The organism is Azotobacter vinelandii CA (genome assembly GCF_000380335.1).
Lineage (GTDB): Bacteria > Pseudomonadota > Gammaproteobacteria > Pseudomonadales > Pseudomonadaceae > Azotobacter > Azotobacter vinelandii.
In genome coordinates this window covers 4903962-4959416 of the sequence record NC_021149.1, presented here as the reverse complement: position 1 = coordinate 4959416, position 55455 = coordinate 4903962, and the positions used below count along the sequence as shown (strand labels likewise).

Sequence of the window (55455 nt, the reverse complement as noted above, 5' to 3'; positions counted from 1 at the left end):
ACGACTATCGGGAGCACTATCCCTGGATCAATAGCATGTCCAAGGAAGAAATCGGCTCCTTGATGCAAGGACTGAAAGACCGCATGGATTATCTGACCATCACCGGCTCGCTCAACGAAGAGTTGAGCGACAAACACTATTAAGAGGGGTTCGACATGACTTGCGAAGTCAAGGAAAAAGGGCGGGTTGGCACTATCAACCCCATCTTTACCTGTCAACCGGCCGGTGCCCAGTTCGTCAGTATCGGTATCAAGGATTGCATCGGTATCGTGCATGGCGGCCAAGGCTGCGTGATGTTCGTCCGCCTGATCTTTTCCCAGCACTACAAGGAAAGTTTCGAGCTGGCCTCTTCCTCCCTGCACGAGGACGGCGCCGTGTTCGGTGCCTGCGGCCGGGTCGAGGAAGCGGTCGATGTGCTGCTCAGCCGCTATCCCGACGTGAAGGTGGTGCCCATCATCACCACCTGCTCCACCGAGATCATCGGCGACGACGTGGACGGGGTGATCAAGAAGCTCAACGAAGGGCTGCTGAAAGAGAAGTTCCCGGACCGGGAAGTCCATCTGATCGCCATGCACACGCCGAGCTTCGTGGGCAGCATGATCAGCGGCTACGACGTGGCCGTTCGGGATGTGGTCAGGCATTTCGCCAAGCGCGAAGCGCCCAACGACAAGATCAATCTGCTCACCGGCTGGGTCAATCCGGGGGATGTCAAGGAGCTGAAGCACCTGCTCGGGGAAATGGACATCGAAGCCAACGTGTTGTTCGAGATCGAAAGTTTCGACTCGCCGATCCTGCCGGATGGCAGTGCCGTTTCCCACGGCAATACCACCATCGAGGATCTGATCGACACCGGCAATGCCCGGGCGACCTTCGCCCTGAACCGCTACGAAGGCACCAAGGCCGCCGAGTATCTGCAGAAGAAATTCGAGATCCCGGCGATCATCGGCCCGACCCCGATCGGCATCCGCAATACCGACATCTTCCTGCAGAACCTGAAGAAGGCGACGGGCAAGCCGATTCCCCAGTCGCTGGCCCATGAGCGCGGGGTGGCCATCGATGCCCTGGCCGACCTGACCCACATGTTTCTGGCCGAAAAGCGTGTGGCCATCTATGGGGCGCCGGATCTGGTGATCGGCCTGGCCGAATTCTGCCTGGATCTGGAGATGAAGCCCGTCTTGCTGCTGCTGGGCGACGACAACTCCAAGTACGTGGACGATCCGCGCATCAAGGCGCTTCAGGAAAACGTCGATTACGGCATGGAAATCGTCACCAATGCGGATTTCTGGGAACTGGAAAACCGCATCAAGAACGAGGGTCTGGAACTGGATCTGATCCTCGGTCACTCCAAGGGCCGTTTCATCTCCATCGACTACAACATCCCGATGCTGCGCGTGGGTTTCCCGACCTACGACCGCGCCGGCCTGTTCCGCTATCCCACGGTGGGCTATGGCGGTGCCATCTGGCTGGCCGAGCAGATGGCCAACACCCTGTTCGCCGATATGGAACACAAGAAGAACAAGGAATGGGTCCTCAACGTCTGGTAAGGACCATCCAATCCTTGTAGTTGGCGCGAGAGGGCAGCGGGCTGCATCGCTGTCCTTCTCGCCGATCCCTGTGCCGCTGTATCTGGTGCATCCGCTTGCCGGGTCGGACGGTGGATGCACGTTTTTTCCGACGGCGCGGACAGGCTGGACTCGAAGAGGCCCCTATGAAAATCGCGGCTTATCTCGATCGGCATGGAGACATGGCCGGTCTCTACACGGCCGGCAGGTTCCAGCTCTACGAAAAAGACGACGAACACTGGATTTTGAAAAGGCAGGTTCCGCTCGAAATCACGGCGGAGATGAACATTCCCGAGGTGAAGCAGGCCCTGCGCGAGGCCGTGGTCCATCTGGAGGACTGCAAGACCCTGCTGTCCGCCGAGGTGCGCGGCCTGCTGTATTCCCTCCTGCAGGAAGAAATGGGCTTCCGGACCTGGAAGTCGCAGGGCTCCCTGCACGAACAACTGGACAACGTGGCCCGCAACGAGCTGGATCTGGCGCTCAGGGAGGCCCTGGCCGCCGCCGAGGCCGAGAAGGCCGCGGCGCAGGCGTCCGCCGGCGGCTGCGCGGGCGGAGGCGGCGGCGGGAAACGGCGTTCCGCGGCCGGCGCCCCGGAGCCCGAATCCATCCCGCAGCCGGAATGCCTGGGCGAAGGCCGTTACCGCCTCGACCTGGAGGCCGCGCTCAAGGGCAACAAGGAGCTCAATTCCCGCCAGGTACTGATCCCCTTTCTGGAAAACACCGTCTTCCGCGAGTTCGAGATCCTCTGCGATCACGTCCCGCGCTGGTTTTCCCACAAGCTCGACGAACTCAACCTCAGGGCCGAGTCCGAGGAGCTCGCCGGCCCGAAAAAGGGCCTGAAGCTGCGTGTTCTGCCTGGGCCGGAGGCCGCGCCGGCCGGCTGAAATCCCATCCCGCGATCCATCCTTTCAACGACGGACAGGAGTCTTTCCATGAGCGTTTCCCAAGACAACCATCTGCTCTATTTCGCCTACGGCGTGGACATGAACCCGGAACACATCGCGGCCCGCTGCGACGAACCGCAAGTGTTCATGGTGGCTCATTTGCCCGACCACGCCCTGGCCTTTTTCGGATATACCGACCGCTGGGACGGTGGTCTGGAAAGCATCGTGGAGTCCCCCGGCGATCGGCTATACGGGTTGATCTACGAAGTGACCTACAACGATGCGGATTATCTGGATGCTTGCCAGGGCGCGCGCCTGGACGGCACCGGACCCTATTTCCAGTTCCCGGTGGAGGTGATCGGCGAAGACGGCCGGAGCCATTCGGTATTCACCTATAAAAAGTCCAGCCTGGGGGAAACCACCCAGCCCAGCAGCGGCTACCTGGACTACATCGTCGCCGGTGCGACGGCGCAAGGATTGCCGGAGGCTTACATAGAGCGCCTGAAGCGGATCGACAACAAACCGACCGATGAGCCATTACCCAGAAAGACCGATCTGAACAGGATTCTGGTGGGAGGCCATGCCTGCAACTGTGGTTGAACGGCCGAAGCGGCCCTGCAAGGCCTGCTCGACCCGCGCGGGCAGGCGAAGCTCGTGCCGCCCGACCCCGGTCACTCCAGGCGTTGGTGGGCACCTCGCCCACCGGCGTGACGATCGAGTGCCCGGGAGCATGGCCGGCCACGTGGCGCGCCGGGGCCTGACCGGGCCCTGGCCTTCCCCGGCCGACGCCCGGAGTGCTCCCTGGACAGTAGGCGAGTCGACGGGGCGCTGGGCCGGACAATCGGGTTCGTGAACGTCTGACCATCGACGGCTCGGAGGACAGCGCGCCACCTGGCGGTCGCTGGAGCCTTCCTCGTTGCGTTCGCTCCGTCATCGCTGCCGCAGCATCCCGCTCGCCTGCGACTGCCCGGGTCCCGCTGCTCCTCCCTCGGGGCTGGCCCAGTGCCTGCCGCATCTTCCGGTAGCGTTTTCCACCCTGGCGGTCGGATTCGATGACAGGACGTCAGGAGAGGGGCCTTTCATCGGCAGGGGCCCGCTCCATGGCTGCCGGGCAGGGCAGTGGAAACGTTCCCTGTCCGGAAAGGCGTCGCCGGCCGGATGCGTTCGAATGAAGTCCCATGCCGCTGTTCAACTTCCGAGGTACACAACGCATGTGGTACGACGGTTTTCTCGATCCGACGCCCTGGCAGCTCATCATGGTGACCTTGCTGATCACGCATTTGACCGTGGTCAGCGTCACCGTGTACTTGCACCGTTATTCGGCGCATCGCGCGCTGGAGCTGCATCCGGCCGTGAAGCACGCCTTCCGCTTCTGGCTGTGGCTGACCACCGGCATGAACACCCGCGAGTGGACCGCCGTCCACCGCAAGCACCACGCCTGCTGCGAGACGCCGGAGGATCCGCACAGCCCCCGCTACAAGGGGCTGGCGAACGTCCTGTGGCGGGGCGCCGAACTGTACAAGGCGGAAGCGGGCAATACCGAGACGCTGCGCATCTACGGCAAGAACTGTCCGGACGACTGGATCGAGCGACATGTCTATTCGCGCTTCCCCAACGGCGGCGCGATGCTCATGCTGCTGATCGACCTGGCGTTGTTCGGCGCGTTCGGCCTGAGCGTCTGGGCCGTGCAGATGCTGTGGATTCCGTTCTGGGCCGCCGGCGTGGTCAACGGCCTCGGCCATGCCGTGGGCTATCGCAATTTCGAATGCCGCGACGCCGCCACCAATCTGGTGCCCTGGGGCATCCTGATCGGCGGCGAGGAACTGCACAACAACCACCATACCTATCCCGGTTCGGCCAAGTTGTCGGTACGCCCCTGGGAATTCGACATGGGCTGGGCCTGGATTCGCCTGCTGGTCCTGCTGGGGCTCGCCGAGGTCAAGCGCACCGTGCCGGTCGCCCACCGGGTGGCGGACAAGCGTCATCTGGACATGGACACCGCCAGGGCGATTCTCAACAACCGCTTCCAGATCATGGCGCACTACCGTAGCCGGGTGATCGCCCCGCAGGTGCGCATGGAGGCGGCCCGGGCCGAGGCCTCGGTGCGTCACCTGTTCCACCGGGCCAAGGGCCTGCTGGCGCGCGAGAGCAGCCTGCTCGAGGCGCGCCAGCAGGCGCGCATCCAGTCGCTCCTCGAACAGAGCCAGACGCTCCGGGTGGTCTACGAACGACGCCTGGCGCTGCAGCAGGTCTGGACCCGGACCAGCGCCAACGGCCATGAGATGCTCGCCGCGATCCGGGCCTGGGTGCACGAGGCGGAGGCCAGCGGCATCCAGTCCCTGTGCGAGTTCGCCGAACACCTGAAGACCTACTCGCTGCGTCCCGCCCCGAGCCTCGCCTGAGGCGGCACGGCGAACTTTGCCGGCCGCCGTCGATCTGGTGGCCTGCGCCCGTCGGGGCGATGGCTGGTTCAGCTCGAGGGAGAGGGATTGCATGAGCCTCAAGGCGGCATCGATCACCCGCCGGCGTCTGGCGCCCGGATCGGAAGGCGCGCCGGCCCCGTCGGCCTCGCCGAGGACATCACCGAGCGCAAGCGCCTGGAGAGCGAACTGCAGCGCCTCGCCAGCACCGATGGGCTGACCCGCAGCAGCAACCGCCGGCATTTCTTCGAGTGCGCCCAGCGCGAGTTGCGACTCGCCCGCCAGTACGACGCGCCGCTGGCCTTCCTGCTGCTGGACATCGACGACATCAAGCGGATCAACGATACCCATGGCCATCAGGTCGGCGACCAGGTGCTGCAGCGGCTGGCCGACTGCTGCGCCGCGACGATCTGTTCGGGCGGGTCGGTGGCGAGGAGTTCGCCGCGTTGTTCCCGCGCTGCCGCCCGGAACAGGCCCTGCCGATCGTCGAGCGTCTGCAGCGGAGCAGCGGAAAACTGGCGTTCGAGGCCGCTGGCAAAACTTTTCGCATCACCGTCAGCCAGGGGCTGGTCGGTTTGGAAGCCGGCGACGTCGACCTGGGGGCGCTCTACGCCCGCGCCGGTGCGGCCTGTACCAGGCCAAGCGGCAGGGCAAGAACCGGATCGTCCGGCTTTAGGAGGCCGCCTACGAGCCTTGTCCTGCAGGCTTCTGCAGGGATTCCCATATAGATATAGCCAATACAAGTCAATGACTAATAAGTATCCAGTCGCTTCGTATATGGCGTCTATGCTCCTTTCCCAGGCCCGGCTATTGTTGCTGCGTCCCCCGCGTGACGGTCGTGGGGTGCTCAATGGTTCTGCGCATGGCCTGTCCCGGAGGATGGGGATCGTGTTGTTGCAGTGCCTCCAAAAATAAGAACGGAGAAATAACAAGATGACGAAAGCCACCCTGGCGCTGGCTGTGGCGGCCGGTATTGTGGGCTTGTCGGCGACTCAGCAGGCTGCTGCCGAGTTCTTCAAGGACAGCAAGGCCAGTCTGGAACTGCGCAACTTCTACATGAACAAGGATTTCCGCGACGAGGTCAGCAGCGCTGCCAACCAGCAGTCCAAGCAGGACGAATGGGCGCAGGGATTCATCCTGAAGTACGAGTCCGGTTACACCGAAGGGCCGGTCGGTTTCGGTCTCGACATGCTCGGCCTGTTGGGGGTGAAGCTCGATTCGGGGCCGGGCGAGGCGGGAACCGGCTTGCTGCCGGGCGGCTACAACAACCGTGCGCCGGACGACTACAGCGAACTGGGCGTGACCGGCAAGGTCCGCTTCTCCAAGACCGAACTCAAGGTCGGCACCCTGCTGCCGAAGAACCCGGTACTGGTCTACAACGATACCCGCCTGCTGCCGCAGACCTTCCAGGGCGGCAACCTGCAGATCAAGGAAATCGAGGGGCTGACCCTGGACTTCGGCTATCTGGACGAGGTCAACTACCGGAACTCCACCCATAACGAAGAAATGAGCCTGGTCAACGCCAACCGGCGCAACATCACCATCAAGCCGGGCGCCGAGAACGAGGCGAACTTCTTCATGTATGGCGGCGCCACCTACCAGGTGACCAAGGCGCTGACCGCCACCTACTACTACGGCGAACTGGACGACCTGTACAAGCAGCACGCCGTCAACCTGGTGCATGTGCTGCCGCTCGGCAAGAGCTCGCTGAAGACCGACCTGCGCTACGCGCGCTCCACGGACGACGGCGAGGCCCATGTCGACAACCACGCCTTCGGCCTGTTGACCACCTATGCCATGGGGGCGCACAAGTTCGGCCTGGGTCTGCAGAAGATGCAGGGCGACACCGGCTTCGCGCAGATCAACGGTACCGACCCCTTCCTGGTCAACTACATCCAGGTCAACGATTTCGGCAACGCCGACGAGCGCTCCTGGCAACTGCGCTACGACTACGATTTCGCGGCGCTCGGCATCCCGGGCCTGACCTTCATGACCCGCTACGTGTCCGGCGACCACGTCGACCGCGGTCCGGGGTCCGATGGCAAGGAATGGGAACGCGACATGGACATCGCCTATGTGTTCCAGAGCGGTATGTTGAAGAACCTGAGTCTGAAGTGGCGCAACGCCACCATGCGCAGCAACTTCGTCCGCGACGTCGACGAGAACCGCCTGATCGTCAGCTACACCCTGCCGCTGCTGTAATTCCGGGGCGGCCATGCCGCCTCCTCCAGGCGCTCCCACCCGTCGGGGTGGGGCGGCCCGGAGCCATCTCCCTCGCATTGCGCTCGTCTTCCCGCGCCGTCAGGCGTTGAAAAAGCTGTTGTCTCTAAATAGCTTATGCCCAGCGCAATCGAGCTTCTTGCCCATGACTGAAACGACTTCCGCCATCGACATCCAGCGCCTGCGCGAATCCGCCGGCCAGGCCGAGCAATTGCTCAAGGTGCTGGCCAACCCCGATCGCCTCATGCTGCTCTGCCAACTGTCCCATGGCGAACGCAATGTCGGCGAACTGGAGGCCCTGCTGGGCATCCGCCAGCCGACCCTGTCCCAGCAACTGGGCGTGCTGCGCCGCGAAGGGCTGGTGGCGACCCGGCGCGACGGCAAGCAGATCCACTACCGGATCAGCAGTCCGCAGGCCCTGGCGGTGATCGAAACGCTCTACCAACTGTTCTGCGCCGACGGACGCTGAGCGGGGCCGTTCAGCGCCGTCGTGCGGCCGGCTGCTGCTGGGTGATGCAGTGGATGTTGCCGCCGCCGAGGAGAATCTCGCGGCCGGGTAGCATCAACACCTCGCGCCCGGGGAACGACTGCCGGAGAAGGGCCTCGGCCTCGGCGTCGCGCGGATCGTCGAAGGCCGGCGCGATGATGCCGCCGTTGACGATCAGGAAATTCACGTAGGAGGCGGCCAGGCGGATCGACGGATCGCGCGGCTGGCTGTCGGCGGCCGGGTCGACGCCGGCGCATTCCTCCGCGCTGGCGTGCAGCGGACCTGGTATCGGCATCCGCTGCACGCGCAGGGCCCGGCCGCGGGCGTCGCGGACCCGCTCGAGCACCTCCAGCGCCGCCCGGCAGCGCGGGTGGTTGGGGTCCTGCGGGTCATCGGTCCAGGCCAGCAGCACCTCGCCGGGACGCACGAAGCAGCAGAAGTTGTCGACATGGCCGTCGGTCTCGTCGTTGTACAGCCCCTGCGGCAGCCAGATCACCCGTTCGACGGCCAGGTGCCCGGCGAGCACGGCCTCGATCTCCTCGCGCGAGAGGTGCGGGTTGCGGTTCGGGTTGAGCAGGCATTCCTCGGTGGTGAGCAGGGTGCCCTCGCCGTCGACGTGGATGGCGCCGCCTTCCAGCACGAAGCCTTCGGTGCGGTAGCGGGCGCAGCGCTCGATACCGAGGATCTTGCGCGCCACCTGGTCGTCGCGGTTCCAGGGCGCGTACAGGCCGCCGGCGAAGCCGCCCCAGGCGTTGAAGGTCCAGTCCACGCCGCGCACCTCGCCGGCGTCGTCGACCAGGAAGGTCGGTCCGGTGTCGCGTACCCAGGCGTCGTCGCTGCTCAGTTCGACCACCCGGATGTCGGCGCCGGCGAGGCGGACGCAGGCGTTCTCGTACTGCGCCGCCGAGACGCCGACGGTCACCGGCTCGAAGCGGGCGATGGCGCGGGCCACCGTGGCGAAGGCGGCCTGCGCCGGCTTGCCGCCGAGCCGCCAGTTGTCCGGGCGTTCCGGCCAGAGCATCCAGGTCTGGGCGTGCGGCTCCCACTCGGCGGGCATGCGGAAGCCATCGGCGCGCGGCGTGCCGCTCAGGGTTCGCATCGGTTCGGGCATGCCTCAGGACTCCAGGCTGCCGTCAAGGGTCTTGATCGCGCCGTACAGGTCGGGCCGGCGGTCGCGGAACACCCCCCAGGCGCTGCGCACGTGCTCGAGGCGGTCGAGGTCGAAGCTGTGCACCAGCACGCCTTCTTCCGTCTTGTCCAGCTCCTCGAGCTTGGCGCCGGACTGGTCGGCGATGAACGACGAGCCGTAGAAGTCGATATGGTAGTCCTCCTGCACCTCGCGGCCGATGCGGTTGCTGGCGATCAGCGGGGTCAGGTTGGCGGCGGCATGGCCCTGCTGCACGCGCTGCCAGTGGTCGCGGGAGAGGATGCTCGGGTCGTGGGGCTCGCTGCCGATGGCGGTGGGGTAGAGCAGCAGCTCGGCGCCCTGCAGCGCCATGCTGCGCGCGCTTTCCGGGAACCACTGGTCCCAGCAGATGGCCACGCCGATCCGCCCGTGGCGGGTCTGCCAGACCTTGAAGCCGGTGTCGCCGGGATTGAAGTAGTACTTCTCGTGGTAGCCGGGACCGTCCGGGATATGGCTCTTGCGGTAGAGGCCGAGCATCCGCCCGTCCGCGTCGAGGATGGCGATGCTGTTGAAGCGCGCCTGCCCGGCCCGCTCGTAGAAGCTGATCGGCAGCACCACCTGCAGTTCGGCGGCGATCTTCCGGAAATGGCGGATGGCCGGGTTTTCCTCGACCGTGGTGGCCAGTTGCAGGTAGTCCGGGTTCGGCTTCTGGCAGAAGTAGGGGGTCTCGAACAGTTCCTGGAGCAGGATGACCTGCGCGCCCCTGGCCGCGGCCTCGCGCACCAGCCGTTCGGCGTTGGCGATGTTGGCGGCGCGATCCCAGGAACAGGCCATCTGGGTGGCGGCGACGGTGACGATGCGGGACATGGCGACCTCGTGGCGGGATGCGGAAAGCCTCAAGCTGGCAGAGGATGATGCCGGGGTCAAATGACGTTGCGAAGTCGCTGCCGGCGGCTGAAAGGTGGCGCGCGCAGCCCGGGCGGAGCGCCGGGGGCACGCTGCGACGCGGCCGTTTTCCGGCCGGCCGGTCAGACCGTGTGCAGATACCAGTTGTATTCCAGGTCGGAGATCGAGTGCTCGAACTCCTCCAGCTCGCTCTCCTTGCAGGCGACGAAGACGTCGATGTAGTCCGGACTGATATAGCGGGAGAGGATCTCGTCCTCGTCCAGCCGGCGCAGCGCGTCGCGCAGGTTGTTGGGCAGGCTGGGCTCGACCTGCTCGTAGGAATTGCCCTCGATCGGCTCGCCCGGCTCGATCCGCCCGGCCAGTCCGTGGTGCGCGCCGGCGAGCAGCGCGGCCATCACCAGGTAAGGGTTGGCGTCGGCGCCGGCGACGCGGTGCTCGATGCGCACCGCGTCCGCGCTGCCGGTCGGCACGCGCAGGGCCACGGTGCGGTTGTCCAGCCCCCAGCAGAGCGCGTTGGGCACGTAGAACTGGGCGCCGAAGCGGCGATAGGAGTTGACGTTGGGACAGAGGAAGGCCATCGAGGCGGGCATGGTTTCCAGCACGCCGCCGATCGTGTGGCGCAGGGCGGCGTTCTGCCGGGGATCGTCGCCGGCGAAGATGTTCCTGCCGTCCTTGTCGAGGATCGAGATGTGCACGTGCAACCCATTGCCGGCCTGGCCCGGGTAGGGCTTGGCCATGAAGGTGGAGTCCATCTCGTGGTCGTAGGCGATGTTCTTGATCAGCCGCTTGAGCAGCACGGCGTGGTCGCAGGCCTTGATCGGGTCGGCGACGTGGTGGAGGTTTACCTCGAACTGCGCCGGGGCGCTCTCCTTGACGATGGCGTCGGCCGGGATGCCCTGTTCCTTGGCGCCTTCGAGGATGTCCTGCAGGCAGTCGACGTACTCGTCGAGGTCGTCGATCAGGTAGACCTGGCTCGACTGCGGGCGCTTGCCGGAGATCGGCGAGCGCGGCGGCTGCGGCCGGCCGTTCACGTTCTCCTGGTCGATCAGGTAGAACTCCAGCTCGAAGGCGGCGCAGACAGTCAGCTCCAGCTCCTCGAAGCGGGCCACCACCTGGCGCAGCACTTCCCGCGGGTCGGCGAAGAAGGGCGTGCCGTCGCGCTCGTGCATGGTCATCAGGAGCTGCGCGGTGGGGCGCTTCTGCCAGGGCTCCTTGCTCAGGGTGTCGGGGATCGGGTAGCAGATGCGGTCGGAATCGCCGATGTCCAGGCCCAGGCCGCTGCGCTCGACCGTGGCGCCGTTGATGTCCAGGGCGAACAGCGAGGCGGGCAGGTTGATGCCCTGTTCATATACTTTGTGCAGACTGGTGCGTTCGATGCGTTTGCCGCGCACCACGCCGTTCATGTCGGCGATGAGCAGGTCGACGAACAGCACCTCGGGATGTTCCTTGAGGAACGCGTTCGCTTCGTTGAGCTGAACGGCACGCGCGGGTACCGACATGATGTAACACCTTGATTGTTTAAAATTTCAATCATTCATTGCGCCAATGCTGAGTCAATCCCAAAGCCATGTCGCTGTCAAGGCTGGCTGCCGTCGGTTAGGAATGGGGCTTGCATGCCGATTTTCCGGCCCTTCCGGGCGGCTCTTCGAGGTGGCGGCGAGGCCGTATGGGACTGGGCCCGTGCAGGGTATACCGTTTCGCCTCGTAGTCTGTTGTCTAAAAAAATGAACAAGACTAAGCTCGACTCCACTCCCCCGACAGTCAGGATGATGCCATGCCCCGCCTGCCCCTGATCGGCGTGACCGCCTGCACCCGGCAGATCGGTTCGCACCCCTTCCATATCGCCGGCGACAAGTACCTGCGGGCGGTGGCGGAAGGGGCCGGCGGCCTGCCACTGATCGTTCCCGCGCTGGGCGAACTGATCGACCGGGAGGCCCTGCTGGAGCGGCTCGACGGCCTGCTCTGCACCGGCTCGCCGTCGAACGTCGAACCCCACTATTACCAGGGGGCCGCCAGCGCGCCGGGCACCCCTCACGATCCGGCCCGCGACAGCACCACGCTGCCGCTGATCCGCGCCGCGGTCGCCGCCGGCGTGCCGTTGCTCGGCATCTGCCGGGGCTTCCAGGAAATGAACGTGGCCTTCGGCGGCAGCCTGCACCAGAAGGTCCACGAGGCCGGCCCCTACGCCGACCACCGCGAGCTGGAGGACGAGGCGCTGGAAATCCAGTACGGGCCGCGCCATGCGCTGCACGTGCAGCCCGGCGGGCTGCTCGACGGATTGGGCCTGCCCCGGCGGATCGAGGTCAACTCGCTGCACGGCCAGGGCATCGAGCGCCTGGCTCCCGGCCTGCGCACGGAAGGGTTGGCCCAGGACGGGCTGATCGAGGCGTTTTCCGTCGAGGGTGCGAAGTCCTTCGCCCTCGGCGTGCAGTGGCATCCGGAATGGCAGTTCCACACCAACCCCTGTTCCCGGGCCCTGTTCCAGGCCTTCGGCGACGCCTGCCGGCGTCGGGCGGAGCGTCGTTAGCGAGCGAATTGCAAGGAGTGTCATCATGAGCGCCAGTGGCAAGCTGGAACGTCTTACCCTCTGGCTGAAGGAACGCAAGATCACCGAGGTCGAGTGCCTGATCAGCGACATGACCGGCATCGCCCGCGGCAAGATCGCGCCGACCAGCAAGTTCATCGCCGAGCGGGGCATGCGCCTGCCGGAGAGCGTGCTGCTGCAGACCGTGACCGGCGACTATGTGAACGAGGACGTCTATTACCGGCTGCTCGATCCGGCCGAGATCGACATGTTCTGTCATCCCGACGAGAGCGCGGCGTTCCTCGTGCCCTGGGCCGTCGAGCCGACCGCCATGGTGATCCACGACACCAGCGACAAGTGGGGCAACCCCATCGAACTGTCGCCGCGCAACCTGCTCAAGAAGGTGCTGGCGATGTACGCCGAGCGCGGCTGGCAGCCGATCGTCGCGCCGGAGATGGAGTTCTACCTGACCCAGCGCAGCGACGACCCCGACTACCCGCTGCAGGCCCCGGTGGGCCGCTCCGGCCGTCAGGAGACCGGCCGCCAGTCGTTCTCCATCGACGCGGCCAACGAGTTCGACCCGCTGTTCGAGGACATGTACGACTGGTGCGAGGCCCAGGGCCTGGATCTGGACACCCTGATCCACGAGGAAGGCACCGCGCAGATGGAAATCAACTTCCGTCACGGCGAAGCGCTGCACCTGGCTGACCAGATCTTCGTGTTCAAGCGCACCCTGCGCGAGGCGGCGCTCAAGCACAACGTCACCGCCACCTTCATGGCCAAGCCGATGACCGGCGAGCCGGGCAGCGCCATGCACCTGCACCAGAGCGTGCTCGACAGCGACGGGCAGAACATCTTCTCCACTCCGGACGGCTCCATGAGCGAGCTGTTCCTCAACCATATCGGCGGACTGCAGAAATACATTCCCGAACTGCTGCCGCTGTTCGCGCCCAACGTCAACTCGTTTCGCCGCTTCCTGCCCGGCACCTCGGCGCCGGTCAACGTCGAGTGGGGCGAGGAAAACCGCACCGTCGGCCTGCGCGTGCCGGACTCCGCGCCGCACAACCGGCGGGTGGAGAACCGCCTGCCGGGCGCCGACGCCAACCCCTACCTGGCCATCGCCGCGAGCCTCCTGTGCGGCTACATCGGCATGGTCGAGCAGTTGCAGCCGAGCGCCCCGGTACAGGGGCGCGGCTACGAGCGGCGCAGCCTGCGCCTGCCGCTGACCCTGGAGGCGGCGCTGGAGCGCATGGAGAACTGCCGCGCGCTGGAGCGCTACCTGAACCCGCGCTTCATCACCGCCTACATCGCGGTGAAGCGCGCCGAGAACGAGAACTTCAAGCGGGTGATCAGCTCCTGGGAGCGGGCCTTCCTGCTGCTCTCGGTGTGATCCGCCAGGCTTTTCCCGGCCCGCCCACCGGCCGGTGGGCCGCGCCCCGCGTAAGAGGAGGGCTTTCCATGAAAGACGCCACCGGCAATCCGCAGACCCGGCACTGGCAGGCGCTCGGCCATGCCCACCACCTGCCGCCGTTCAGCGACTACAGACAGCTCAAGGAGCACGGCCCGCGGATCATCACCCGCGCCTCCGGCGTCTACCTGTGGGACAGCGAAGGCAACTGCATCCTCGACGGCATGGCCGGGCTCTGGTGCGTCAACGTCGGCTACGGCCGCGAGGAACTGGTCGAGGCGGCCAGCCGGCAGATGCGCGAGCTGCCCTACTACAACCTGTTCTTCCAGACCGCTCACCCGCCGGCCGTGGAACTGGCCCGGGCGATCGCCGAACTGGCGCCGCCGGGCATGCATCATGTGTTCTTCACCGGCTCCGGCTCGGAGGCCAACGATACCGTGCTGCGCCTGGTGCGCCATTACTGGGCGATCAAGGGGCAGCCACGGAAGAACGTCGTCATCGGCCGCTGGAACGGCTACCACGGCTCCACCGTCGCCGGCGCCAGCCTGGGCGGCATGAAGGCCATGCACGGCCAGGGCGACCTGCCGATTCCCGGTATCGAGCACATCGACCAGCCCTACTGGTTCGGCGAGGGCGGCGGCCTCGACCCGGAAGCATTCGGCATCCGTGTCGCCGACCAGCTCGAACGCAAGATCCTCGAGATCGGCGAGGAACGGGTCGCCGCCTTCATCGCCGAACCGATCCAGGGCGCCGGCGGGGTGATCATCCCGCCGGACAGCTACTGGCCGCGCATCCGCGAGATCCTCCGCAAGTACGACATCCTCTTCGCCGCCGACGAAGTGGTCTGCGGTTTCGGCCGCACCGGCGAATGGTTCGGCAGCCAGTACTACGGGCTGGAGCCGGACCTGATGGCGATCGCCAAGGGCCTGACCTCCGGCTACCTGCCGATGGGCGGGGTGGTGGTGCGCGACAGGATCGTCGAAGTGCTCGAAGAGGGCGGCGAGTTCTACCACGGCTTCACCTACTCCGGGCACCCGGTGGCGGCCGCGCTGGCCCTGGAGAACATCCGCCTGTTGCGCGAGGAAGGCATCGTCGAACGGGTCCGCACACGCACCGGCCCCTACCTGCAACGGCGCTGGCGCGAACTGGCCGAACACCCGCTGGTCGGCGAGGTCCGCGGCCTCGGCATGCTCGCCGCGCTGGAACTGGTCAAGGACAAAAAGACCCGCGAACGCTTCCCCGCCGACCTGGCGGCCGGCATGCGCTGCCGCGAGCACTGCTTCGCCAACGGCCTGGTGATGCGCGCGGTCGGCGACACCATGATAGTCGCGCCGCCGTTGGTGATTTCCGAGGCGGAGATAGATGAACTGATCGCCAAGGCGCGGCATTGTCTGGACCTGACGGCGAGCGAAATGCCGGGCTGAGGCAGGGCAGGAGGAGGCGTGAGAGCATGCCTCCACCCTGCTTGCTTGAGTGTGAGCAAGTTGCTTACACTTTTTCCATGAAAGCCCTCTTCATCGAAACCACGAGCTTTACCGCCACGGTCGGCGACTACCTGACCGACGACGAATATCGGCAACTCCAGGGGGAACTGCTGAAGAACCCCGATGCCGGCGACGTCATGCCACGCACGGGCGGCTTCCGCAAGCTGCGCTGGGCCGATGGGCGCAGAGGGAAGGGAAAGCGTGGTGGCTTGCGCGTCATCTACTACTGGCTGCTCGGCGATGGCCAGTTCTGGATGTTCGCCATCTACGACAAAAATGAGCTGGAGAACCTCACTGCCGAGCAGGAGAAGCTGCTCAAGCAGGCCATCACCGCAGAGCTGAAAAAGCGAGGTGCCAAGTGAAAAAGCGTGATTTGTTTGCCGAGATGATGCAGGGCATCGGCGAGATGGAGGCGCACCGTGAGGGCAAGATCACTCTGCGCCAATACGAGGTCGAAGAAAGGCCGGCGCCGGAGGTGTCGGCGAGCGAGATCGTCGCCCTGCGCAAGAAAATGCACATGTCCCAACAGGTGTTTGCCCGCCGCTTCCGCATCAGCACGGGCACCCTGCGCAAATGGGAGCAGGCCAAGGCCAAGCCGAACGCACAGGCTGCCGTTCTCATCAGACTGGTCGAGCAGTACCCCGACATGGCCGAAAGGCTGGCCGCGATCTGAGCCGTGGACCCCCGCCGAGTGTGGTCATGTTGGAGGCTGCAGCCTGCGAGGGTATCGCTGGGGGTGGCAAGGGAATGTTACACACCAAATGGTGTATTTGTTCATGCCATTTGGTGTCGAATAGTAGTTATGTGCCAAGTCACCCGGCTAAGCCTCCACTTTAAGATCGGAAGATAAAGATGACGCTAGTTGTTGTCGGTCATGAATTTGAAAAAAAGCAACTTTTTCATGGGGAAAAGATACTGGAGACACACAAAAAAAAGCGGGAATGAAGCCTGTGGGTTTGTTTGCAGTCGCAGATAGCAGCATCACTGCCCCGAACTCCAACGGAAAGCAAACAATTCTAGGCGGTTTCAGGAAAATTTACCCTGTCGAAATAAAAGTTTGGAAACCCTTCTTCAACGGCGTCTATTTTCGCAGTTATCTGGAAGTGCATTACGAGGCTGAGTGCTTTGTTGCAATTGCGGGCAGCACCTTTACAGCGCAACATGTGTTAAATCTTATTTCAGAACACCTACGAAAAATTCGCATTAGTTATGAAAGAGCAAAAGAACTACTCACGCCCGGAAAGTATGTTCTTATAAGGCACTGCCAGCGGAATGAACTAGAAATTAATCAAGGCATTGACGAGTGGGCTGAAGACATGTTCACACCCAATGACTATATTGATTTAGTTACAGCGAATGACATAGCAAAAATAGTTGAGTACTCCATCAACGAGGCGTTGACTTCCGCAAGAAAATACAAAATTGACGAGCAGTCATTAAAGGCTATGTACTCCGAGTTTGCAGTTGGGATATATTGCCCAAAAGAAAAGAATCATCAACTATTTGCTTTTAGAATGGGAAGCCGCCTCAATGCGGAGGGGCTTATAGAGGTTTATGCAACTAAAGAACGAATTGAAGAAGGTAGAGTTGCAGTGCTTGGCATGAAAAGCGAATTTGAAGCCACAGCCCAAGATGCTATGCAAATCGCTATCGAAGAAGAGATTTCGCCATCGCGGAAGTTTTTTGATTTTATAAATAAAGCAATCGACAAAGTCAGGGACAATGGCAGCTTTGCAATTGATAGACCTTCAGTTTGCAAAGTATTTCAAGAAGGCCAGCTAAAAACCGTTTTTCATCAGAAGTAGTCACATAACAATTCGTTCCAGCGGACGCGCTAAAGCACGCCTCTGAACTCAAACGTTAGAGAGTGGGGTTGTGATGAGTACAGTGGTCGCAGATTGGTTTGATATCAATTGATTGATTTGGGCGGCGCTTTCGAAGGCTGAGCCGGGACTACGAGTGCCTGGCTTCGACGCTGGTGGGCTTTCACTTCATAGCCTTTGTCTGCCTGATGCTGCCAATGGCTATCAAGGCTTTGGCAGCACCAGGCTGATCAAATAATGAACGGGTTAATAACAGCCTTTAGGAAATTTACGCATTGGACATCCCTCGGATATTCAGCATTACGGAAAGCGCGCACCGCATCCACAACCCGTTCACACCCGATAAGTTCGCTACGCTAGGTGCTGCGTTGCGTCTGGCGGCAGGGGCACGAGTGCTCGACCTTGGTAGCGGTTCGGGCGAGATGCTATGCACCTGGGCACGTGACCACGGCATTGTCGGCACCGGCATCGACATGAGTCCGTTGTTCACCGAACAGGCAAAACAGCGTGCTGAAGAGCTCGGAGTTACCCATCAAGTTGAGTTCATTCATGACGATGCAGCGGGTTATGTCTCTGACAACAAGGCTGATGTAGCAGCTTGTGTCGGTGCCACCTGGATTGGCGGGGGCGTCGTTGGCACCATCGAGCTTCTGGCGCGAAGCCTACGCACCGGCGGAATCATCCTGATCGGCGAGCCTTATTGGCGGCAATTGCCGCCAACAGAAGAGATTGCCAAAGGATGTCTTGCCAACGCCATTTCTGACTTTCTCCCGCTCCCTGAATTTATCGCGTCTTTTGATCGCCTTGGCTACGACGTCGTTGAGATGGTTCTGGCCAATCAAGATGGTTGGGACAGGTACGAAGCAGCCAAGTGGCTCACCATGCGCCGATGGCTTGAAGCCAATCCTGACGATGAGTTAGCAGATGAGGTTCGCTCTAAACTGACCACGGAGCCTGAGCGTTATGCAACCTACACGCGCGAGTACTTGGGCTGGGGTGTGTTCGCACTCATGCCACGCCTCAGCATCAAAAAGGCCTAACAATTCATATATGGACTCTCCCCACAAGTGGTGAGTAAAGCCTTTCCAACCCTGTCGCCAGTGCGGTTGCATTCATATATCCGGCCTTCCATGGACATTACCGTCCGGGCCACTCTGTGGTTCGCGCAGCGGGGGCCAAGCGTTCAATCGATCACCAGGATCAGCATTGTTATCGGCCTTGCTCCGCTGCAGGACTCGCCTGTTCCGACAGTGTCGCTATTCACCACAACCACGGGAAAACCTGCTGCTCTGCCAGTCGCCGCTGAAGCGCCGCTCATGACACCACATCGCCCAGCAGATCCGCACCAGCTTGTTGGCCAGCGCCACGGCCGCCTTGCTGGCGGCGCCGTGGATCAGCAGGGTGCGCACATAGACGTTGCCCTGCCGGCTGATGTGTTCCAGCTTGCGGGTATTGCCACTGCTGTACTCGCGGGGCGTCATGCCCAGCCAGGCGCTCAACTGGCGGCCACTGGCAAAGCGCTCGGGCTGGCCGACCGCCGTTTTCAGGGCGCTGGCACTCAGCAGACCGATGCCGCTGACTTCGTCGAGCCTGCGCACGATGGCGTCGTCGGCATGCCAGCGGGCGAGCTGCTGCTCGCACTCGACCATGCATTGCTCGTACAGGTTGATCTCCGCCAGGACGATCTGCAGTTGGCCGCGCCGGGCCGCCACTTCGGGTTGCTCAACCAGTTCATTGGCTGCATGGAGGAAGGCAGCTATCGACGCCGGCGCCTCAAGGCCCATCTCGCGGAAGATGCCGCGCAGCAGGTTGATGCGCTGGGTGCGGCTCTTCTTCCAAGCTTCGCGCAGGCCGTGCAGCTGTTGCAGTTGCTGCTGCTCATGGCTCTTCACCGGCACCGGATGAATGCCGGCGCAGCGCGCCGCTTCGAGGAGGGCGTCGCAGTCGTTGCGGTCGGTCTTGTTGCGTCGCCGGTAGGGTTTCACGTAGCGCGGATGCAGCAGGATCACCCGATGCCCCAGCGACTGGGCGAAGCGTCCCCAGTAGTGCGCCGTGCCACAGGCTTCCATCAGCCACTCGACCGGTTCCGCCTGCTCCTGTATATACCGGCGAAATGCCTCGCGACCCAGCCGTCTGCGCTGATTCACGTGGCCGGCGGACGCTCTCGGCAACCTGGTAAACGGACTTGGCCAAATCCACTGCAATCTGTTTGGGCATCGCTGCAATCCTCCGAACATCACTCACGGCACCGTTGGTGCGGATAAGTGTGGTGCAGGGAGAGTCCATCACAGCATTCAAGCCGACGTCACTCCGCGGCGCGGCTTAATTTAGGCATTACGTGCCATGGGAATAGAGCACTGAATCGTGAGTCGAAAAAAATTTATAGAAGCGCAAGGCGCAACTTGCAGGAACTGGACATGGAGCTGGTCATTCATCAATGAGGGCAAGAAAGTCATCATATTTGGTGCTTGGGACACAAATACTGATGGTGATACGTCACTCATTTTGAGTGATACATGGGAGTACAGCGAAAGAGGAAGGAAGCAGCCTGCGTATGAACAATCGAGAGAACATATCCGGCTAATTGAGGAAGAAGGATATGAGTTACAGACATTCCCAATTATCTACTCAGGCGCAAACAAGGATAAGAATGGGATTGGTCCTGCAAAGATAGAAGGTTTTATTCCTGAGCTATCGAGTAAGATTTTGAAACGAGTCGGAGGTAAATGGTATGCTTCTGATGGTGGAATGGGGAATCAACTGGCTGAGGAAATAGATACACCTGAGAACTATATAGAGGGTGCATCTAAAATGGTTTCAGTTAATACCTATGAGCGAAGCGCCGATGCACGAGCTAAGTGTGTTGCTCGCTACGGCTATAGCTGTTCTGTATGCGGTTTTGATTTTGAGGCTGTGTATGGAGAAATCGGACAGAAATATATTCATGTGCATCATATAGTGCCACTTGCTGAGATTGCAAAAGAGTATGTGCTTGATCCAGTAAAGGATCTGATCCCAGTTTGTGCCAATTGCCATGCAATCATACATCGTACCCGTCCAGCTTTAACGATTGAGCAGCTTAAGGCGCATTTGGCCAAAAGTGAGTAAAACACGTAACAATGGGTTGCTGTCGGACAAATTTTCCGCTGCGCTCCAAATTTGCCGCAGAGCGTGGCGTTATCCAAACAATAGGCACCATCGGTGCAGGGAAACTGGGCAGCCGCAAAAACCGACTGCAATACCAAACTATTTCGATCGGATATTGCCCTGTTCCATCACGAACCCAGTACTGCCGAACGCCCCCCGACCCGCCGTCCGTCCCGCCAATCGCCACCAAACCCTCCAACCCGACCCCGCTACGCGGCGATACATATAAGTTCCACATATCCCCCTTCCAGGTGCTTGTAAACCAGCCCCCAGCCTTGCCAGACTGCGCGCCGTTGCACCACCCCGAGCCGGCCGGGCCGGGCGGCAGCGCGCAGGCGCCGCCCTCCCGCAGACCTCAACGACAAAAGGAGCGGTACGCATGAATCACTTTGGCAAGACCCTTCTCGCGCTCTCCCTAGGCATGCTCGCCGCATGCGACAAGCCCGACGGGAACGCGGGCAAGCAGGCGGAGGCCACCGGCGCGGCAGCCCCCGCGGCCACGGCGCCGGCCGCGCAGGCCCTGCATGTCTACAACTGGTCGGACTACATCGGCGAGAACACCCTGGCGGATTTCACCACGGAAAGCGGCATCCAGGTGGTCTACGACGTGTTCGACAGCAACGAGGTGCTGGAGGCCAAGCTGCTCGCCGGCAGTTCCGGCTACGACGTGGTGGTGCCGTCCAACCCCTTCCTGGCCAAGCAGATCAAGGCCGGGGTGTTCCAGAAGCTGGACAGGAGCAAGCTGCCGAACTGGCAGAACCTCGACAAGGACCTGCTCAAGGCGCTCGAACCGAGCGATCCGGGCAACCAGTACGCGGTGCCCTACATGTGGGGCACCATCGGCATCGGCTACAACGTCGACAAGGTCAAGGCCGCCCTCGGCGACCATGCGCCGGTGGACTCCTGGGACCTGGTGTTCAAGCCGGAGAACATCGAGAAGCTGAAGGCTTGCGGCGTGTCCTTCCTCGACTCGCCGACCGAGATGCTGCCGGCCGCCCTGCATTACCTGGGCTTCGCGCCCGACAGCGGCAATCCCGAGGAGCTGAAGAAGGCCGAGGAACTGTTCCTGAAGATCCGCCCGAATGTGGCCTACTTCCATTCCTCCAAGTACATTTCCGACCTGGCCAACGGCGATACCTGCGTGGCCGTCGGCTATTCCGGCGACATCTACCAGTCCAAGGCGCGCGCCGAGGAAGTCGGCAACAACGTGAAGATCGGCTACAGCATTCCCAAGGAAGGCGCCGGCAGCTTCTTCGACGTGCTGGCCATTCCCGCCGATGCGAAGAACGTCGATCAGGCCCATGCCTTCATCGATTACCTGATGAAGCCGCAGGTGATCGCCGGGATCACCAACGAGGTGCGCTTCCCCAACGGCAACGCTGCGGCCACGCCGCTGGTCGACGAGGCGATCCGCACCGATCCGGGCATCTATCCGAGCCAGGAGGTGCTGAAGAAGCTCTACACCTTCCCGGACCTGGCCGCCAACGTGCAGCGCGCCATGACCCGTAGCTGGACCCGGATCAAGTCGGGGACCTGACGGGACCGGCGCTCACAAAAGGACGTGTCGCGCCGCCGGCCGGGCGCGTCTCCTGCTGCGGACCGCCGCGCCCGGCGGGAAGGCGCGGCCGGCCTATGCCACGGGAAGCGCTTCGCCGGCCGGCGGGCGCTCCGCAATCCGATATGCCGCCTCCCGCGGGCTGCTCGGCCGAAGGCCGACGGGGCGACCGGAGGCCTCCTGTTCTTGAGTGGAGTTGAGATCATGGCGACTGTCGCCGGTGTTAACACGAATGCTCTCGCCGCCGATCAGCCGGCGAAGGAGGTGCTGGTCAGGATCGACCGGGTGACCAAGAAGTTCGACGCCATGGTGGCGGTGGACGGCATTTCCCTGTCCATCCACAAGGGCGAGATCTTCGCCCTGCTCGGCGGCTCCGGCTGCGGCAAGTCGACCCTGCTGCGCATGCTCGCCGGTTTCGAGCGGCCGACCGAGGGGCGCATCCATCTGGAAGGGCAGGACATCACCGAGCTGCCGCCCTACGAGCGGCCGATCAACATGATGTTCCAGTCCTACGCGCTGTTCCCGCACATGAGCGTGGAGCAGAACATCGCCTTCGGCCTCAAGCAGGACCGCCTGCCCAGGGCCGAGATCGACGAGCGCGTGGCGGAAATGCTCAGGCTGGTGCAGATGACCGAGTACGCCCGGCGCAAGCCCCACCAGCTCTCCGGTGGTCAGCGCCAGCGCGTGGCGCTGGCCCGTTCGCTGGCGAAGCGGCCGAAGTTGCTGCTGCTCGACGAACCGATGGGCGCGCTGGACAAGAAGCTGCGCTCGCAGATGCAACTGGAACTGGTGCAGATCATCGAGCGGGTCGGCGTGACCTGCGTGATGGTCACCCACGATCAGGAGGAGGCGATGACCATGGCCGCGCGCATCGCCATCATGCATCAGGGGCGGATCGTCCAGGTCGGCAGCCCGATGGACATCTACGAGAGTCCGGCCAACCGGTTGGTCTGCGAGTTCATCGGCAACGTCAACCTGTTCGACGGCGAACTGGTGGACGACAGCCCCGACCATGCGGTCGTCGCCTCGCCGCAACTGGAGCGGCCCATCTACATCGGCCACGGCATTTCCACCCGCGCCGAGGAAAAGCGCGTCACCTACGCCCTGCGCCCGGAAAAGGTGCTGCTCGGCGCGGACAAGCCCGAGCTGCAGCACGAGGGGCACAACTGGTCGCAGGGGCGGGTGAAGGACATCGCCTACCTGGGCGGGCATTCCATGTACTACGTCGAGCTGCCCTCGGGACAGGTGGTGCAGGCCTTCATGGCCAATGCCGAGCGCCACGGCCAGCGGCCGACCTGGGGTGACCAGGTGTACGTCAGTTGGCTCGACGACAGCGGGGTGGTGCTGCACGCATGAAAAGATTCCGCCGATTGCTTCCCGGCGGCCGCCAACTGGTCGTCGGCATCCCCTTCGTCTGGCTGCTGCTGTTCTTCCTGCTGCCCTTCGCCATCGTGCTGAAGATCAGCTTCTCCGAGGCCGCGGTGGCGATTCCGCCGTACACGGAGATCTTCAGCTACGTCGACCAGCAGCTGAAGATCCTGGCCAACCTGAACAACTATGTATTCCTCGGCCAGGACGAGCTGTACCTGTCCGCCTACCTGGGCTCGCTGAAGATCGCCGCCGTCGGCACCCTGCTCTGCCTGCTGATCGGCTATCCGATGGCCTACGCCATCGCCCGCGCCAGCAAGGAGATGCAGACCGTCTACCTGCTGCTGATCATGATGCCGACCTGGACCGCGATCCTGATCCGCGTCTACGCCTGGATGGGCATCCTCGGCAGCAACGGCCTGCTCAACGGCCTGCTGCAGGGGCTGGGGCTGATCGATGCGCCGCTGCGCATCCTCAACACCGACCTGGCCGTGTACATCGGCGTGGTCTATTCCTACCTGCCGTTCATGGTCCTGCCGCTCTACGCCAACCTGGTCAAGCACGACCCGAGCCTGCTGGAGGCCGCCGCCGACCTGGGCGCGCATCCGCTGGCCAGTTTCTGGAAGATCACCGTGCCGCTGTCGAAGAACGGCATCGTCGCCGGCTGCATGCTGGTGTTCATCCCGGTGGTCGGCGAGTTCGTGATTCCCGAGCTGCTCGGCGGCCCCGAGACGCTGATGATCGGCAAGGTGCTCTGGCAGGAGTTCTTCAACAACCGCGACTGGCCGGTGGCCGCGGCCCTGGCGGTGGTGATGCTGGCGATCCTGCTGGTGCCGATCGTCCTGCTCAACCGCAACCAGGCCAAGGAACTGGAGGGCCGGCTATGAGGCGCCCGAGCTTTTCCAGCCTGATGCTCTGGGCTGGCCTGCTGTTCATCTACCTGCCGATGATCATTCTGGTCGTCTATTCCTTCAACGACTCGCGGCTGGTGACCGTGTGGGGCGGCTGGTCGCTGCGCTGGTACGCCGGGTTGCTCGACAACCGGCAACTGCTGGGCGCGCTCGGGCGCTCCCTGCAGGTCGCCCTGTGCAGCGCGGTCGCCGCGGTGGCCCTCGGCACCCTGGCGGCCTTTGTGCTGACCCGCATCCCGCGCTTTCGCGGGCGCAGCCTGTTCGGCGGGCTGGTCACCGCGCCGCTGGTGATGCCCGAGGTGATCACCGGCCTGTCGCTGCTGCTGCTGTTCGTGGCCATGGCCCAAGTGGTCGGCTGGCCGGCCGAGCGCGGCCTGACCACCATCTGGATCGCCCACACCACCTTCTGCACTTCCTACGTGGCGGTCATCGTCTCGGCGCGCCTGCGCGAGCTGGACCTGTCGATCGAGGAGGCGGCGATGGACCTGGGCGCGCGGCCCTGGAAGGTGTTCCTGCTGATCACCCTGCCGATGATCGCCCCCTCGCTGGGCGCCGGCGGCATGCTGTCCTTCGCCCTGTCGCTGGACGACCTGGTGCTGGCCAGCTTCGTCTCCGGCCCCGGCGCGACCACCCTGCCGATGGAGATCTTCTCGGCCGTGCGCCTGGGCGTGAAGCCGGACATCAACGCCGTGGCCAGCCTGATCCTGCTGGCGGTGTCGCTGTTCACCTTCCTCGCCTGGTTCTTCATGCGCCGCGGCGAGGCCCGCCGGCGGCGGGCCCTGCAGCAGATCCACGAGGACGAGAAGCGCCAGCCGTCCTGGCAGTCGGCCGGCCGGGCCTAGAAGCCCGTAGTCGTGCAGGGGGGATGGCCGGAGCCAGCCACCATGGTGGAAAAGACCTGCGGTCGTTTTCCACCCTACGCGGTCTCAACTTCAACTGTCTCTGTCGCGGGCAGGGGGGCAATCGCCGTGCGGGTTGCCCACCCTACTCGACTACCGAGGATGGGCTCAGCGCAGCGCCGAGGCGTAGCCTTCTTCCATCAGCACCTGGCGCACCGCCGGGCGTTGCAGCATCCGCCGGTAATGGGCCTGGCAATTGTCGGGCAGGGCCATGCCGGTGCGCTCGGCCCAGAACTCCACGTAGAACAGCGCGCAGTCGGCGATGCCGAAGCTACCGGCCAGGTAGTCGCGGCCGTCGAGCAGCCGCTCGGCGACCGCGAAGCCGCGTTCGAGGATCTCCCGCCCCTGCGCCTTGACCGCCTCGTGCTGCGCCGGATCGGCGGCGAACTTCTCGGTGGTGAAGATCCGTGCGAAACCCTGGCCGTGCAGGGTGCCGACGGCGAAGTTCATCGCCTCCAGCACCCGCGCCTCGCCGTCGGCATCCTCCGGCAGCAGCCGGCGCTTCGGATGGCTGCGCGCCAGCCACCAGGCGATCGACTGGAAGTCGGTGAGCGCGCTGCCGTCGTCGCGCACCAGGGTCGGGATGGTCGCCTTGGGGTTGATGGCCAGGTACTCGGGCTTGTGCTGGTCGCCGGCCAGCAGGTTGACCAGATGGGCCTCGAACACCAGCTCCAGCTCCTCCAGGAGGATGTGGATGCCGGTGCTGCAGGAGCCGGGAGTCATGTAGAACTTCATCATGCCCCGGTTTCCTCCCAGTCGCGCTCCGCTTCGAGCAGACCGGTTTCGCGGAGCATCGCCTTGAAGCCTTTCATCACCGGGCGGGAGATCATGGTCTCGGCCAGCACGCGCTTTTCGTAGAGCAGGAACTGCATGTCCTCGTCGAGGCGCTTGCGGGCGTCGGCGATCAACCGGTGGATGTCCGCGCCGAGCTTTTCGCCGGGGAGGTGCTTCACCCGCTCGTAGAGCAGCGCCATGACCAGTTTTTCGGTGGGCTTCATCTTGCACTTGCCGTCGAGGATCTTGAGCATCACCGCGGTGGCGCAGTCGACCTGGATCGGCGTCAGCGAATGGGTCCCGGCCCAGCGGGCCACGTGTTCGGCGTTCATGCCACCTCCTCGCCGGCGGCACAGCGCCGTGCGTAGTCGAGCAGGGAGGCCTCGATGGTTTCCCAGGCATAGGAAGAGACGGCGCGCACGCCGATGGCCGCGAGCTTCTCGGTCGGTCCGTCGCCGATCTTGGCGACGAACACCGCCCGGCAGTCCTTGATGGCTTCGAGGATGCCGGCCATGGCGCTCTGGTTGGAGCTGTTGCCCAGGCAGTAGTGCTCCACTTCGCGCGACTCCAGCAGACGGCAGCTTTCCGGGGTGACCTCGTAGATCGCGAAGCGCTTGGCGTGGCCGAAGTGCTCGCTGATCGCCTGGCCTTCCTTGCTGGCCACCGCCAGCTTCACCGGGAATTCGGTCATCGTTTCTCCTCAGTCGGCAGTGTGACGCAAGAGTTTCAGGCAGGCCCGCGAGGCGGCCAGCTCCACGGCGCGCAGGTCGTCGAAGTTGCGCACCTGCGGGTCGGCACCGGCTTCCAGGAGGATCTTCAGGAGTTCCGGGCGGTCGCTGGAGGCGGTGTACATCAGCGCCGTGGAGCCGGCGTCGTTGCGGTTGTCCAGCTCGATGCCGGCATCGATCAGATCCTGCACCAGGCCGCTGTCGCGGGACACGCAGGCGAGCCAGAGGGCGGTGTTGCCGTCGTCGTTGCGCGCGCGGATGTCGGCGCCGAGAGCCAGCAGCTCGCGGACGATCTCCCGGCGGCCCTGCAAGGCGGCGCGCATCAAGGGGGTCAGGCCGTGCTGGCCGCGGGCTTCGAGGTCGTCGGCCGGGTACCGCCATTCGTCGAGGAAGGCCGCCAGTTCGGCGCTGGGCGCGGCGTCCGGCGCCGTGGCCCCGGCCAGGGCGTTGGCCAGCGGCCGGTAGCCACCGTCGACGCTGTAGACGCGGGCGAAGCGGAAGTCGCTGAACATCTGCGCGAAGGTCTTGCTGGAGTTGCCGTGGTAGCAGTAGATCAGCACCGGCTTGTCCTTCGGCAGGCGGCCGAGCCACAGCGGCACGCGGTCCTCGGAGAGGTGCATGGCGCCGTCCAGGTGTTCCTGCCGGTAGCTGTGCAGGTCGCGCACATCGAACAGGCTGAGTTCCGGCTCGGCGCGGATCAGGGCCGCGGCCTCGACCGCGGAGAGGCATTGGTAGGGAATCCGTTCGGCTGGGGCCATGAAGGGTCTCCGCTGGAATCAGTTGGGGAAGGGGTCGGCACTCTCGGCGTAGGCCGGCGCGGATTCGATGCGCGGGTCCTCCACCGGCAGGCCGACGGTAAAGTGGTAGAGCGTCTGCCAGGCGCCGCCGGACAGGCCGAGCAGACTGTGCACCGGGTCGTCGAAGAAGCAGCCGATGCCGGTACCGCGCAGGCCCTGGGCCTCGGCCTCCAGGTAGAGCGCCTGGCCGATCAGCCCGGCCTCGCGGTACAGGTCGCGGTAGGCGGCCGGGCCGCCGGCGGCCAGCGCGGCGTCGAACTCGGCGAGCATGCCGAGGGCGAAGCAGGCGTTGGCGGCGATGTCCTGGTGGCAGTGCAGGCTGCGGGTGGCGCGCTGCAACTCGAGCGGTTCGAGGTCGGCCAGGTGCAGGAGAGGGGCGAGGCCGGGCACCGGGGCGAAGGCGAAGCGTCCGGCCAGCAGCAGGCGCAGGGCGTCGCGCTGCGCCGAGCTGCGCGGCAACAGGTAGAGTCCCGGCGCCAGTCCTTCGACGCGGGCGACGAACAGCACCAGCGCCATCCGCGGGAGCCCGCCGAACAGATCCCAGGGCAGCCCGGCGTCCGGCTGCAGGCGGGCGAGGATCGCGGCGAATTGCGCCTGGCTCATTACATGGTGGCGGTCGAAGCGCTGGGCGCTGCGCCGTTCGCTCAGCAGCGCCTGCACCGGCTTGGCGGCCGTGCCGGGCGCACGCGGGGCCGCACCGGGCAGCGTGACGGCGGGTTGTGCCGGGCCGTCGTCCCGGCGGGTGGCGGCGGCCACCTGGGCGATGACCGGCCACTGGTACATGGGGTGACGATCGATAGTCGAGGCCGTGCCGTGCCAGTCGGCGCCTTCGGCCAGGGCCAGCAGTTCGGCGCTGTCCCAGGGCTCCGGCGCGGCGCTGGAGAAGCTCGCGGCGAGCAGCAGCTCGGCTTCCTCCAGTTCGGTCTCGGCACGCTTGCGCGCGGGAAATTCGGCGAGCCGGTCGATGCCGGCCAGTTGCGCGAGGGTGTCGCTGCCGATCTGCGGCTGCTCGGCGAGCCGCCAGCCGAGCGCTGCGGCGGCGTAGCGCAGGGCGCCTGCGGCATGGCCGCTGTCCAGTTGGCAGTAGCGGAAGGCACGCTCGCCGTATTTCCAGGCCTCGCGCCACATCACCGAAGTGAGCAGGATGGCTAGGCGTGGGCCCCGGCCGCCGGCGGGGTGCGCGGCGCGCAGTTCCAGCGCGTGGTTTTCGGGACGGTAGTGGTACAGGCCGTCCTGCAGGGCGTCGATGCCGGCGATCAGCAGATAGGCCTCGGTCGGATGCAGGTTGCCGCTGGAGGGGTTGGCGCGCACCGCCCAGCGGTCCGGGCCGTAGCGCTTCCAGGCGGTGAGGCCGAGCGACAGTTGCAGCAGGGCGCCGAGGCTCGCCGGATCGGGAGGCAGCGGCGTTCGCGGCGGATCGTCGAGGCGGGTGAAGGGGCGCGTGAGCGCGTCGTGCAGGGCGCCGCCGGACGGCACGGCCGAGAGCCGCGGCAGGGGGATCTGCGGCGCGCCGTCGAAGTGGCGGAACGGCGCCGGCTGGGTGTCCCAGTCGAGGGTTCCGGGGCCCGGGGCGTAGGCCTCGAAGCGGTGCTTGGTGCGCTGGTGGTAATCCAGCACGGTCGCCAGGGCGGCAGCGACGGGCGAAGTCTGGGTCGGCATGGTGCTGATTGATTCTTATAGGCCAGGGAACTTTCCTGCAAGAGCGGTACCAGAGTGTGGATTGCCCGCCTGGCAAGGGTTACTGGGTTCCGACAGTGCGGCAGGGGTGCGACATTGTCGGCTTTGTGACAGCGCGTGGGAACGAAATCGGTGCATGGTAGCCTTGCTGCGTAAGATTCGGCTGACAAATTGCGGATCTGTGTAAAGGTCCGGGTAAAGTCCGGCTGACAACGGTTTTCCCGGGCTTTGCGCGTTTAGGATGCAGGCGTGTCCGGTGGCGCAGAGGCTCGCCGGGCGCCGTCATCCACTGTTTCGAGGTCATCCCATGCAATCGACCCGTCTACTCGCCGGCCTGGGCCTGGTGTTCTGTCTGGGCAGCGCGGTGCTGGCCCTTCCCGTCCAGGCGCACTCGGATAGCCGGCTCCGCGACGACGACCGCAGCCACGCTTCCCGCGATTATTCGCGTCCGCCGGCGGATTTCGGTCCGCTACGCGAATCGATCCATGCCAAGCGTCACGAAATCGGTCGCGGTTCGGCCGTGCCGGCGCACGTGAAGATCGTCAAGGGCAAGCGGCTGCCGGCCGGCTGGGGTAGCCGCCTGAGCGCCAAGCAGTCGCGTCACCTGCCGCAGTACCGCGGTTACGAATGGCGTCGCGTCGGCAGCAGCCTGGTGCTGGTCGACAGCCGCAGCGGCATCGTCCACGACGTACTGCGCGGCGTGCTGGACTGAACGCGCCCGTCCGGCCGGTTCAGGAGATACCGACCCGGCCGGCGCGCACTGCCAGCGGCCAGCGGACCGGGCGGCGCTTTTCGGGATCGCCCCAGGTCGCGGTCAACTCGGTGGCGAAATGTTCCACGGGGTCGCGGCCCAGGGCCTTTTCCAGTTCGCGCACGGCCGACCAGGTATCGATGTAGCCGAGCAGTTCGGCCAGCGTCCAGCGCACCTCGATCGCCAGCGCCGGGGCCCGGCATTCCGCGAAGGGGAAGGGCAGGTTCCTGTAGCCCTCCTCGACGTGGCGCCGCTCGGCCGGCCACCAGGGGCCGAGCACCCGATAGTAGAAATGCTCGACCAGCGGCGCCGGCGCGCCCTCCACCTGCAGCACGCCATAGCTGATCAGCGCCAGCACCGCGCCCGGCCGGGCGACCCGCCGCACCTCGGCGTAGAAGCGTTCGAGGTCCAGCCAGTGGGCGGCCTGGGCGACCGTGACCAGATCGACGCTGGCCGGCGGCAGGCCGCTGTCCTCGGCGAGGGCGACGCGGTATTCCACGCCCGGATGCGGCTCGGCATTGGCGATCTGCGCCGCGCTGGCGTCGGTCGCCAGCACGCGGGCGAAGCGTCCGGCCAGCGGCACCGAGAGCTGGCCGGTGCCGCAGCCGCAGTCCAGGGCGCAGGCGGTGGCCGGCGCGAGATCGGCCAGGTAGTCGATCAGCGCGGCGGGGTAGCGGGGGCGGTGCGCGGCATAGCCGGCCGCCGCCGTTGAGAAGTGATCCTTGAAGGCACGTGGTTCGGTCATGGGCAGGTATCCGCTATGGCGACTCGGCAGGAGTCTGACAGATCTTCGGATCGCCTGCGGCCTGTCGCTCCCCGGTGCGTTCGGGAGCGCCGGCGGCCCGGCCAGCCCACGCCGAGGCCGGGCCGCCGCGAGTCATTGCATGGAGGTGCGCGGGGCCACCGGGCGGTCGTCCTCGTCCGAGATGGTCACTTCCACCCGCCGGTTCATGGCCCGGCCGGCCGGGCTGGCGTTGCTGGTCACCGGGTAGTTCTTGCCATGGCCCTGGGTGGCGATGCGGCGTGGGTCGATGCCCATCTTGATCAGGGCGATGCGCACCGCCCCGGCGCGCCGTTCGGAGAGGTCACGGTTGTAAGCGTCGGAACCGGTGCTGTCGGTATAGCCCTCGACGATCACCTGGCGTTGTGGGTTGGCCCGGAGGAAGTCGGCCAGCTTCTGCACGTTGTGCATGCCGCCGGGCTTGAGTTCGGCGCGATTGTAGTCGAACAGCACGTCGCCGAAGGTCACCAGGGTGCCGCGCTCGGTGTGGCTGGCCTGCAACTCTTCCTGAAGCTGGCGGATCTGCGCGTCGCGGGCCTGCAGGCGCGCCTCGGCGCGCTGGGAGGAGGTCTGCTGGAACTCCCGTTCGGCGTTGCGCAGGAGGATGGTCTGTTCGGCGAACTCGACGCGGCGCTGGGTCAGATAGGCCAACTGGTCGACCCTTTCCTCGCTGGCGCCGCTCTGGTAGGAGTCCTCGGCCTGCTTGAGCTGCTTGGCGGCATCCTGGGTCTCCAGGGGCGCGAGCTGGCCGGCGCGTGGATTGCCCTGCAGGGCGGTGAAGGCGGCACGGGCCTGTTCCAGGTTGGGGTTGGGTTTGCTGGCGCAGGCGACGAGGCCGATGGACAGCGCCAGCAGGGCTGGCAGGGAGGCGAGCTTGTGCATGGGGGCATCCTCGGACGGTGGTCGGATTGTCGATGACGAAGCGGCTTCTCACTGGACGGAGCGCATGCCTTCCTCGCGCAGCTCCTGGACGCCTTTCTTCATTTCCTCCACTGCCCGCTGCGCCTTGGTGGCACGGGCCTTGCGCTCGGCGACGCGGGCGTCCCACTCGGCCTGCTCGGCGAGCAGGCGGGCGCGATCGTAGTCCTTCTTCTGCATGGCCAGCTCGGCCTCGCGCCATTTTTCCTGTGCTGTGCGCATCTCGACCGGGGCGTATTGCGTGCCGCCGGCACTCACGGCTTCTCTGACGGACGATTCGGTGAGGGCGAACTGCTCGGTGGGCGGGTTGCCCGCGCAGCCCGCCAGGAGCAGGCCACCGAGGGTCAGGAGTGCCAGCCCGGGAAGCGGCCGGCGCGAGGCGATGCAGGTATCGGGATTGCTCTTCATGGTCGGTCTCCGATCGGAATTGCCACGAGTACGCAAGACAGGAAGACCCCTGAAGGAATAAGGACGGGGTCTATGGTTGTGAGGCCATGGCCCGACAAAAGGTTCCACGAGGCCGCCCGGTAAGGAGGCCACCTGGCAGGCACGCCGTTCATGCCGCGAGGATGGATGGCGGTGAACCGACGGCCCGGCTCCGAACGCTGAGCAACGCCATACCGGCAACATGTCCGGAGGCGATCATGGGCGAACGGAGCGGGACGCCGATCGGCCGTCAGGGCCATCCGCTGTGCGACGGCCAGAGCCCGTGCGGCATGGGCGAGCGGGGGCCGGCGTTCCTGGAGATCCACCGGCTCATCGGGAAGATCGCCCGTTTCGACCGCGCACGGATTCCCGAGCGCGTGGGCACGCCCGCGGCCCACGGCTGCCGGTGAGCGCTAGCGGATCTTCGAGCGGTGGGTACGGACGAGCTGATCGCCAGCCTCGCCGACGATCTCCGGCAGTGCCCGGAAAGCATCGCGCTGCGCATGGTCCGGCATTTCGGCGCTGCGATCCCGGCCGAAGGGGCGACCTCGCCAGGGCGAAGAACCTGCCGCCGCTCGACGGCCATCCGGCTCCGGGCGAGGACCGGCCCGACCTACTTCGACGGTCGGGCGGAGGAGAACAGCCGCCAAGGTGGGGAAAGCTGCGGCGGGAGTTCCGGGGGGCGCCGCTTCAGAGCGGTTCGCTCCACAGGCAGAGGGCCAGGGTGGCGCTTTGCTCGGGCGCCAGTTCCACGGCGTCGTCCAGTACGTTGGCCGTTTCGATGCAGAGCATGCGCTGCCAGGCGTCGTCGGCGAACTGCGAGAGACGGGCGGCCTTGTCGATCCAGGGATTCCAGACGATGGCCGAGTGCGAGCCGCTGGCTTCCAGGCAGATCCGCCGCTTCCAGCTGGCGTCGACCAGATCGAGGCGCGGCGGGGTATCCAGGTAGATGCGGTCGGTTTCGCCGGCGAAGTTCAGGATGCCGCGCTGGTGGCGCTCGTCCCAGTCCTCCAGGGTTTCGATGTAGCGCAGGCCGTCGAGGCCCTCGATGCCCACCTCGCGGATGTCGCCGACCGCCAGGTAGGTGTGCAGCGCCTGGCTCAGGGCGACCCGGTAGCTGCTGCGGTTGCGGGTGGTCAGGCTGAGGTCGAGGCGTTCGTCGAGGCGGATGGCCAGGGTCAGGTCGAGCGCATGGGGCCAGCCGGGCAGTTCGCCGGAGGCCGACTGCGGCAGGTCGAAGGTCAGGGTCACCGCGCCGTTTTCCTTGGCGATGTCCTGCAACCGCCAGTCGCGGCCGCGTACTTCGCCGTGGGCCGGCGCCGGGCCATGGTCTTCGCGCATGGCGCGCACGCCGGCCGGATTGCGCGCCAGGTCGCCGAACCAGGGCCAGCAGACCGGCACCCCGCCGCGCACCGACAGGCCGCGGCGGAACTCCGCCTGCTCGCTGAGCCAGATCAGCGGCTGTTCGCCGTGGCGCTGGTAGCTGAGCACCTGGGCGCCCTGTTCGGCGACCAGCAGTTCGGCTGCGGCGGTCTTGATCCGCCAGCAGGGCAGTTCGCCCATTTCGATCCGCTCGACCTGGGGGGCTGTGAAGGGTTCATTCATGACGGGATCCTCGCAGGACAAATACTTCGCTATTAGAGCCTGCGCGACGAATAAAGCTCCATCGCGCGAAATGGGGGGGTGCGAGGAGGGCGTCCGCTAGCGGCGCGGCACCGCGCGGGTGCGGCCGCTGCCGTCGATGGCGACGAAGACGAACACCGCCTCGGTCACCTTGCGCCATTCGCTGGACAGCGGGTCGTCGCTCCATACCTCGACCAGCATCTGGATCGAGCTGCGGCCCTGCTGCAGGGGCTTGGTATAGAAGGAGAGCTGGGCGCCGACCGCCACCGGCACCATGAAGGCCATGCGGTCGATCGCCACCGTGGCCACCCGCCCGCCGGCCAGCCGGCTGGCCGTGGCGGTGCCGGCCAGGTCCATCTGGGCGACCAGCCAGCCGCCGTAGATATCGCCGAATCCGTTGGCGTCGCGGGGCAGCGCGGTGATCTGCAGGGCCAGATCGCCTTGGGGAACCGGGTCGTCCTGTTCGAGTTCAGTCATGGGATGGGTTCGTCGGGCGTGGGCTGCAGGGAAGAGGACCGATTATAGCGGCAAGCCCTGGCGCCAGGCGAGCGGGGCGATACGGAAATGTCAAGCGGCGGCATCATGCCGCGTGTCGGCCCTGTGTCGGCCGAAAGGGGAAAAGTTCCCTTGAAAGGCCCCTGTTCACAAATTTGTCATCTTGTATTCATAGAGTGGTCACGCGGTCTTTCGATACTTGCCCGCGATCCGACCAATACCGTCCTGCTAGGGAGCAAGGCATGAAATTGAAGCGTTTGATGGCAGCCATGACTTTCGCCGCCGCTGGTGTGGCGACTGCGAGCGCGGTTGCCGCCGTCGACCCGGCTCTGCCGACCTACGAAAAGACCTCGGGCGTCTCCGGCAACCTGTCCAGCGTCGGCTCCGACTCCCTGGCCAATCTCATGACTCTGTGGGGCGAAGAGTTCAAGCGGCAGTATCCGAACGTCAACATCCAGATCCAGGCCGCCGGTTCCTCCACCGCGCCGCCGGCGCTCACCGAAGGCACCGCCAACCTCGGCCCGATGAGCCGCGCCATGAAGGACAACGAGCTGCAGGCCTTCGAGCAGAAGCACGGCTACAAGCCGACCGCCGTTCCGGTGGCCATCGACGCCCTGGCGGTGTTCGTGCACAAGGACAACCCGATCAAGTCCCTGGACATCGCCCAGGTCGACGCCATCTTCTCCGGTACCCGCCTGTGCGGTGGTCCCAAGGACATCAAGACCTGGGGCGATCTGGGCCTGACCGGCGAGTGGGCGACCAAGCCGATCCAACTGTTCGGCCGCAACTCGGTGTCCGGCACCTATGGCTACTTCAAGGAAGAGGCCCTCTGTAAAGGTGACTTCAAGCCCAACGTCAACGAGCAGCCGGGCTCCGCCTCGGTGGTGCAGTCGGTGTCCAGCACCCTGAACGCCATCGGCTATTCCGGCATCGGCTACAAGACTTCCAGCGTGCGCGCCGTACCGCTGTCGAAGAAGGGCGGCGAGCCCTTCGAGGCCAGCGAAGCCAACGCCCTGGCCGGCAAGTTCCCGCTGGCGCGCTTTTTCTACGTCTACGTGAACAAGGCGCCGAACAAGCCGCTGAATCCGCTGGAAGCGCAGTTCGTCAAGATGGTTCTGTCCAAGCAGGGACAGGAAGTCGTGGTCAAGGACGGCTATATTCCACTGCCCAAGCGTGTCGTGGACAAGACCCTGAAGGACCTCGGCCTCTGAGTCGGCCCCTCGGGCCCGGAACGGACGATCGGGCCTGAGGGCGGGCGCGCTACAGGCCCGTCACTCGTTTCGAGTGGCGGGTCTCGGTGTGTCGCCGCTCTGTAATATTTTTGTCATGGAAGGTTATTAATGTACGCCTGCCGACGGTCGTCGCAGTGGTGGCGTGCAAGCCGGGCCGCCAGCCGATGCAGCCGCTCATCGACGGCCGGCTGAACGCCCCCACGCAATCGAGCCCCCTAACGATGACCGACATGGCCAAAGACTTCCCCACCGCTGCGCCCCAGACGCCGCGCCTGGACTTCAACACGCCCGCTCTGCAGCGCAGGCGCCGGCGACGCGCCTTCGAGGACCGCCTGGCGCGCTGGTACGTCAGCATCGGCGGACTGGCGGTGCTGGGCGCCATCACCCTGATATTCTTCTATCTGGCCCAGGTGGTCCTGCCGATGTTCCAGGGCGCCGAGCTGAACGTGCATGGCGAGCCGCAGCGGCCGGCCTGGCTGGCCGATCAGGGCGAGGCCCTGCTGCTGGCGGTCGAGGAGCAGAACCAGGTCGCCATGCGTCTGGATACCCATGGCCAGGTACGGTTCTTCGAGGCCAACGGCGAGAAGAGGCTGCTCGGCCAGGCCGCCCTGCCGATTCCCGAGGGGGCCGAGATCCTTTCCCTGGGGCGCGACCAGCCGGGCAGCAACCGCCTGGTGCTGGGCCTCTCCAACGGCCAGGCGCTGGTGGTCGGCCATAGCTACCGGGTCACCTATCCGGACAACCGCAAGACCATCACGCCGAGCATCGACTATCCCTACGGCGAGGCGCCGATCCAGCTCGATCCGCAGGGCCGTCCGCTGCAAGAAGTGGCGATGAACGTCGGCAACGACGGGCTGCTCCTGGCCGGCTCGACGGGCAATCAGGTACTGGCGCTGGAACTGAGCCGCGAAGAGAACCTCCTGAGCGGCGAGACCACCCTGAGCGAGCGACGCCTCGAATTGCCGCAACTCGCCGAACCGGTCAAGGCGCTGCTGATCGATCCGCGCCAGTTGTGGCTGTACGTGATCAACGGGCGTTCCACAGCCGACGTGTTCGACCTGCGCCAGCAGACGCTGAACGGCCGCTACAAGCTGCTCGCCGATCCCCAGGCGGAGGTGACCGAGGTGGCGGCCCTGCTCGGTGGCATCTCGCTGATGATCGGCGACTCCACGGGCGGCATCCAGCAGTGGTTCATGGCGCGTGGCGAAGCCGGTCCCGAACTGAAGAACATCCGCGGCTTCCAGTTGAACGGCAGTCCCATCGTCCAGATCCTCCCGGAGGAGCGCCGCAAGGGCTTCATCGCCCTGGACGCCGCCGGTAATCTGGGCGTGTTCCACAGCACCGCGCATCGCACCCTGCTCATCGAGCCGGTCGCCGGCGCCGCCGCGCAGGCCGCCCTGTCGCCGCGTGCCGACCGGCTGCTGGTCGAGTCCGCAGGCCGGCTGCAGGGCTTCGAGCTGGACAACCCGCATCCGGAGATTTCCTGGAGCGCGCTGTGGAGCAAGGTGTGGTACGAGAGCTACGACGAGCCCAAGTACATCTGGCAGTCGACTTCCGCCAACTCCGACTTCGAGCCCAAGCTGAGCCTCTCGCCGCTTACCTTCGGCACCCTCAAGGCGGCCTTCTACGCCATGCTGCTGGCCGCGCCCATGGCCATCTGCGCGGCCATCTACACTGCCTACTTCATGGCCCCGGCGATGCGTTCCAAGGTCAAGCCGGTGATCGAGCTGATGGAGGCGCTGCCCACGGTGATCCTCGGCTTCTTCGCCGGCCTGTTCCTTGCGCCCTACGTGGAAGCCCACCTGCCGGGTATCTTCAGTCTGCTGCTGTTGACCCCGCTGGGCATCCTCGCCGCAGCCTACGGCTGGAGCCGCCTGCCGGAGAGCATCCGCCTGCGCGTACCGGATGGCTGGGAGGCGGCTCTGCTGATCCCGGTGATCCTCGCCGTCGGCGCCCTGGCCCTGGGCATGAGCGGCCATCTGGAAAACTGGTTCTTCGGCGGCGACATGCGCCTGTGGCTGTCCAATGACCTGGGCATCCCGTTCGACCAGCGCAACGCTCTGGTGGTCGGCCTGGCGATGGGCTTCGCGGTGATCCCGAACATCTACTCGATCGCCGAGGACGCCGTGTTCAGCGTGCCCAAGAGCCTGACCCTGGGCTCCCTGGCCCTGGGCGCCACGCCCTGGCAGACCCTGACCCGGGTGGTCATCCTCACCGCCAGTCCGGGCATCTTCTCGGCGCTGATGATCGGCCTGGGGCGCGCCGTCGGCGAAACCATGATCGTGCTGATGGCCACCGGCAACACGCCGATCATGGACATCAACATCTTCGAAGGCCTGCGTACCCTGGCGGCCAACGTCGCGGTGGAGATGCCCGAGTCGGAAGTCGGCAGCAGCCACTATCGCGTGCTGTTTCTCGCCGCGCTGGTGCTGCTCAGCTTCACCTTCATCATGAACACCGCGGCCGAGATGATCCGTACCCGCCTGCGCAAGAAATATGCGTCGCTCTGAACGTCGGAAAAGGTAGACGACCGTGAAACAGCAAAATCTGAAAACCTGGTTCAAGAGCGGCTCGCCGTGGGTCTGGATGACCGGCGGCGGTGTGTCCATCGCCGTGATCATGACCATCGGCCTGCTGATGCTGATTGCGGTGCGCGGCCTCGGTCACTTCTGGCCGGCCGACGTGCTGGAGGCCGACTATCAGGTTCCCGGCCAGCCGGCGCAGGTGGTTGCCGGCGAGGTGGTGGAGGCCGAGGAGGTGCCGCGTGCGCGGCTGGCCGCCAGCGGTCTGCCGGTGGACGCCGACGGCGGCGAGTTCATGACCCGCGAGTTGCTCAAGGTCGGTAACCGCGAGCTGTTCGGCGCCGATTTCAACTGGGTGGTCGGCGAGTGGCTGGCCAATCCGCGCAAGCCGGAAAGCCTGGTGGTGTTCGAACGCCGCGAGTGGGGCAATTTCTACGGCTATCTGCTCGGTGTGAAAGAGAGCGGCCGGCTGGTGGCCGAAGGCGAGGGCGCCTGGAAGGAATTGCTGTCGCGCATCGAGCGGGTCGCCGGATTGCACGAGCAACTGGCCCAACTGGAAAGGGCGGACATCGGCCGCGTCAACCATGCCCTCGAGCGGTTGCGCCTCAAGGAGCGTGGCCTGGAACTCGGCGGCGATCTGGACGCCGATGCCCAGGCCGACCTGGCCGCCGAGCGCGCCCAGTGGGGCGTCAGATACCGGGAGCTGGAGAGCCAGTTGGTCGTGCTGCAGCAGGAGTTCAATCGCGACAGCGTCCTGGTGCGCACGGCCGATGGCCGCGAAGAGGAGATCACCCTGGGCAAGGTGGTGCGCGCCTACCAGCCGAACGCCATGGGGCTCGGCGAGAAGTTCGGCTTCTATTTCGCCAAGCTCTGGGAGTTCGTCAGCGACGAACCGCGCGAGGCCAATACCGAGGGCGGCATCTTCCCGGCGATCTTCGGCACCGTGATGATGACCCTGATCATGGCGGTGCTGGTCACTCCGTTCGGCGTGCTGGCGGCGATCTATCTGCGCGAGTACGCCAAGCAGGGGCCTTTGACGCGGGTGATCCGCATCGCGGTGAACAACCTGGCCGGGGTGCCGGCGATCGTCTACGGCGTGTTCGGTCTGGGCTTCTTCGTCTACGTGCTGGGCGGCTCGATCGATCGGCTGCTCTTCGCCGAGGCCCTGCCGGCGCCGACCTTCGGCACTCCGGGCCTGCTGTGGGCCTCGCTGACCCTGGCGATCCTCGCCGTGCCGGTGGTGATCGTCGCCACCGAGGAAGGTCTGGCGCGCATCCCGCGCGCTTTGCGCGAGGGGTCGCTGGCGCTCGGCGCGACCAAGGCGGAAACGCTGTGGAAGGTCGTGCTGCCGATGGCCAGTCCGGCGATGATGACCGGCCTGATCCTCGCCGTGGCCCGCGCCGCCGGCGAGGTGGCACCGCTGATGCTGGTCGGCGTGGTCAAGCTGGCACCGAGCCTGCCGGTGGACGGCAACTACCCCTACCTGCACCTCGACCAGAAGATCATGCACCTGGGTTTCCACATCTACGACGTCGGTTTCCAGAGCCCCAACGTCGAGGCGGCCCGCCCGCTGGTGTACGCCACCGCGCTGCTGCTGGTGCTGGTGATCGCCCTGCTCAATCTGAGTGCGGTGTACATCCGCAACCGCCTGCGCGAGAAGTACAAGGCGCTGGATCACTAAACACCGGCTGGAAACCGGCAGTCGAACCCGCGAGCGGTTCGGCTGTCGGCTTCGGGCTCCATGCTTGAACGGAGTGACTCATGCAACAAGAATCCGCTAGCCACGGCATCAATCTCGACGCCCTTGGCCGCAAGAAGCAGACCTTCGACCTGGCCAGCGAGCCGGTGGCTCTCGAGGTCCCCGGCCTCAAGCTGTTCTACGGCGACAAGCAGGCGCTCTACGACGTCCGCATGAACATTCCGAAGAACCGCGTGACCGCCTTCATCGGGCCGAGCGGCTGCGGCAAGTCGACCTTGCTGCGTTGCTTCAACCGGATGAACGATCTGGTCGACGGCTGTCGCGTGGAGGGAGGGATCAAGCTCGACGGGCAGGACATCTACCGCAAGGGCGTGGACGTCGCCGAACTGCGCCGGCGCGTCGGCATGGTGTTCCAGAAGCCCAACCCCTTCCCCAAGAGCATCTACGAGAACGTGGTCTACGGCCTGCGCATCCAGGGCATCAACAAGAAGCGCACGCTGGACGATGCGGTCGAGTGGGCACTGAAGGGTGCCGCGCTGTGGGACGAGGTCAAGGACCGCCTGCACGATTCCGCCCTCGGCCTTTCCGGCGGCCAGCAGCAGCGTCTGGTCATCGCCCGCACCATCGCGGTCGAGCCGGAGGTGCTGTTGCTCGACGAGCCCTGTTCGGCACTCGATCCGATCTCCACTCTCAAGGTCGAGGAACTGATCTTCGAGCTGAAGTCCAAGTACACCATCGTCATCGTCACCCACAATATGCAGCAGGCTGCCCGGGTGTCCGACTACACCGCGTTCATGTACATGGGCAAGCTGATCGAATACGGCGACACCGACACCCTGTTCACCAACCCGGCGCAGAAGCAGACCGAGGACTACATCACCGGCCGTTACGGCTGATCGTGGCCGGAATCGAGACTAGCAGCCTTCAGCTTTCGTGCGGAGCGAACCATGATCGACAAAGACAACATTTCCCTGCATATCTCCCAGCAGTTCAACGAAGAGCTGGAGGGCGTGCGCAGTCAACTGCTGGCCATGGGCGGCCTGGTCGAGAAGCAGGTCAACGATGCGGTGACCGCCCTGATCGAGGCCGATTCGGGACTCGCCGCCCAGGTGCGCGAGATCGACAGCCAGACCAACCAGATGGAGCGCAGCATCGACGAGGAATGCATCCGCATCCTCGCCCGCCGCCAACCGGCGGCTTCCGACCTGCGCCTGATCATCAGCATCTCCAAGTCGGTGATCGACCTCGAGCGTATCGGCGACGAGGCCACCAAGATCGCCAAGCGTGCCATCCTGCTCTGCGAGGAGGGCGAATCGCCGCGTGGCTACGTGGAGATCCGCCACATCGGCGAGCAGGTCCGCAAGATGGTCCAGGAGACGCTCGATGCCTTCGCCCGCTTCGATGCCGACCTGGCGCTATCGGTGGCGCGCTACGACAAGGTCGTCGACCGCGAGTACAAGAGCGCTCTGCGCGAGCTGGCCACCTACATGATGGAGGACCCGCGTTCGATATCCCGCGTGCTCAACGTGATCTGGGCGCTGCGCTCGCTGGAGCGGATCGGCGATCATGCGCGCAACATCGCCGAACTGGTGATCTACCTGGTGCGTGGCACCGATGTACGCCACACCGGGCTGGCCCGCAGGAAGCCGGCGGAAGAAGGAGAGGTCGGCGAAGCGCCCGCTCGCGAATGAGGCCGACGAACGGTATGCCGCTCGTCGGCTCGGGCGCACTCTTCGTCACAGGCTTGATTTCGTCGACTCGCGATAAGTGGGCGGCGCTGTTAGTCTTCGCGTTCCGTCCAACAATCCTGAGCCATGCAACGATGCTGGGACGCCCGTTACTGTTCGCCGTTTTTCTTGTCTTGGCCGCACCGGCGACGGCCGTGACCATCTACGAGCATGTCGACGCCAACGGCGTGGTCAGCTATGGCGACAAGGCCCGTCCCGGCGCGCGGGTCATCCACGTCATCCAGCCCGGCCGCGGCCTGCGCGGTCTGCGCGCGATTCCGGCCGGCCGGCTGCCGGGGCCGGTGTCGTCGCGCAGCGACGCGCCGGACGACCGGGTGCGTCTGGACACCTTCAAGCATGCCGGTGGCCACACCCTGCGGGTGCAGAACGACATGTTCGCACCGGTGGAGGTCGAGTTGAGCCTGGATGGGCTCGCCAACGTCAGCGGCGCGCCGAACAGGCCCATTCGCTGGATAGTGCCGCCGCGCAGCCAGATCCGTCTGGCCACCCTGGCGCCGCGCGATCCGGACCAGCCGATGCGCTACACCCCCAAGCTGCGCCATGCCCTGGGCGACCCGCGGCTGCGGCCGCAGCCGCACCGCTATCCGCTGCCCTGGCGCGGCGGTCCGTTCCGCCTGACCCAGGGCGCCAACGGCCAGTACAGTCATTACACGCCCAAGGGACGCCATGCCGTGGACATCGCCATGCCGGTGGGGACGCCGATCGTCGCCGCCCGTAGCGGAGTGGTGGTGCATACGGAGAACGACCAGCGCGGGCGCAGCCCCAATCCGGGCGGCAACCAGGTGCGCATCCTCCACGAGGACGGCACCATGGGCGTCTATTTGCACCTGCAGGAGGGCTCGGTGCGGGTGAGCGAGGGCCAGCGGATCAAGGCCGGCACGCCGATCGCCCGTTCCGGCAACACTGGCCGCAGCACCGGGCCGCACCTGCACTTCGTGGTGCAGCGCAATGTCGGTCTGGCGGTGGAGTCGATTCCCTTCCAGTTCAGCCAGCCGGTCAATGCCCTGCCGAACTTCGCCGTCGGCGGCGATTGAGCGATCCCCGTTCGCCGATTGGCCGTGCACCGGCCAAGTCGGCGTCGTACCCGATGACCTGTTCCCGCCCCATCATGTCGGGTTTTAACCCGACCTGCGCCCCTCCGAAGAGGGGAATTGAGCGAACGGACTCGCCAGCTTGAGCACCTTGGCCAGAACGACCTTCGGCCCCTTCATCTTCTTGACGATGATGCGCAGGCCCTGGGTTTCCAGCACTTCGTCCTCTTCCGGCAGCCGCTTGAGCGTCTCGTGGATCAGCCCGGACAGGGTATCGGCCTCGAGGCTCGCCGGCAGGCTGATCTGCAGCAGGCGCTCGACCTTGAACAGCGGCGTGTCGCCGCGCACCAGCAGCTTGCCCGGCTGGTAGGCGACGATGCCGCGCTCGGCCTTGCGGTGCTCGTCCTGGATGTCGCCGACCAGCGCTTCCAGCACGTCCTCCATGGTCAGGTAACCGACCACCTTGCCGTCGGCTTCCTCGACCAGCGCGAAGTGCGAGCCACCGCGGCGGAAGCGCTCGAGCAGCTCGGTCAGCGGCATGTGCCGATCGACCCGCTCGATCGGGCGCATCAGTTCGTCGATCTTCAGCGCCGAGGGCAGTATTTCCAGCAGGGAGAGGTGCATCAGCAGGTCCTTGATGTGCAGCACGCCGACGAAGCGCCCGGTGTTCTCGTCGTGCACCGGGTAGCGGCTGTACTTGTGCCGGCGGAAGGTGCTCATGACCTCGTCCAGCGGCGCGTCGCGCTCCAGATAGACCAGGTCCTCGCGGGAGTTGGCCCAGTCCACTACTTCGAGTTCGCCCATTTCCACCGCCGAGGCCAGCACGCGCATGTCCTGGTCGCTGGGGTCGTGGGCCCGGCTCGAGTACAGGATCAGCTTCAGCTCGTCGAGGCTGTACTGGTGCTCGTGATGGGCATCCGCGCCGCCCTGGCCGGCGATGCGCAGGATGGTGTTGGCGCTGGCGTTGAGCAGCCAGATCGCCGGGTACATCAGCCAGTAGAACAGGTACAGGGGAACGGCGGTCCACAGCGACAGCCGCTCCGGCTGGCGGATCGCCCAGGACTTGGGGGCCAGTTCGCCGACCACGATGTGCAGGTAGGAGATGATGAAGAACGCGGTGAAGAAGGACACCCCGTGGATCAGCGCCGGCGTGTCGATGCCGAGTCTGGCCATGAGCGGTTCGAGCAGATGGGCGAAGGCCGGCTCGCCGACCCAGCCGAGTCCCAGGGAGGCGAGGGTGATGCCCAGTTGGCAGGCCGAGAGGTAGGCGTCCAGTTGGGCGTGCACACGGCGCAGGATCTGTCCGCTCCAGCCGTTCTGGCCGGCGATCAGTTCCACGCGGGTGGCGCGCAGCTTGACCATGGCGAATTCGGCGGCGACGAAGAAACCGTTCAGCAGGACGAGGAACAGAGCGAAGAGAATGAGGCCGAGATCGGCGAAATAGGCGAAGTCGGTACTGCTACTCGGGGAGGGGTCCATGGGGTATTCGCGAAATGATTGACAAGAGGGGGCATATTAGGGCCTCGGGACACACTTTCAAGAGGCGTTGCCGAGCGCCCGGCCCTCCATCAGTTGGGTCGCCGGGAAATGGCAGGTGAACAGGCTGCCCTTGCCGGGCTCGCTGGCGATCTCCAGGCGGCCGTTGTGGTGGATCAGCGCGTGCTTGACGATGGCCAGCCCCAGTCCGGTGCCGCCGGTGCTGGCCGAGCGGCTGGCGTCGACCCGGTAGAAGCGTTCGGTCAGCCGCGTCAGGTGCCGGGATTCGATGCCGATGCCGGTGTCCTGCACGCTCAGGTGGGCGCCGTCGCGGTCGCTCCACCAGCGCAGGCGAATCTCGCCGCCGGGCGGGGTGTATTTCACCGCGTTGTACACCAGGTTGGAAAAGGCGCTGCTCAGTTCCGCCTCGTTGCCCTTGAGGGCGAGGTCCGGCTCGGCATCGAGCAGGATGCGGTGCTCGTCCGCGCCGGAGAGGATCTGGGCATCCTTGACGATCGCCTGCAGTAGCGGTTCCACCTCCACCGGCTGCCTGAGCTGCTGGTTGTCGTTCGCTTCCAGGCGGGCCAGCAGCAGCAGGTCGTCGAGCAGGTTCTTCATGCGTTCGGCCTGCTGCTGCATCTGCTGCAGGGGACGGCGCCAGCGCGGGTTCACCTCGTCGGCATGTTCCAGCATGGGCTCCAGATAGCCGGCGATCACCGTCAGCGGTGTACGCAACTCGTGGGAGACGTTGGCGACGAAGTCCTTGCGCATCTGCTCCAACTGGCGCACGTGGGTCACGTCGCGAACCAGCATCAGTTGCTCGCCGTTGCCGTAGCGGGTGATCTGCACCTGCAGGTACAGGCGGTCGTTGAGCGGCGAGGGCAGTTCGAGGGAGGCGCTGAAGTTGCTCTGGTCCATGTAGGTCTTGAACTGCGGATGACGGACCAGGTTGGTGATCGGCTGGCCGCTGTCCTGCGGCGTCTTCAGGCCGAGCAGGGTTTCCGCGGCGCGATTCCACCACTCCAGGTTGCCTTCGGCATCGAGCATGATCACCGCATCCTTGAGGGCGGCGGTGGATTCCTGCACGCGATCGATCACCGCCTGCAGGCGGCCGCGCACGCGCTGGTCGCGGCGCTGGATGTTGTAGAGGCCGTCGAATACCTCGCCCCACAGGCCGCTGGCGTCCGGCGGCGGCTCGTCGGGCTGGTAGGTCTTGAGCCAGTGGTGCAGGCGGATGAGCTGGTAGAGGTTCCAGGCGAGGTAGGCGGCCAGGCCGCCGGACAGCGACCAGCCATAATCGCCGAGGAACAGGCCGAGGAGCAGGCCGACGGCGATGGGCGCCAGCAGACTGCGCAGCAACGGACCGAGCCAGTTGTATTTCACGGGGACGTCCTTGACCTGGGCGCCTTGCGTGGCGCCGGGCTCAGCTTTTGGTGGAGAAACGATAACCGGTGCCGCGCACCGTCTGTACCAGATTTTCATAGGCCTCGCCGAGGGCCTTGCGCAGGCGGCGGATGTGCACATCGACGGTGCGTTCCTCGACGTAGACGTTGCCGCCCCAGACCTGGTCGAGCAGTTGGCCGCGCGTATAGGCGCGTTCCTGGTGGGTCATGAAGAACTGCAGCAGGCGGTACTCGGTGGGCCCCATCTCGGCCGGCTTGCCATCAATGGTCACCCGGTGGCTGATCGGGTCGAGCCGCAGGCCACCGACCTCGATCGGCGTCTCGTTGTCGCCAGGGGCGGTACGGCGCAGCACGGCCTTCAGGCGGGCGACCAGCTCGCGCGGCGAGAAGGGCTTGGTGATGTAGTCGTCCGCACCGACTTCCAGCCCCTGGATCTTGTTGTCCTCCTCGCCCTTGGCGGTGAGCATGATCAGTGGAATGCCGGTGGTCAGTTCGTCGCGCTTCAGGCGGCGGGCCAGCTCGATGCCGGAGGTACCGGGCAGCATCCAGTCGAGCAGGATCAGGTCGGGGCGGCGGTCGACGATGATGGCATGGGCCTGCTGGGTGTTCTCCGCTTCCAAGCATTCATAACCGGCCATCTCCAGGGCAACGGCGATCATCTCGCGGATGGGGGCCTCGTCGTCGACGATAAGGATTGTCTTGCCAGCCATGGGGCAACTGTCCCGTTGTTGTTCCTGTCAGTGCAGCGCATTAGATAACGGAATTATTGCAGTCGTGTGACAGGTAGACGCATCCGCGGGAAGGTCTAGATCCCGTAGTCGAGGATCAGGCCGACCAGGATCGCCAGGCCGGCCCAGTGGTTGTGCAGGAAGGCGCGGAAGCAGGCCTGCGGTTCGCGCCGGCGGGTGGTGACGAATTCCCAGGCGAAGCACAGGGCGGCCACCAGCAGGCCGAGGTGGAAGTACGGGCCGAGGCCCAGGCGCATCCCGACCACCAGCAGCAGGCCGAGGGTCAGGCCCTGCAGGGCGAGGATGATCGCCCGGTCGGCCGCGCCGAAAAGGATGGCGGTGGATTTCACGCCGATCTTCAGGTCGTCCTCGCGGTCGGTCATCGCGTAGTAGGTGTCGTAGGCCACGGTCCAGGCTAGGTTGGCGGCGAAGATCAGCCAGGCTTCGAGCGGCAGGCGGCCGGTCGCGGCGGTGAAGGCCATGGGGATGCCCCAGGAGTAGGCCGCCCCGAGCACCAGTTGCGGGAGGTGGGTGTAGCGTTTCATGAAGGGGTAGAGCGAGGCCACCGCCAGGGCGCCGAAGGACAGGGCGACGGTGAAGGGGTCGGTCAGCAGCACCAGGCCGAAGCTCAGGGCCACCAGCACGGCGAACAGCGCCCAGGCTTCGCGCGTACGAATCCGCCCGGTCGCCAGCGGACGCTGGCGGGTGCGGGCGACATGGCCGTCGAAGTTGCGGTCGGCGAAGTCGTTGATCACGCAGCCGGCCGAGCGCATGAGGATCACGCCGCAGGTGAAGATCAGCACGTGCTTCAGGCTGGGCGAGCCGTCGGCGGCGATCCATACCGCCCAGAGGGTCGGCCAGAGCAGCAGGTAGATACCGATCGGCCGATCCAGGCGCACCAGTTGGATGAAATCCCAGGCGCGGGGGTGCAGGCGGTTCATCGATTGCAGCAGGGCGGTGTACATGGGCGACGTTCCCGGAGGGTTCGGGCGGATTATAGGGTGTCCGGGTCGATTCCCTGGTAGCGCCAGAGCTCCGGCAGGAAGACTTCCGCCACCAGCACGCTCAGGGTTTCCCGGTGGAAACGGGAGCGCCGTCCCCAGAGTCCGGGGCAGCGTATCCCGGCCGGCAGCCAGTCCGGCGGATAGTGCGTGGCCTGCAGCGGGCCGCGGGCGAAGGCTGGGTCGCTGAACAGCAGTTCGCCGAGGGGCCGCCGGCCGAGTTCGGCGAGTACGCCGGAGAAACCCGCCAGAGCCTCGCGGGCCGCCACGCTGCGGGCGAACACCCAGGGCCGCTCGGCGCCGAGCAGGTAGACCTCGCGTACCCAGCCGGTGCTGCCCGGCACCACGTCGAGGGCGGTGCATTCGTCGTCGCGCAGCACCTGCCAGCCTTCGGCCAGCGGCGTCACGGCGAAACGGCCGGCGGAAAGGGCGGTCAGCCGGCGGGTCAGCGAGCCGCTGTCGAACAGCCAGTCGGCCAGGACGGCCGGGGGGGCGGGATGCAGTTGGTCGGCGCCGAGCCATTGGAAAGCGGGAGCAGCGGTCACGGAGGAGCATTCCGGCAGAGTGTCGGGGAAGCGAGTCTAGGGCCTGACGCCGATTGTTGCCATGCCCGCGCCGAATCGGCCTTGGCGCTGCCGGCGACTTGCAGTAGCGTGGAGTTCTTCGCGATTTCGGAGGAGAGCCATGCGCAAGTGGCAATGCATCGTCTGTGGCTTCGTCTACGACGAGGCCTGCGGTCTTCCGGAAGAGGGCATCGCCCCCGGCACGCCTTGGGAAGAGGTGCCGTCCGACTGGCTGTGCCCCGTGTGCGGTGCCAGCAAGCAGGATTTCGAGATGATCGAGACCTTTTGACGCATGCTCGGGACCTTCGGCGCCCGGGCGCTGGCTCTTCGCCCCGCCGGACGAGGGGTTCGTGCGTAGCGCTCCGTCGGTCCGCGCCGCTCAAGGACGCGGCGTGACTGGCGAAGAGCGGTGGGGCATGCCATCCTCCCTGTGTCGGCTGCGGCAGGGAGCCGCTACAGCCTAGGGAAGAGCGTACGGATACAACAACAAGAAACATCGAAGAGGTAATCATGCGTAAACCGGAACTCGCTGCGGCTATCGCCGAAAAGACCGATCTCACCCGGGATCAGGCCAATCGGGTACTCAATGCGATGCTCGAGGAAATCACCAGCGCGCTGAATCGCAAGGACAGCGTTACCTTGGTCGGCTTCGGCACTTTCGTGCAGCGCCATCGCGGCGCCCGGACCGGCAAGAACCCGCAGACCGGCCAGCCGGTCAAGATCAGGGCCAGCAACACGGTCGCCTTCAAGCCGGGCAAATCGCTCCGGGATGCGGTCAACTGACCGGATGAGGTCCGTGTCGCCCGAACCGGGGTTCGGGCGATCGCCTGTCGCCGCCGAGGGCAGGTCGCTTTCTTCCGTCATGCCGCAGGGCTATTCGCAGCGGCAGTAGGCCCCGGCTTGCAGCATTCTTCCCGTCTTCCCAGCCTCCGCCAGGATCGCGAGCACCACCCGCCCGAAGGCCGTTCCGCTTCAGCCGTCCCGGCTTCGTCTCATTCCGGATGCGCCAGCAGGGCGCGCAGCGCCGTTTCCGCGGCCAGCACCCGGTCCAGCGCCTCCTCGGCCCGGGCCCTGGTCAGCCCCAGGTCGTCGAGCAGCCGCTGGGGAATCTCTTCCTGTGGCGTGCTGCCGATGCCGCGGTTGCGCAGCAGGTTGATCGCCAGGTAGACCAGGTTGGCATAGACCGCATGGCGACCGCGATAGTCGGGATCGTGCTGGCAGCTCAGCGCGACCGACAGCTCCTCGGGCATCCGCCAGTGCTCCATCAGCTAGGCGCCGATCTGCTCGCGGGTGATGCCGAGCAGATGGTGTTCGACCAGGGTGTGCGGTACGTGCGGGTTGATCCGCAGGTGCTGGCTGAGCAGCCTGAAGTAGGGCGGGAAGATGTGCGCGAGGGTCAGGTAGCCGAAGTTGTGCAGCAGTCCGGCCAGGTAGGCCAGTCCCGGCTCGGGTCGTTTGCCGCGAGGCATCGCCCGGCACAGGCCGTCCATCAGGGTGGCGGTGTAGAGGGCCTCCTCCCAGTAGGGGGTCAGGTCCTCGGGGGGCTCGGTGTTTTCCGCGGGACCGATTTCGGACAGGCCGAGCGACAGGTTCAGCACCACCTCGGAGCCGAGCACCCGGACGATGGCATCCTCCACCGAGAGCACCCGCTCCGGCGACGGATGGTGGTCGGTGCCGGCCAGCCCGGCCCAACTGACCACCTGGGCGGCGAGGGCCGGGTCGGTTTCGATCAGGTAGGTGACGTCGTCGTCGCTGCAGGTACGCGGATTGCCATGCAACTGGCGGATACGGCGCACGGTGTTGCGTCGTGGCGGAATTTCCACCCGGCGCTCCAGGCGCTGGCGGATGCGCCGGGCGGTGAAGCCCTGCACGGCCTCCATCGGGTCCTCGGCGTGCGCCTGCAGGTTATGGCGCAGCAGGATCAGCGGCATGCCGAAGCGGGCGCTGCGGGCACCGGCGAGCAGGCCGCGATAGACCTCGCTGTCGATTTCCAGGAGCACGTGGGGCTGGCCGGAGTCGAGCAGCACGTTCGGCCCCTGCAGCAGGCGTTCGTCGTACAGGCAGGGGCTGTCGATCAAGGGCGGCAGGCCGGGGAGCGCGCTCAGCCGTTCGCGGGCGAACAGTTGCCGCAGGCGCTCGTCAGCCGGAACGAGACGGCGGCCGATGGCTGTCTTCAGGCGGTGGAGGTCGAGCAACTGGTCGCGGGGGAACAGCACCAGCAGGCTGCCGGTCTCGTCCTCGAGCAGCGCGGCCTGTATCCGCGGCTGAAGGGAGCCCGGTCGCTCGTGGACGATGCGCACGGGAACGCCGAGCCTGCTCAGCAGGTCCCGGAGGATCTGTGGCAGTTGGGGTTGCAGCAATTCGGCGGCGTTCGGCAGGGTCTCGGGCATAGGGTGTTTGCCGGGGTGGGACGAAGTCGGAGCAGTATAACCAGTCGACCGGGTTTCGCGCTGATTTGCGCCAATTTGCTCAAACTTGTCCGTATTGTTGGCCATGACGGAGCCAGCGTTCCAATAGCGGGCTGACATGTTGTGGCCAGCATGCAAGCAAATCCTGGGCCGCTTCGCGTACCGCCGGTAGCAGATCGGCGTCGCGCATCAGGTCGGCGACCTTGAACTGTAAAAGGCCGGTCTGGCGGGTGCCGAGCATCTCGCCGGGACCGCGCAGTTCCAGGTCCTTCTCGGCGATGACGAAGCCGTCCGAGGTTTCGCGCATGATCGCCAGGCGCTCGCGCCCGAGCTGCGACAGCGGCGCGTGGTAGAGCAGCACGCAGTGGCTGGCGGTGCTGCCGCGTCCGACCCGGCCGCGCAACTGGTGCAACTGGGCGAGTCCCAGGCGCTCGGGGTTTTCGATGATCATCAGGCTGGCGTTGGGCACGTCCACGCCCACTTCGATCACCGTGGTGGCGACCAGTAGTTGCAGCCGGCCGGCCTTGAACTCCTCCATCACCGCGGCCTTTTCCGCCGGCTTCATGCGTCCGTGGATCAGCCCGACGGCCAGTTCGCCGAGCGCTGCGGAGAGTTCCTCGAAGGTGGTTTCCGCGGCCTGGCAGGTCAGTTCCTCGGACTCCTCGATCAGCGTGCACACCCAGTAGGCCTGGCGGCCTTCCAGACAGGCGGCGCGGACCCGCTCGATCACCTCCAGGCGCCGGCTGTCGGCGATCACCAGGGTGTTCACCGGGGTGCGTCCGGGCGGCAGTTCGTCGAGTATCGAGGTGTCCAGGTCGGCGTAGGCACTCATCGCCAGGGTACGCGGGATGGGCGTGGCGGTCATGATCAACTGGTGCGGGCAGAGGCGGCCGTCGATGCCCTTCTGGCGCAGGGCCAGGCGCTGCTGCACGCCGAAGCGGTGCTGTTCGTCGATGATCGCCAGGGCCAGGTTGCGAAAGCGCACCTCGTCCTGGAACAGCGCGTGGGTGCCGACCACCATCGGGCAGCCGCCGGCGATCTTCTCCAGCGCCGCGCCGCGCGCCTTGCCCTTGAGCTTGCCGGCCAGCCAGGCGAGGTCGATGCCCAGCGGCTCCAGCCAGCGGGCGAAGTTCAGGTAGTGCTGCTCGGCGAGGATCTCGGTGGGCGCCATCAGGGCCACCTGGTAGCCCGCCTCGATGGCCTGCAGCGCAGCCAGCGCGGCGACCACCGTCTTGCCGGCGCCGACGTCGCCCTGTACCAGGCGCAGCATGGGTTCGCTCCGGCTGAGGTCGTGGGCGATCTCGGCGCCGACCCGGCGCTGGGCGCCGGTGGGGGCGAAGCCGAGGTTGGCGAGGAACAGCTGTGGCAGCCTGCTGGCCGGCGGCAGGGCCGGCGCCTGCTGGCTGCGCAGGCTCTCGCGCAGCCGCTGCAGGGACAACTGGTGGGTCAGCAGTTCCTCGAAGGCCAGACGATGCTGGGCCCAGTGCCGGCCTTCGGCCAGCTCCTCGAGGTCGGCATCCGGCGGCGGCCGGTGCAAATAGCGGATCGCCTCGTCCAGCGGACCGAGGCGGTGGGCGCGGGCCAGTTCCGCCGGCAGCCAGTCCGGCAGGCTGTGCGGGCCGAGGCGGGTCAGCGCCTGCTCGGTCAGACCGCGCAGGCGCTGCTGGGTGAGGCCTTCGGTGGTCGGGTAGATGGGCGTCAGGGTCTGTTCCACCGGCGCCGGCTCCAGGCCGTTCTGCGCGCGGTATTCCGGGTGGTAGATCTCCAGGCCCGAGGCGCCGGGGCGCACCTCGCCGTAGCAACGCAGCGGGGTGCCGCGCTTGAGCGCATCCTTCTGCGCGGTACTGAAGTGGTAGAAACGCAGGGACAGGCTGCCGCTGCCGTCCTGCAGGCGCACCAGCAGGCTGCGGCGGCGGCCCATGACGACGTCGGCGGCGGCCACCGTGCCCTCGACCACCGCATCCTGGCCGGGGCGCAGGGCGCCGATCGGGGTGATGCGGGTGCGGTCCTGGTAGCGCAGCGGCAGGTGGAACAGCAGGTCCTGTAGGGTCTCCAGGCCGACCCGGGCGAGCTTCTCGGCGAGCGCCGCGCCGACGCCCTTCAGCGCGGTGACCGGGATCGTCGCCAGTTCGGTCATGCCGTCTGCTGGGCGGGGCCGGTCGGCGAATGGGTCGCCGAGCACAGGCGGATGGACTCGGCCAGTATCTCGATCGCCTTGGGCCGCGGGAAGCTGGCGCGCCAGGCGAGGGCCACGGTGCGGAACGGCACCGGCGAGGCCAGCGGACGGACTTCGAGTATGCCGGGAGCGTAGTGGTGGCTGTTCACCGCGGTGAACGGCAGCACCGAAATACCGAGCCCGGAGGCGACCATGTGGCGGATGGTCTCCAGCGAGCTGGATTCCACCGTGGTGTGGCGATGTGCCTCGTCGCTCTTGCGCAGCGACGGGCAGGCCTCCAGCACCTGGTCGCGGAAGCAATGGCCCTCGCCGAGCAGCAGCAGGCTCTTGTCGTTGAGCATCTCGGTGTCGATGGTGCGCAGCCTGGTCCAGGGGTGACCGGCCGGCAGCAGGGCATAGAAGGGCTCGTCGTAGAGCGGCTTGGTCAGCACGTCCGCCTCGTTGAACGGCAGCGCGACGATGATCGCGTCGAGTTCGCCGGTGCGCAGCTTGTCGCGCAGCACGTGGGTGAAGTTTTCCTCGATGTACAAGGGCATCTGCGGCGCCGCCTTGTGCAACTGCGGGATCAGGTGCGGGAACAGGTAGGGGCCGATGGTGTAGATGGCGCCGACCTTGAGCGGCGCGGCCAACTGGTTCTTGCCGGCCTGGGCCAGTTCGCGGATGCTCTGGGCCTGTTCCAGCACCTTCTGGGCCTGGGTGACGATGCCCTCGCCGACCGGGGTCAGCCGCACGGCGGTCTTGCTGCGTTCGAAGATCAGCACGCCGAGTTCGTCCTCGAGCTTTTTCACGCCCACCGAAAGGGTCGGCTGGCTGACGTGGCAACGTTCGGCGGCGCGTCCGAAATGCTGTTCCTGGGCGAGGGTGACGATATAGCGCAGTTCGGTGAGGGTCATAGCGAATATCCATTAGCTCGCTTTCAAGAATAGCCTTTGCGTAGCTGAGAACCAACCGTGTCCACGAGCAGCATGACAGGAGCTCATATGGAAACCACTGCGCCCGTGCTGCTGATCGCCGGTTGCGGCGACGTCGGCAGCCGCCTCGGCGAACGGCTGGCCGCCGCCGGCTGGCATGTGCATGGCCTGCGCCGGCGGGTGGCCGCCCTGCCGGCGACGATCCTGCCGCTGTGCGGCGATCTCGAAAGCACGCAGTGTCCTGCGGGCTGGCCGCCGGGGCGGATCGATTACCTGATCTACAGCGCGGCGGCCAGCCGTCACGACGAGCCCGGCTACCGGGCCGCCTATGTCCAGGGGTTGTGCCATGTGCTGGACTGGCTGACGCGGCACGGCCAGAAGCCGAGGCGGCTGCTGTTCGTCTCCAGCACCGGGGTCTACGGCCAGCAGGAGGGCGAGTGGGTCGACGAAAACTCGCCGACCGAGCCTTCCGGTTTCTCCGGGCGGGTGCTGCTGGAGGCCGAACGCCTGGCCCTGGGCAGCGGCCTGCCGGCCAGCGTGGTGCGTCTGGCCGGCATCTACGGGCCCGGTCGCGAGTGGCTGCTCGGGCAGGTCCGCCGCGGCGGTCGGATCGCCGCGACGCCGCCGCTCTACGGCAACCGCATCCACCGCGACGACGCCGCCGGACTGCTCACCTTCCTGCTCGAGGCCGATGCCCGTGGCGTTCCGCTGGCCGACTGCTATCTGGGCGTGGACGACGCGCCGGCGCCGCTGCACGAGGTGGTCGCCTGGCTGCGCGGGTGGCTGGGCGTGACCGGCGAGGGCCCGGAGAGCATCGGTCGGCGCGCCGGCAGCAAGCGTTGCAGCAACGCCAGGGCCCGCGCGCTCGGCTGGGTGCCGCGCTATCCCGGTTACCGCGAGGGCTATGCGGCGCTGCTGGACACGCCCTAGCGCCAGTCGCAGAAGCAGCCTTCGGCCAGGGTTCCGCCGGCCCGCACCGGACGGCCTTCGAGCAGAGCGTCGAGGATCGGCTCGACGAAGCTGTTGGCCGAGGTGCAGGTCGCCCCTTCGCTGTAGGGGCCGAAGTAGGCCAGATGGCCCTGGCGGTCCCAGATCGCCAGGGCCGGGCTGGCCGGCGGCGCCTTGCCGTCGGGGAGTGCCGCCAGCGGCTGCAGCGCGGCCAGCGCCGGCGGCAGGCCGCCGCGGCTGCCCGGCCGCTGCACGGCATGGAAGGACACGCCCCGCGCTCCGTAGCGTTCGATCAGTTCGGCCAGATGTTGCTGGTTGCCGACGTTGCAGGGGCAGGCCGGGTCGTGGAAGTGCACCAGGCGGATCGGCCCGGGACCCGCCAGGGCCGGCGGCAGGCGTAGTCCGCTGGCATCGAACAGGACGGTCCGCTGGTAGCGTCCGCGGTACCAGTCGTAGGCGGCGAGGACGGCGAGGCCGAGGATGGCGAGCAGTATGGCGAGCAGGGTCTTGCGCTTCGGGGAGAGCATGGCGTAAAGACGGGCAGAGAATGCCCAAGCTTGCCACGCCGCGCCCGTCCGATGAAGGGCGTCGGCACGGTGCGGCGCCGGGCGCGGTTTCCTTCGCGGACGAGGTGTCATGTCAGAGTCCTTCCAGCCCGATCTTCTGCGTCCTTTGCTGCAGCCTTTGGCCACGGCCGGCGACGAGTCGCCGCGGGTCCGGGCCTACCGCCGCTACTACGGGCTCGACTTGGGCGAGCATCGGCCGGGCGTGCAGGGCCGCCTCGGCGCCTTCGACGTCGGTCCCTACCGGATCGTCGCCCAGGTCTGGTGGCCGGAGCGGCCGCGCGCGACCCTGCTGCTGTTGCACGGCTACTACGATCACATGGGACTCTACCGGCACGTGCTCGACTGGGCGCTGGGCATGGGCTTCGCCGTGCTCTCCTGCGACCTGCCGGGGCACGGGTTGTCCAGCGGCGCGCCGGCCAGCATCGACGACTTCGCCGAATACCAGGCGGTGTTCCAGGGGCTTCTGGGCGAGGCCGCCGCGCTCGATTTGCCCAAGCCCTGGCACCTGTTCGGGCAGAGCACCGGCGGCGCCATCCTGCTCGATTATCTGCTGACCGGCGCGCCGCGCCCCGAGCTGGGCGAGACCATCCTCTTCGCCCCGCTGGTGCGGCCGCGCAGTTGGCGGCTGTCGAAGCTCAGTTACCAGGCGCTGCGGCCGTTCGTCCAGTCGATTCCGCGGCGTTTCACCGACAACTCCAGCGACGCGGCCTTTCTCGAATTCATCCAGCGCGACCCGCTGCAGGCGCGCATCCTGCCGACCGCCTGGGTCGGCGCGCTGGCGCGCTGGATTCCGCGCATCGAGGCCGCCGGGCGCAGCGAGCGCAGCCCGCTGATCATCCAGGGCGATGCGGACCTGACCGTCGACTGGCGGCACAACCTGGACGTCCTGCGGGGCAAGTTCCGCGATCCGCAGTTCCTGCTGCTGGCGGACGCGCGCCATCACCTGGCCAACGAGCGCGAGGCGCTGCGCGAGCGCTACTTCGATTTTCTGCGCGAACGGCTGGCGTGACCGGCTATTGCTGTCCGACCGCCAGGCCGGCGCGCAGGGCGGCCAGGGCGGCCTGGTAGTAGGCCCGGCCGGCGGGCGACTCGGCGAACTCGACGAACTCTTCCAGTTCCGGGTCGGACAGGTCCCGGTAGACGTACATCAGGGTGTTGTCCAGATCCTGCTCGATCTCGTCGCGGATGCGCTGGCGCTGGTTGTCGAGCATGCCGAGCTGGCCGCCGCTGAACAGGCCGAAGCCGGGCACCATCTGGCTGAGGCTGTCGGCGGCCACTCCGGCCAGCGCCAGGCTGAGTTCGGCGCCGGCTTCTCCGGCCGGGATGGCCTGCGCCAGGTGGCGGATCAG

General features: G+C 65.9%; 52 protein-coding genes and 5 pseudogenes (2 of these 57 running past the window's edge). 33 read left to right on the top strand and 24 right to left on the bottom strand.

Annotated elements, in window-relative coordinates:
* The 8 genes and pseudogenes from anfG to AVCA_RS22350 all read left to right on the top strand — a co-directional run.
* On the top strand, positions 1-143 hold the 3' portion of the coding sequence (anfG, locus tag AVCA_RS22385; protein WP_012703360.1) for a Fe-only nitrogenase subunit delta. It extends 256 nt beyond the left edge of the window; the window shows 143 of its 399 coding nt (coding positions 257-399); the start codon falls outside the window, past its left edge; it ends in the stop codon at positions 141-143.
* Between the two features lie 12 nt (positions 144-155).
* Complete coding sequence (gene anfK / locus AVCA_RS22380) at positions 156-1544, top strand: Fe-only nitrogenase subunit beta (protein ID WP_012703359.1); 1389 nt, start codon at positions 156-158, stop codon at positions 1542-1544.
* Between the two features lie 164 nt (positions 1545-1708).
* On the top strand, positions 1709-2446 hold the full coding sequence (gene anfO / locus AVCA_RS22375; protein WP_012703358.1) for a Fe-only nitrogenase accessory protein AnfO: 738 nt from the start codon (positions 1709-1711) through the stop codon (positions 2444-2446).
* Positions 2447-2494: 48 nt separating this feature from the next.
* Positions 2495-3046 carry a gamma-glutamylcyclotransferase family protein gene (locus AVCA_RS22370; RefSeq protein ID WP_012703357.1) on the top strand — a complete coding sequence of 184 codons (552 nt, stop codon included), beginning with the start codon at positions 2495-2497 and terminating at the stop codon, positions 3044-3046.
* Between the two features lie 611 nt (positions 3047-3657).
* Positions 3658-4848 (top strand): DesA family fatty acid desaturase, encoded by a 1191-nt coding sequence (locus AVCA_RS22365; protein ID WP_085930879.1) that lies wholly within the window; start codon positions 3658-3660, stop codon positions 4846-4848.
* A gap of 87 nt (positions 4849-4935) precedes the next feature.
* Positions 4936-5594 (top strand): annotated as a pseudogene (locus AVCA_RS22360) (GGDEF domain-containing protein).
* Positions 5595-5799: 205 nt separating this feature from the next.
* Positions 5800-7068 carry an OprD family porin gene (locus AVCA_RS22355; protein WP_012703354.1) on the top strand — a complete coding sequence of 423 codons (1269 nt, stop codon included), beginning with the start codon at positions 5800-5802 and terminating at the stop codon, positions 7066-7068.
* Between the two features lie 163 nt (positions 7069-7231).
* Positions 7232-7555 (top strand): ArsR/SmtB family transcription factor, encoded by a 324-nt coding sequence (locus tag AVCA_RS22350; protein ID WP_012703353.1) that lies wholly within the window; start codon positions 7232-7234, stop codon positions 7553-7555.
* 10 nt (positions 7556-7565) lie between these two features.
* Here AVCA_RS22350 and aguA read toward each other — a convergent pair whose 3' ends face one another.
* The 3 genes from aguA to AVCA_RS22335 all read right to left on the bottom strand — a co-directional run bounded on the left by aguA (position 7566) and on the right by AVCA_RS22335 (position 11104).
* Positions 7566-8672, bottom strand: a complete 1107-nt coding sequence (gene aguA, locus AVCA_RS22345; RefSeq protein WP_041807644.1) for an agmatine deiminase — start codon at positions 8670-8672, stop codon at positions 7566-7568.
* A 15-nt stretch (positions 8673-8687) separates the two neighbouring features.
* The gene (gene aguB / locus AVCA_RS22340; protein ID WP_012703351.1) at positions 8688-9566 is read right to left on the bottom strand and encodes an N-carbamoylputrescine amidase; all 879 of its coding nucleotides are present in this window, start codon (positions 9564-9566) and stop codon (positions 8688-8690) included.
* A 161-nt stretch (positions 9567-9727) separates the two neighbouring features.
* Positions 9728-11104, bottom strand: coding sequence for a glutamine synthetase family protein (locus AVCA_RS22335; protein WP_012703350.1), 1377 nt, complete (start codon positions 11102-11104; stop codon positions 9728-9730).
* A gap of 275 nt (positions 11105-11379) precedes the next feature.
* Between AVCA_RS22335 and AVCA_RS22330 the strand changes: the two genes are divergently transcribed.
* The 8 genes and pseudogenes from AVCA_RS22330 (at position 11380) to AVCA_RS22305 (ending at position 17884) form a co-directional block, all read left to right on the top strand.
* Positions 11380-12132, top strand: a complete 753-nt coding sequence (locus tag AVCA_RS22330; protein ID WP_012703349.1) for a gamma-glutamyl-gamma-aminobutyrate hydrolase family protein — start codon at positions 11380-11382, stop codon at positions 12130-12132.
* Between the two features lie 25 nt (positions 12133-12157).
* Complete coding sequence (locus tag AVCA_RS22325; RefSeq protein WP_012703348.1) at positions 12158-13519, top strand: glutamine synthetase family protein; 1362 nt, start codon at positions 12158-12160, stop codon at positions 13517-13519.
* A 68-nt stretch (positions 13520-13587) separates the two neighbouring features.
* Positions 13588-14961, top strand: a complete 1374-nt coding sequence (locus AVCA_RS22320; RefSeq protein ID WP_012703347.1) for an aspartate aminotransferase family protein — start codon at positions 13588-13590, stop codon at positions 14959-14961.
* A gap of 77 nt (positions 14962-15038) precedes the next feature.
* A complete protein-coding gene (locus tag AVCA_RS22315; protein ID WP_012703346.1) occupies positions 15039-15383 on the top strand; it encodes a hypothetical protein in 345 nt (114 codons plus the stop codon).
* On the top strand, positions 15380-15694 hold the full coding sequence (locus AVCA_RS22310) for a helix-turn-helix domain-containing protein (protein ID WP_012703345.1): 315 nt from the start codon (positions 15380-15382) through the stop codon (positions 15692-15694). Before AVCA_RS22315 ends, AVCA_RS22310 begins: the two co-directional genes overlap by 4 nt.
* Before the next feature lie 268 nt (positions 15695-15962).
* Positions 15963-16826: a hypothetical protein gene (locus tag AVCA_RS25620; protein ID WP_012703343.1), complete on the top strand. Its 864-nt coding sequence runs from the start codon at positions 15963-15965 to the stop codon at positions 16824-16826.
* A gap of 125 nt (positions 16827-16951) precedes the next feature.
* Positions 16952-17074 (top strand): annotated as a pseudogene (locus AVCA_RS27315) (IS5/IS1182 family transposase); the annotation flags it as partial.
* Positions 17075-17119: 45 nt separating this feature from the next.
* Positions 17120-17884 carry an SAM-dependent methyltransferase gene (locus AVCA_RS22305; RefSeq protein WP_012703341.1) on the top strand — a complete coding sequence of 255 codons (765 nt, stop codon included), beginning with the start codon at positions 17120-17122 and terminating at the stop codon, positions 17882-17884.
* A gap of 216 nt (positions 17885-18100) precedes the next feature.
* Here AVCA_RS22305 and AVCA_RS22300 read toward each other — a convergent pair.
* Positions 18101-19061, bottom strand: a pseudogene (locus AVCA_RS22300) (IS110-like element ISAzvi12 family transposase).
* A gap of 147 nt (positions 19062-19208) precedes the next feature.
* On the opposite strand from AVCA_RS22300, the gene AVCA_RS25615 reads away from it, so the two are divergent.
* The 5 genes from AVCA_RS25615 (at position 19209) to AVCA_RS22275 (ending at position 24667) form a co-directional block, all read left to right on the top strand.
* Positions 19209-19952 carry an HNH endonuclease gene (locus AVCA_RS25615; protein ID WP_012703339.1) on the top strand — a complete coding sequence of 248 codons (744 nt, stop codon included), beginning with the start codon at positions 19209-19211 and terminating at the stop codon, positions 19950-19952.
* 418 nt (positions 19953-20370) lie between these two features.
* Positions 20371-21528: a polyamine ABC transporter substrate-binding protein gene (locus AVCA_RS22290; protein ID WP_072432465.1), complete on the top strand. Its 1158-nt coding sequence runs from the start codon at positions 20371-20373 to the stop codon at positions 21526-21528.
* Between the two features lie 222 nt (positions 21529-21750).
* The gene (locus tag AVCA_RS22285; RefSeq protein ID WP_012703337.1) at positions 21751-22902 is read left to right on the top strand and encodes an ABC transporter ATP-binding protein; all 1152 of its coding nucleotides are present in this window, start codon (positions 21751-21753) and stop codon (positions 22900-22902) included.
* Positions 22899-23801, top strand: a complete 903-nt coding sequence (locus tag AVCA_RS22280) for an ABC transporter permease subunit (protein WP_012703336.1) — start codon at positions 22899-22901, stop codon at positions 23799-23801. Before AVCA_RS22285 ends, AVCA_RS22280 begins: the two co-directional genes overlap by 4 nt.
* Positions 23798-24667: an ABC transporter permease subunit gene (locus AVCA_RS22275; protein ID WP_012703335.1), complete on the top strand. Its 870-nt coding sequence runs from the start codon at positions 23798-23800 to the stop codon at positions 24665-24667. Before AVCA_RS22280 ends, AVCA_RS22275 begins: the two co-directional genes overlap by 4 nt.
* 165 nt (positions 24668-24832) lie before the next feature.
* On the opposite strand, the gene AVCA_RS22270 is transcribed toward AVCA_RS22275, so the two are convergent.
* The 5 genes from AVCA_RS22270 to AVCA_RS22250 are packed head-to-tail and all read right to left on the bottom strand — an operon-like array spanning position 24833 to position 28682.
* Positions 24833-25462: a glutathione S-transferase family protein gene (locus tag AVCA_RS22270; protein ID WP_012703334.1), complete on the bottom strand. Its 630-nt coding sequence runs from the start codon at positions 25460-25462 to the stop codon at positions 24833-24835.
* Positions 25459-25830: a hypothetical protein gene (locus AVCA_RS22265; RefSeq protein WP_012703333.1), complete on the bottom strand. Its 372-nt coding sequence runs from the start codon at positions 25828-25830 to the stop codon at positions 25459-25461. The genes AVCA_RS22270 and AVCA_RS22265 overlap by 4 nt, the downstream gene beginning before the upstream one ends.
* Positions 25827-26189: a NifB/NifX family molybdenum-iron cluster-binding protein gene (locus AVCA_RS22260; protein ID WP_012703332.1), complete on the bottom strand. Its 363-nt coding sequence runs from the start codon at positions 26187-26189 to the stop codon at positions 25827-25829. The genes AVCA_RS22265 and AVCA_RS22260 overlap by 4 nt, the downstream gene beginning before the upstream one ends.
* 9 nt (positions 26190-26198) lie before the next feature.
* Complete coding sequence (locus tag AVCA_RS22255) at positions 26199-26984, bottom strand: ankyrin repeat domain-containing protein (RefSeq protein ID WP_012703331.1); 786 nt, start codon at positions 26982-26984, stop codon at positions 26199-26201.
* Between the two features lie 18 nt (positions 26985-27002).
* Positions 27003-28682: a SagB family peptide dehydrogenase gene (locus AVCA_RS22250; RefSeq protein ID WP_012703330.1), complete on the bottom strand. Its 1680-nt coding sequence runs from the start codon at positions 28680-28682 to the stop codon at positions 27003-27005.
* A gap of 325 nt (positions 28683-29007) precedes the next feature.
* Here AVCA_RS22250 and AVCA_RS22245 point away from each other — a divergent pair, with 325 nt between their 5' ends.
* Complete coding sequence (locus AVCA_RS22245; protein ID WP_231876185.1) at positions 29008-29412, top strand: RcnB family protein; 405 nt, start codon at positions 29008-29010, stop codon at positions 29410-29412.
* Positions 29413-29431: 19 nt separating this feature from the next.
* Here AVCA_RS22245 and AVCA_RS22240 read toward each other — a convergent pair whose 3' ends face one another.
* The 3 genes from AVCA_RS22240 to AVCA_RS22230 all read right to left on the bottom strand — a co-directional run bounded on the left by AVCA_RS22240 (position 29432) and on the right by AVCA_RS22230 (position 31558).
* Entirely contained in the window at positions 29432-30196 is a 765-nt protein-coding gene (locus AVCA_RS22240; protein WP_012703328.1) for a class I SAM-dependent methyltransferase, read from the bottom strand.
* 132 nt (positions 30197-30328) lie between these two features.
* On the bottom strand, positions 30329-31114 hold the full coding sequence (locus AVCA_RS22235) for an OmpA family protein (RefSeq protein ID WP_012703327.1): 786 nt from the start codon (positions 31112-31114) through the stop codon (positions 30329-30331).
* Positions 31115-31162: 48 nt separating this feature from the next.
* Positions 31163-31558 carry a DUF4398 domain-containing protein gene (locus AVCA_RS22230; RefSeq protein ID WP_012703326.1) on the bottom strand — a complete coding sequence of 132 codons (396 nt, stop codon included), beginning with the start codon at positions 31556-31558 and terminating at the stop codon, positions 31163-31165.
* A 236-nt stretch (positions 31559-31794) separates the two neighbouring features.
* Between AVCA_RS22230 and AVCA_RS22225 the strand changes: the two genes are divergently transcribed.
* Positions 31795-31986: a catalase gene (locus AVCA_RS22225; protein ID WP_041807449.1), complete on the top strand. Its 192-nt coding sequence runs from the start codon at positions 31795-31797 to the stop codon at positions 31984-31986.
* Between the two features lie 280 nt (positions 31987-32266).
* Here AVCA_RS22225 and AVCA_RS22220 read toward each other — a convergent pair whose 3' ends face one another.
* Both AVCA_RS22220 and AVCA_RS22215 read right to left on the bottom strand, forming a co-directional pair.
* On the bottom strand, positions 32267-33181 hold the full coding sequence (locus AVCA_RS22220; RefSeq protein WP_012703325.1) for a D-hexose-6-phosphate mutarotase: 915 nt from the start codon (positions 33179-33181) through the stop codon (positions 32267-32269).
* 96 nt (positions 33182-33277) lie between these two features.
* Positions 33278-33676, bottom strand: coding sequence for an acyl-CoA thioesterase (locus AVCA_RS22215; RefSeq protein ID WP_012703324.1), 399 nt, complete (start codon positions 33674-33676; stop codon positions 33278-33280).
* Positions 33677-33936: 260 nt separating this feature from the next.
* On the opposite strand from AVCA_RS22215, the gene AVCA_RS22210 reads away from it, so the two are divergent.
* From AVCA_RS22210 to AVCA_RS22185, 6 genes are all read left to right on the top strand, one after another.
* On the top strand, positions 33937-34905 hold the full coding sequence (locus AVCA_RS22210) for a phosphate ABC transporter substrate-binding protein PstS family protein (protein WP_012703323.1): 969 nt from the start codon (positions 33937-33939) through the stop codon (positions 34903-34905).
* A 242-nt stretch (positions 34906-35147) separates the two neighbouring features.
* Positions 35148-37436, top strand: a complete 2289-nt coding sequence (locus tag AVCA_RS22205) for an ABC transporter permease subunit (protein WP_012703322.1) — start codon at positions 35148-35150, stop codon at positions 37434-37436.
* Positions 37437-37512: 76 nt separating this feature from the next.
* A complete protein-coding gene (pstA, locus tag AVCA_RS22200; RefSeq protein ID WP_085930878.1) occupies positions 37513-39129 on the top strand; it encodes a phosphate ABC transporter permease PstA in 1617 nt (538 codons plus the stop codon).
* A gap of 80 nt (positions 39130-39209) precedes the next feature.
* Positions 39210-40043 (top strand): phosphate ABC transporter ATP-binding protein PstB, encoded by an 834-nt coding sequence (gene pstB / locus AVCA_RS22195; protein ID WP_012703320.1) that lies wholly within the window; start codon positions 39210-39212, stop codon positions 40041-40043.
* 51 nt (positions 40044-40094) lie between these two features.
* Positions 40095-40838, top strand: coding sequence for a phosphate signaling complex protein PhoU (gene phoU / locus AVCA_RS22190; protein WP_012703319.1), 744 nt, complete (start codon positions 40095-40097; stop codon positions 40836-40838).
* Between the two features lie 131 nt (positions 40839-40969).
* Positions 40970-41929, top strand: a complete 960-nt coding sequence (locus AVCA_RS22185) for a peptidoglycan DD-metalloendopeptidase family protein (protein WP_012703318.1) — start codon at positions 40970-40972, stop codon at positions 41927-41929.
* Between the two features lie 84 nt (positions 41930-42013).
* Here the strand turns inward: AVCA_RS22185 and AVCA_RS22180 are convergent, their stop codons facing one another.
* The 5 genes from AVCA_RS22180 to AVCA_RS22160 all read right to left on the bottom strand — a co-directional run bounded on the left by AVCA_RS22180 (position 42014) and on the right by AVCA_RS22160 (position 47079).
* Entirely contained in the window at positions 42014-43405 is a 1392-nt protein-coding gene (locus AVCA_RS22180) for a hemolysin family protein (protein WP_012703317.1), read from the bottom strand.
* 57 nt (positions 43406-43462) lie between these two features.
* Complete coding sequence (phoR, locus tag AVCA_RS22175) at positions 43463-44785, bottom strand: phosphate regulon sensor histidine kinase PhoR (protein ID WP_012703316.1); 1323 nt, start codon at positions 44783-44785, stop codon at positions 43463-43465.
* A gap of 40 nt (positions 44786-44825) precedes the next feature.
* Positions 44826-45515 carry a phosphate regulon transcriptional regulator PhoB gene (phoB, locus tag AVCA_RS22170; RefSeq protein WP_012703315.1) on the bottom strand — a complete coding sequence of 230 codons (690 nt, stop codon included), beginning with the start codon at positions 45513-45515 and terminating at the stop codon, positions 44826-44828.
* Positions 45516-45610: 95 nt separating this feature from the next.
* The gene (gene ubiA, locus AVCA_RS22165) at positions 45611-46498 is read right to left on the bottom strand and encodes a 4-hydroxybenzoate octaprenyltransferase (RefSeq protein WP_012703314.1); all 888 of its coding nucleotides are present in this window, start codon (positions 46496-46498) and stop codon (positions 45611-45613) included.
* A 29-nt stretch (positions 46499-46527) separates the two neighbouring features.
* Entirely contained in the window at positions 46528-47079 is a 552-nt protein-coding gene (locus tag AVCA_RS22160) for a chorismate--pyruvate lyase family protein (protein WP_012703313.1), read from the bottom strand.
* 139 nt (positions 47080-47218) lie between these two features.
* On the opposite strand from AVCA_RS22160, the gene AVCA_RS22155 reads away from it, so the two are divergent.
* On the top strand, positions 47219-47386 hold the full coding sequence (locus tag AVCA_RS22155) for a rubredoxin (RefSeq protein ID WP_012703312.1): 168 nt from the start codon (positions 47219-47221) through the stop codon (positions 47384-47386).
* Between the two features lie 185 nt (positions 47387-47571).
* Positions 47572-47880, top strand: a pseudogene (locus tag AVCA_RS22150) (HU family DNA-binding protein); the annotation flags it as partial.
* Positions 47881-48089: 209 nt separating this feature from the next.
* On the opposite strand, the pseudogene AVCA_RS22140 reads toward AVCA_RS22150, so the two are convergent.
* The 3 genes and pseudogenes from AVCA_RS22140 to AVCA_RS22130 form a co-directional block, all read right to left on the bottom strand.
* Positions 48090-49487 (bottom strand): annotated as a pseudogene (locus tag AVCA_RS22140) (aminoacyl-tRNA deacylase and HDOD domain-containing protein).
* Between the two features lie 79 nt (positions 49488-49566).
* A complete protein-coding gene (recG, locus tag AVCA_RS22135) occupies positions 49567-51642 on the bottom strand; it encodes an ATP-dependent DNA helicase RecG (protein ID WP_012703308.1) in 2076 nt (691 codons plus the stop codon).
* Positions 51639-52574 carry a hydrogen peroxide-inducible genes activator gene (locus tag AVCA_RS22130; protein ID WP_012703307.1) on the bottom strand — a complete coding sequence of 312 codons (936 nt, stop codon included), beginning with the start codon at positions 52572-52574 and terminating at the stop codon, positions 51639-51641. The genes recG and AVCA_RS22130 overlap by 4 nt, the downstream gene beginning before the upstream one ends.
* An 87-nt stretch (positions 52575-52661) precedes the next feature.
* On the opposite strand from AVCA_RS22130, the gene AVCA_RS22125 reads away from it, so the two are divergent.
* Positions 52662-53522 carry an NAD-dependent epimerase/dehydratase family protein gene (locus tag AVCA_RS22125; protein ID WP_012703306.1) on the top strand — a complete coding sequence of 287 codons (861 nt, stop codon included), beginning with the start codon at positions 52662-52664 and terminating at the stop codon, positions 53520-53522.
* On the opposite strand, the gene AVCA_RS22120 is transcribed toward AVCA_RS22125, so the two are convergent.
* On the bottom strand, positions 53519-54067 hold the full coding sequence (locus tag AVCA_RS22120; RefSeq protein WP_012703305.1) for a DUF6436 domain-containing protein: 549 nt from the start codon (positions 54065-54067) through the stop codon (positions 53519-53521). The genes AVCA_RS22125 and AVCA_RS22120 overlap by 4 nt on opposite strands.
* Positions 54068-54176: 109 nt before the next feature.
* On the opposite strand from AVCA_RS22120, the gene bipL reads away from it, so the two are divergent.
* Positions 54177-55115, top strand: coding sequence for a phospholipase BipL (gene bipL, locus AVCA_RS22115; RefSeq protein ID WP_012703304.1), 939 nt, complete (start codon positions 54177-54179; stop codon positions 55113-55115).
* Between the two features lie 4 nt (positions 55116-55119).
* On the opposite strand, the gene AVCA_RS22110 is transcribed toward bipL, so the two are convergent.
* Positions 55120-55455 carry the 3' portion of a DUF2059 domain-containing protein gene (locus AVCA_RS22110; RefSeq protein WP_012703303.1) on the bottom strand. 402 nt of this gene lie beyond the right edge of the window, so only the last 336 of its 738 coding nucleotides appear in the window; the start codon falls outside the window, past its right edge — the gene reads right to left on this strand; its stop codon occupies positions 55120-55122.

Bases quoted from the DNA above. Each gene is read 5' to 3' on its own strand.
- anfK (WP_012703359.1), top strand. From the start codon at position 156: ATGACTTGCGAAGTCAAGGAAAAAGGGCGGGTTGGCACTATCAACCCC.
- anfO (WP_012703358.1), top strand. From the start codon at position 1,709: ATGAAAATCGCGGCTTATCTCGATCGGCATGGAGACATGGCCGGTCTC.
- AVCA_RS22370 (WP_012703357.1), top strand. From the start codon at position 2,495: ATGAGCGTTTCCCAAGACAACCATCTGCTCTATTTCGCCTACGGCGTG.
- AVCA_RS22365 (WP_085930879.1), top strand. From the start codon at position 3,658: ATGTGGTACGACGGTTTTCTCGATCCGACGCCCTGGCAGCTCATCATG.
- AVCA_RS22355 (WP_012703354.1), top strand. From the start codon at position 5,800: ATGACGAAAGCCACCCTGGCGCTGGCTGTGGCGGCCGGTATTGTGGGC.
- AVCA_RS22350 (WP_012703353.1), top strand. From the start codon at position 7,232: ATGACTGAAACGACTTCCGCCATCGACATCCAGCGCCTGCGCGAATCC.
- aguA (WP_041807644.1), bottom strand. From the start codon at position 8,672: ATGCGAACCCTGAGCGGCACGCCGCGCGCCGATGGCTTCCGCATGCCC.
- aguB (WP_012703351.1), bottom strand. From the start codon at position 9,566: ATGTCCCGCATCGTCACCGTCGCCGCCACCCAGATGGCCTGTTCCTGG.
- AVCA_RS22335 (WP_012703350.1), bottom strand. From the start codon at position 11,104: ATGTCGGTACCCGCGCGTGCCGTTCAGCTCAACGAAGCGAACGCGTTC.
- AVCA_RS22330 (WP_012703349.1), top strand. From the start codon at position 11,380: ATGCCCCGCCTGCCCCTGATCGGCGTGACCGCCTGCACCCGGCAGATC.
- AVCA_RS22325 (WP_012703348.1), top strand. From the start codon at position 12,158: ATGAGCGCCAGTGGCAAGCTGGAACGTCTTACCCTCTGGCTGAAGGAA.
- AVCA_RS22320 (WP_012703347.1), top strand. From the start codon at position 13,588: ATGAAAGACGCCACCGGCAATCCGCAGACCCGGCACTGGCAGGCGCTC.
- AVCA_RS22315 (WP_012703346.1), top strand. From the start codon at position 15,039: ATGAAAGCCCTCTTCATCGAAACCACGAGCTTTACCGCCACGGTCGGC.
- AVCA_RS25620 (WP_012703343.1), top strand. From the start codon at position 15,963: ATGAAGCCTGTGGGTTTGTTTGCAGTCGCAGATAGCAGCATCACTGCC.
- AVCA_RS22290 (WP_072432465.1), top strand. From the start codon at position 20,371: ATGAATCACTTTGGCAAGACCCTTCTCGCGCTCTCCCTAGGCATGCTC.
- AVCA_RS22285 (WP_012703337.1), top strand. From the start codon at position 21,751: ATGGCGACTGTCGCCGGTGTTAACACGAATGCTCTCGCCGCCGATCAG.
- AVCA_RS22280 (WP_012703336.1), top strand. From the start codon at position 22,899: ATGAAAAGATTCCGCCGATTGCTTCCCGGCGGCCGCCAACTGGTCGTC.
- AVCA_RS22275 (WP_012703335.1), top strand. From the start codon at position 23,798: ATGAGGCGCCCGAGCTTTTCCAGCCTGATGCTCTGGGCTGGCCTGCTG.
- AVCA_RS22270 (WP_012703334.1), bottom strand. From the start codon at position 25,462: ATGATGAAGTTCTACATGACTCCCGGCTCCTGCAGCACCGGCATCCAC.
- AVCA_RS22265 (WP_012703333.1), bottom strand. From the start codon at position 25,830: ATGAACGCCGAACACGTGGCCCGCTGGGCCGGGACCCATTCGCTGACG.
- AVCA_RS22260 (WP_012703332.1), bottom strand. From the start codon at position 26,189: ATGACCGAATTCCCGGTGAAGCTGGCGGTGGCCAGCAAGGAAGGCCAG.
- AVCA_RS22255 (WP_012703331.1), bottom strand. From the start codon at position 26,984: ATGGCCCCAGCCGAACGGATTCCCTACCAATGCCTCTCCGCGGTCGAG.
- AVCA_RS22250 (WP_012703330.1), bottom strand. From the start codon at position 28,682: ATGCCGACCCAGACTTCGCCCGTCGCTGCCGCCCTGGCGACCGTGCTG.
- AVCA_RS22245 (WP_231876185.1), top strand. From the start codon at position 29,008: ATGCAATCGACCCGTCTACTCGCCGGCCTGGGCCTGGTGTTCTGTCTG.
- AVCA_RS22240 (WP_012703328.1), bottom strand. From the start codon at position 30,196: ATGACCGAACCACGTGCCTTCAAGGATCACTTCTCAACGGCGGCGGCC.
- AVCA_RS22235 (WP_012703327.1), bottom strand. From the start codon at position 31,114: ATGCACAAGCTCGCCTCCCTGCCAGCCCTGCTGGCGCTGTCCATCGGC.
- AVCA_RS22230 (WP_012703326.1), bottom strand. From the start codon at position 31,558: ATGAAGAGCAATCCCGATACCTGCATCGCCTCGCGCCGGCCGCTTCCC.
- AVCA_RS22225 (WP_041807449.1), top strand. From the start codon at position 31,795: ATGGGCGAACGGAGCGGGACGCCGATCGGCCGTCAGGGCCATCCGCTG.
- AVCA_RS22220 (WP_012703325.1), bottom strand. From the start codon at position 33,181: ATGAATGAACCCTTCACAGCCCCCCAGGTCGAGCGGATCGAAATGGGC.
- AVCA_RS22215 (WP_012703324.1), bottom strand. From the start codon at position 33,676: ATGACTGAACTCGAACAGGACGACCCGGTTCCCCAAGGCGATCTGGCC.
- AVCA_RS22210 (WP_012703323.1), top strand. From the start codon at position 33,937: ATGAAATTGAAGCGTTTGATGGCAGCCATGACTTTCGCCGCCGCTGGT.
- AVCA_RS22205 (WP_012703322.1), top strand. From the start codon at position 35,148: ATGACCGACATGGCCAAAGACTTCCCCACCGCTGCGCCCCAGACGCCG.
- pstA (WP_085930878.1), top strand. From the start codon at position 37,513: ATGACCGGCGGCGGTGTGTCCATCGCCGTGATCATGACCATCGGCCTG.
- pstB (WP_012703320.1), top strand. From the start codon at position 39,210: ATGCAACAAGAATCCGCTAGCCACGGCATCAATCTCGACGCCCTTGGC.
- phoU (WP_012703319.1), top strand. From the start codon at position 40,095: ATGATCGACAAAGACAACATTTCCCTGCATATCTCCCAGCAGTTCAAC.
- AVCA_RS22185 (WP_012703318.1), top strand. From the start codon at position 40,970: ATGCTGGGACGCCCGTTACTGTTCGCCGTTTTTCTTGTCTTGGCCGCA.
- AVCA_RS22180 (WP_012703317.1), bottom strand. From the start codon at position 43,405: ATGGACCCCTCCCCGAGTAGCAGTACCGACTTCGCCTATTTCGCCGAT.
- phoB (WP_012703315.1), bottom strand. From the start codon at position 45,515: ATGGCTGGCAAGACAATCCTTATCGTCGACGACGAGGCCCCCATCCGC.
- ubiA (WP_012703314.1), bottom strand. From the start codon at position 46,498: ATGTACACCGCCCTGCTGCAATCGATGAACCGCCTGCACCCCCGCGCC.
- AVCA_RS22155 (WP_012703312.1), top strand. From the start codon at position 47,219: ATGCGCAAGTGGCAATGCATCGTCTGTGGCTTCGTCTACGACGAGGCC.
- recG (WP_012703308.1), bottom strand. From the start codon at position 51,642: ATGACCGAACTGGCGACGATCCCGGTCACCGCGCTGAAGGGCGTCGGC.
- AVCA_RS22130 (WP_012703307.1), bottom strand. From the start codon at position 52,574: ATGACCCTCACCGAACTGCGCTATATCGTCACCCTCGCCCAGGAACAG.
- AVCA_RS22125 (WP_012703306.1), top strand. From the start codon at position 52,662: ATGGAAACCACTGCGCCCGTGCTGCTGATCGCCGGTTGCGGCGACGTC.
- AVCA_RS22120 (WP_012703305.1), bottom strand. From the start codon at position 54,067: ATGCTCTCCCCGAAGCGCAAGACCCTGCTCGCCATACTGCTCGCCATC.
- bipL (WP_012703304.1), top strand. From the start codon at position 54,177: ATGTCAGAGTCCTTCCAGCCCGATCTTCTGCGTCCTTTGCTGCAGCCT.